Raw genomic sequence first — 57,671 nt, 5'->3', positions numbered from 1 at the left:
CCTCCAGCCCGAACACGTCACCCAGTCGCACGGTGACGTCAGCCGCCGGATCGATCAGTTTCGCCAGGGCGCTGTCGCCCTGATCGCCCGCCAGCGCCTGCACCACACCCAGGGCGCGGCCCACCTCGATCTCGCGATCGAGCAACTGATCGTACCGCCCCGCCTCGACATCCAGTTCGGTCGCCAGGGCGTCGAAGAACCCGAGCAGAGTGACCTCGGCGTCGGCCAGGCTCTCATAGTCCATGATGCTGAGACCGACCGTGCTGCCGGTCAGGCTGGACAGCAGCTGGTTGGCCAGCCCGCCCTCCAGCCGGGCCAGTCGCGATCCGATCGAGAACATGGCACGCGGTGGCTCGGCCGGTATGGCGGCGACCGCCGTCTTCGTCAGCACCAGATCGGGTCGCCCCAGGATCCACCGCCCGAAATACAGGGGTGCCGACCGGGTCAGGGTCACGCGCGCCGCGTTCGCGGGGGTGTCCCCGGGCCCGAACCGCTCGCGCGCCGCCAGCGTCGTGTCGGGGGTGTAGCGGCCTGTCACCACCTCGGTCGCCGCGTCGTCCAGATTGGCGCGAGCGGTGGCGGTCGCCGCTCGCTCCGCCTGGTCCAGGTTCGCCGCCGCCGCCAGGGCCGCCAGGTCCGCCGCGCCCTGCAGCGCCCGACCCGCCAGCGCCAGTCCGGCCAGATCCACGACGACAGCGGCCAGGGCGCACATCAGGGTTCCCGCCGCCGCCGCCATGGTGGCGACCCCGCCGGCCTCGTCGTGCGCGAAGCGGCGTCCGGGCATCAGAATCCGCCCATCCGGACCACGGCCGATCTCTCGATCCGTTCCGGCGGGGCAGGGATCAGCGCCGCCAGGGCCATGATCGGGTGGTCGGCGGTGTCGAGCGCGACCTCGACCCGGATCGCGTCGCCCCCGGCATTCACCTCGACCTCCAGCCGGTCGGCGTCGAAACCATAGGTGTCGCGAGCCTCCTGCGTGACGAAGGCCTCGGCCAGGGCGCGGCGTTCGATCGGATCGATCCCCGCCACGGCGGCCCGCGCCGCCTCGGTCGCCAGCGACTGCACGCCCTGCGCGAGCCAGAACCAGCCGCCGTACAGCGCCATCCCCATCAGCATCAGGATCAGCAGCGGCCCGACCAGCGCGAACTCGACCGCCACCGAACCGGCGCGGTCCCGTCGAGTTGGCCAAGCGGTGCGTTTAATCTTCATAAGATGAAAGTGGACTTGATCCATCTCAAAAAGATTAATACGTCTCGGTGGACGAGTCGCTCTGCGCCGGGTCCGACGCGGACGAAGTCGGCGATGAGGGGGTGCGTGACGTCCTGTCTGGACGCAGACCATTCACCCGGACGCTGATGGAGCGGTCGGGCTCGTCCGCTCCTGAGGCCGCTCGGCGGGACCTCCGGTGTCCAGACATCTTCTCGACGACAGCGTTACGGCCAGACTCCGACGGTCGTCGCCGGGGTCAGCCGGAGCCTGAAACAACGGCCCAAATCGATGCAGTCAAAAAAACCCGAATTACGCGTCTGCAACAGGTTAATTCGTTGTAAGCTTGTCTTCGATCTATTGACCCATCGCTTCAACAGGCAGAGCCTGTTCTCGTAGATGTCGTCTGTCATCTAACGGCGTCATTCTCCTTGTTCAGGCCCGAGATCGAACTCCGATGCCGCCTCGTCCGGTTGACCTGATCGACGCACGGCTGTTGCATGAGTTGCAGAGGAACAACCGGGCGAGCGTCGGGCATTTGTGCGAAACCGTCGGCCTCACGCTGGCGACCTGTCAAAGGCGACTGAAGAAGCTGCGCGAGAGCGGCCTGATTCAAGGGGAGGTCGCCCTCGTCGATCCCCGTGTAACCGCCCGACCCCTCACCGTCGTGATCGAACTCGCGCTGGACCAGATTGGTGGGGAGCGGCGTATCGCTTTTGAGCGCAAGCTCGCGGTCCAGGCAGAGTTCTCTATGGTCTGGGCTGTTTCAGGCGAGGCCGATTTCGTCTGTATCGGCCATTTCCGCGACATCGAGCACTATCGGGACTTCATGTTGCGTGAGCTGATTGGAAGCGAGCTGGTGAGGCGCCAAACGACATTCGTGGGAATCGAGCGTCTGCGTTTCGAGCTCGCTTTGGAGTTCGCCGTGGCTCCGTGATCGCCGGTCTCTAGACCCTGATCGGCATCAGCGGAATCGCTTCGCGATTCCGCTGATGCCGGGACTCAGGGTCCAGGATCAGACTCTAGGTGCCCGTCGCCCAGATCTGCGGGAGGACGGCCGTCCCGTTCCTCTTGGCCGCGATCGGTCTGGCCGAGCGGATGAGATCATCCAGTCGAAGCGCCAGTCCGTGACCGGCATCGGTCAGGAACAGATGTCGCGAAATGGCTTCGCGGCCGTTCGCCGCCATGAGAAGCCATCCCCGGCCCGGGGGCAGGACCCCCGCGTCTCCCGGCGAGAGCAGGGCGCGTGATGCCCGCGAAGCGGTCGCCGTCGTCGTGACCATGAGGCCCGAGAGCTCCTTGATACGGACGCCCGGGTTCTCGGCCACATAGAGAAAGGCCAGCATCTCGGACACGGTGATGTCCGGCGCAATTCGGCGCAGCAGCACCAGGCCGGCGAGTAGAGTGTTGCGCCGACGGCCGACATCCTCAGTCATCGACGTAGGGTCGCACGACCAACTCCGGCGCAGGCACGCGGGGAACGTTCCTGGGCTTTCGCTGCCGGAAGCCCAGCTCGGCCGCAGGGAAGACGCGTCGCAACAGGTCGTACTCGCTGGCCATGCGCGCCTTCAGCTGCTCTGCGGTGACATAGTCCTCGGCTTCGAGATCGATCGTGATCGTCGCTCGTAACCGGATCGGAGGGCACGCGGCGGCGCTTCGGAGCTTGTGGGACGCCGATGCGTCGAGGGAGTCTGTCATGTTGGGAAGTCGCCCTTTTTCGAGTGTGAAGGATGCCTCAGGCCAACAAACGCTGAAACAAAAATTGGCACCCGATTTTGAACAGGATCGATCATTTTCGACCCTCCCATCGCGATTTTCTCTCAAAATCATCATCTTGTTACATACAGTTTAGGATCAGGACCAGACAGTGTCTAAAGAGGGGCGGTTTTCTATCACGCTCGTAATATAAACAACGAATCCACCAAATGGACGAAGATTGTTCGTATGATCTTTTTGAACCGAACTGAAGTGGACTATTGTCCTGGTCCATTGGGCCGAATGCGTTGCAAATGTGCAAGTCATCTCGTGTTTCTGTGAAACATGTTTCATTTGAAACATGTTTGTAGCTTCCGGTAACTGGTGACATCGGCTGTCTTTAGACGCAGCTCGCGCGACGGGAAACATTGGTATGGCCTACGATGTCGCTGCCTCGCCTGCTGACGCTGGCGTGCCCACGATCCTTGTCGTCGGCGGCGATGACGTAGAGCGCAGGCGCTTTTCTGATGTGTTCGGCGGGAATGGTTTTCTGACGATCCAGGTCGATGGGCCGGAGGCCGCCGACGCGGTCATGGGCCAACAGGCCGTCGATCTTGTGGTGCTGGACGAGCGCAGCTTCGGCGCGCGCGCCTACAGCTTCTGCCGCAGCTCCGCAGTCTCTGGCCGGGCCCCCGTGATCCTCCTGTCCGGAACGTCCGATACGATCAGCCAGATTGTCGCGCTCGAAGTCGGCGCGGACGAGGTGATCGCCGCCGATGTGGATTGCCGGCTTCTGCTGGCCCGGGCCAGGGCGATGCTTCGCCGCTCGCGCGTCCAAGGCCCCGCTCCAAGGCCCCGGGGAGAGGGACGCTGGTCGCTCGACCCGCAAACGCACATCGCAACGGGACCCGACGGGGGTCAGGTCGAGCTTGCGCGGCATCAGGCCCGCTTGATGCAGTTCTTTCTCGATCGACCAGGGACCGTGGTCACCACCACGCTCATCGCCAACGAGGACGCCGCGTTCCGCATGGAGCCCACGGCGTTTCGAACGGCCATATCGAGACTTCGCCGACGGCTGGCACAGATCGACGGTGCCGAGTTCGTTCGCATCGTCCGCGGAAGCGGCTACGTCCACCTCGCTGCGCCACTGCGCGGCGCGGCTGCGAACTAGTCACCCTTCAGCAACATTGACACTGGCCGGCCGCATGAGGACTTACTTCGGCAGGAGGCTATAGCAGGCGCGGCCTCCGGCGGAGGAGTGTCGATTGGCTCGTCGGGTACGCCAGGAAGAAGCCGACGATACGTTCTGGGTCGAGGCGTATGTACCCCTCTCGTTGGGTCTCGCGGCGCGCCGACAGGACATCGTGGACAGGCTTCTCGCGTTTGGCCCCCTGTCGGTGAAGGAGTTGGCCGACCAGCTCGGTGCCCGGCCTTCGGCGCTCTATCATCATATCCGGCTGCTCCTGACAGCCGGCCTCGCTATCGAGGCTGGAACGCGGGTCGTTAATCGAAAACGGGTCCAGCTCTTCGCTGCGCCGGCGCGTGTGGTCCGCCTCAGGATCCAGCCCGGAGATCCATCCAATCGCTCGGCGGTTCAGGCCTTCGTGCGCGTTCTCGGCCGACAGATCGAGCGAGATTTCCGTCTTGGACTCGAGGCGGGCCCGGCCCGGACGGAAGGCCCTCAGCGCACATTGGGACTCAGGCGGGTGTGCGGCAGTCCCGACGCGGCCACCCTGGCCCGGATCAACCGGAAGCTCGACGAAATCGACGCTCTTCTCGTTGACAGCCGGGGACGACCTGAAGCGGGGGTGATCTTTTCGTGGACTCTCGCGCCCCTCGTCGGTGGGTCCGACCCCTCAGGCGACGAACAGGAGCGGCAGGCGGAGTGAGGGCCGGCGCGGCTGGCTTGTCGCACGCGAGGACCGGGAGCCGACCGCCCCTGGCTTGATCGCCCGCCGTCTCATGCTCCGAAACGACGGCGAGCTCGCGCTCCTCTCCCTGGCGCACCGACAGCACGGCCTCCGCACGGATGTCTCCTCCGGCGCGTCCGAGCATCGCGACTTGTGTAACGGTGAGGATGCGATCCCACAAATAACGCTACAATCGAGAGGCATTATACCGCAGTAAAATAACCCATCTCTCAAATAGCCATAATATAAACTAGAGTTAAGCTGAGTAATCAATCGCGATTGTGTATGCATCCGAGGCTGGGTGGCGTTTGCCGCCGACAGCGCCATCAACAGCGTCGTTCCGCGACGCCATGCTGAGGATCAAAGCAATGCGAACGCTCGTTCTCGCTTCCATCGCCCTGATGGCATCGGTCTCCGTGACCCATGCTCAGGACTACCGCATCCGTTTTGGAGATCTCGATCTGTCGACGGCGGAGGGGGTGGCCAGTTTCGACGCGCGCCTGCTACGCCAGGCGCGCGGGGCCTGCACGGTCACAGGCTCGCGACTGCCGAACTCCCGCTGTCTCAGAGCCTTCCACGAAGAAGCTCTGGCTCTTCTGTCAGAGCGCCAGCGCCAGGACTACGCCCGCGTTCGTGGCGAGACCGTCTCGGCCCGAACGGTGACGCCGCCTCGCTCCCAATAGCGCGATCTCGACTATCCTGGGCGCGGCTTTGGCGGGTCTCTCCGCAAATTCGCCCGATCCTTGAAGAGGGCGCTTCTCGCCGGGAAGCGTCCTTTTTCATTGTCCGGGGCCACGGCAGAGGCCGCGCGGCCCTCAAACCATCCCTGGTGCCGGCGTGTTCGCTCGCGCCGCCCGCCTGCGGGCGAGTCGGCGGATGACCGACAACGGGCCTGGCGAGCACGGCCGAGAAAGCAAACGCCGCCCCGGTCCTCAAGGACCGGGGCGGCGCCCGCGTATCAGAGGCGATAAAGCTCTAGAAGCGAGCGTTCAGCCCGACGAAGTAGCGACGACCAAAGAGATCATAGGCGTCGGCCGTGGTGCGGCCGAGATGCCGCGCCGGCTCTTCGTCGAAGGCGTTGACCACGCCGGCCCGAAGGGTCAGGTCGTCACGCACCAGATATCGCACGGTGAAGTCGTGCTGGCTGAACGCCCCCGTCTCGCGGAAATCCGGATCGTAGATGTCCGCGTTGTTCACGAAGTTCCGGGTGCTCAGGATTTCCTGGCTCGACTGCCAGTCCCAGTCCCAGCTGAGCGTGACCCGGGGGTTTGGCGACCAGGCCAGGGTCGACAGGTAACGGACCCGCGACAGGTTCTGGAGGAAGTTGTTCAGGACATACTTGCCTTCGTTCGCGTCGAACTGCGTCGGGTCGTCGATGTTGACGAAGTCGTGCTGTTCCAGCGTCCAGCTGCCCCGCAGATTCCAGTCCAGCCGCCCCAGGTCGCGTCCGAGGACGTTGTCGAGGTCGTGCCGGTAGCGGGCGGAGAAGTCGACACCCTCGGCTGTCAGCTTGGCGTAGTTCAGGGAACTCTGGACAAAGCCGTTGATCAAGAAGGTGGTCGGGTCGCGGAAGATGGTCGCGCAGGCGTTGGAGTTCAGGGCCGTGCCCACGACGCACTGATCGACGGCCTGCTGGGCGTTCACGGTCGCGATCGCGTCGTCTATCTGGATGTTGTAGTGGTCGAGCACCAGCGAGAAGTTCGGAAAGAAGCTCGGGGTCCAGACCACCGAGAAGGTCGATGACTCCGATGTCTCCGCCGCCAGGAACGGGTTGCCCCCGTTGTTGCCCGAAATCCCCCCTGTCCCGTAGACCGGGGTGAAGGAGTTGGGGGCCGTGGCGTTGGCCGGGTTGAAGTTCAGATTGAGTCCGGCGGCCGTGGCCAGGGCCGTGCAGTTCGCGATGCGGTTCGCCTGAACCGTGCTGTCCGCCGTGTTCTGGATGACCGTGATGGAGCAGGGGTCCGTGAAGTTCACGAATGTCTCGCCACCCGGATCGAACAGCTCGCCCAGGTCTGGAACCCGGATCGAGGTGTTCTGGGTCGCGCGGAACAGGAAGTCGTCGACCGGCCGCCAGGAGGCCTGGACCGAATAGGTGTCCTGCAGCCCGATCGTGGAATAGTCGGACGTGCGGTACGATCCGCTGATCTCGGCGGACCGCCCGAGCCACCAGTCCCTGAACAGGGGCAGGCGCAGCTCGACGAAGGCTTCACGGGTCTCATAAGAGACCGGATCGAAGTCCGGGCTGCCGTTGAGGAACAGCAGGCGGCCATTGGTGTCCCGGTCGCGACCGACCCCGCTGGTCGATTCCTTGCGGCTTTCGACACCGATCGCGAAGCCGATGGGGCCGGCGCCCCAGAAGTCCCACAGTTCGCCCGAGGCGAAGGCCAGGAAGTCCTGTTGGCGGTTCTGGTCGCTGACCGTCACGCTGGTGTTGAGATAGGCGAGTGCTTCCTCGGAGATCCCACCCTCGCCGAAGATCCGGATGGGCACGCACTGGCTCGTGGTTTCGCCGCCATAGGAGTAGACGCCTGCTGCGGGCGCGGCGGGCGTGCCCTGGGCCTCGAGCAGCTGCACCCGGCAGACGATCTCGCCAGGTGTGCCGTTGACGATCCCGGCGACATCGACCACGGCGTCGGCCGCCGCCTGGACGCGGAGGTTGTCGGTCCCGACCTCGGTGTTGGTGTTGTTCATCTCGCCGTAGGTGTAGCCGACCTCCCATGTCAGATTACGGATGAAGCCGACGTCACCCGCGTCACCGCGGAAGCCGAAGACGTAACGCTGCAGGTCGCGGTTGTTCAGCTGAGAACGGCTGGTGGGATAGAGTTTGTGCTGGGCGCGCGGGTCCGCCACCGTGCCGGTCGCGACGCCGGCCGAATTGTAGATCGTCCTCACATTGTTCTGGATCGCCGTGCGGACGTTGGCGGGAAGATAGGCGTTGTCCAGGCCGATCACGAAGGCGTTCGACGCCGTCACCGGCCCCATCTGGCCCGGCGGCACCGCGCGGATGTTGAAGTCGAAGAAGGTGCGCTGGCTGGCGTCGAAGGTTTCCTCTTCCGCGTACTTGGCCTCGCCGAACATCTCGACGCGGTCGGACAGGGCCCAGGTGAAGCCCGTCTGGAAACGATAGGCCTCGGATTCAGGCAGTCGGCTCGCGCCGGCCTGGTCGGTGTTGGACTCCTGGCCATTGCCGCCGTTCGACTGGGTCCGGCTGAACCCCGTTCCCTGGCGGATGTCACCGAACACCAGCGGCACCGTCTGGCCTGAACCGTTGTAGACGTAGCTGTTGCCGAGGTTGTTGGCCGGCGCGATGGAGAAACAGCCTGCGGCGAAGGCGGTCGCCGAACAGGTGCCGAACGGAATGTCCGGGTCGCCCGCCGGGCTGGGCTGCACGCCTGTCGCCAGAATGGTGATGCCTCCGAACGGCGTGCCCCGGATGAAGGTCCGCAGATTGTTGACGAGCACTTGGTCGCGAACGCCGTCGTACGGAGCCGAGCTCGGGTCGGCGTCGACGCCCAGCAGCCCCCACCCTTCGCGGAGCCAGTCGAGGTCGCGATCCAGCGTCTCATCGTTCCGCTGATACTCTCCCGTGGCGTAGACGTTCAGGGTGTCGTCGAAGAAGTTACCGCCCCAGAGGACCGACAGACGCTGGCTGGCCTGCCCATCCTGGTTGACCTGGGCGTAGGACGCGTCGACCTCGAGCCCCTCGAAATCATCCTTGAGGACGAAGTTGACGACGCCGGAGACGGCGTCGGCCCCATAGACCGAAGCCGCGCCGCCCGTGATGATCTCCACCGACTCGACCAGCAGCCGCGGGATGGTGTCGATGTCGACGGCGAGGGAGTTGGGCAGGGAGCCGACATGACGTCGGCCATCGACCAGCGTCAGAGTACGGGCGGCACCGAGTCCCCGAAGGTTAAGGAGGGACAGGCCCCCGTCATTGAGCCCGGTCCCTGTCGTATCTTCAGGCACCGTGGAGAACGTCAGGGCCGGCACGTCGGCCAGGTAGTCCACGACGTTCGCCTCGCCGGAGTTGTCGAGCTCTTCCCGTGTCAGCTGGATGAGAGGCGTCGGCGCGTTGGTGGCGCTGCGACGGATGCGTGAGCCGGTGACGACGATGTCGTCGACAACCGCGTCTTCCGCTTCCTGAGGCGGCTCCTGGGCCTTCGCGGGCGCGGCGATCGCGACTGTCGCGATCGACAGCCCGGTGATGATGGTGGTCGCGAGTAGCCGAGTGCGGGTCAAGGGTCGGGTCATGCGTGCGTAGTCCTGTCGATGCGAGCCGGCCGGCCTGCCCGCGGAACTCCGGCGTGCAGACAGCACCGGACCCTCCCAGGCGAAAGCCGACCCTCCCCGACGTCGAAAAAGTCAACGTCGTTCCGACGAAAACGCTACTCATACAATCGACACCAAGCCAGCTTAGTGAAAGGTTTTGTATATTTCAATACAGACTTCGTCGCAGTTTTGACACAACATATGAAATTACATAGGTGCAAATTGAGATTATATACACATTTTAGACTGAAGCGTAACATTTGTGACTGCGGAGCGTCCGACTTGTGCGCGCGGCCAGGCCAGAACCTGGCAGGCGAGGTCGGAGCGCCTCGCCGGATCGCGCCGACCCCAGGACAACGCCCAGTTCCAAGACGGCGATGCTCAGCGGCTTGAACGGATGGCACAGGGACCGGGCGACACGGCGAAAACGGCTCTGTCTGCTCGTCGCCGCGTTCGCAAACGTTTGCGAAATTGTTTGCCGCGTGTAGGCTGACCTCAGCGAAGAAACCAAAGAGGCCTCGATGACGAGCCCAGCCGGCGCCAGCGCGCGCACCATCCGGTGGCTGACCTATGCCATGTTTCTGATGTTCGCGATGACGACCGACTCGGTCGGCGTGATCATCCCGCGGCTGATCGAGGATTATGACCTGGGCCTGACCGCCGCCGGGGCTTTCCATTACGCGACCATGGCCGGCATCGCCCTGGCGGGCCTCGGGCTCGGATTTCTCGCCGATCGGCTTGGGCGCAAGACGGCGCTGCTTCTCGGATTGGGCAGCTTCGGGGCCGCGTCGCTGGGGTTCCTGGCGGGCGACGCCTTCATGGCGTTCGTCGTTCTTCTGTTCGTCTCGGGTCTGGCCATCGGCGTCTTCAAGACGGCCGCCATCGCCCTGATCGGCGACATCTCTGCCACCACGCGCGAGCACACCACCACCATGAACTTGGTCGAGGGCTTCTTCGGCGTGGGGGCCATCATCGGCCCCGCGATCGTCACCCTTCTGCTGGCCGAGGGCCTGTCGTGGAAGGGTGTCTATGTGCTGGCCGGCGCGATGAGCCTGGTGCTGGTCCTCGGCGCGACGCTGGTCCGCTACCCCCAGCCCACGCGCCTCGAGACGCCGCCGCGGATGAGCGCGGCCCTGGGCCTCATGCGCGACCCCTACGTCATGGGCTTCAGCACCGCGGCCATGCTCTACGTCGGCGTCGAGACCGCCATCTACGTCTGGATGCCAACCTTCCTGCAGGGCTACGACGGATCATGGACCCTGCTGGCCGCCTATGCCCTGTCGGCCTTCTTCGTGTTGCGGGCGGCGGGGCGGTTCCTGGGAGCCTGGCTCCTGTCCCGGCTTCGCTGGACGTGGGTTCTCGCGGTCTGCACCGTCCTGATCCTTGTGTGCTTCCTCGGAGCGCTCATCGGCGGACGGGACGCCGCAGTGTGGCTCCTGCCGGCTTCGGGCCTGTTCATGTCCGTGATCTATCCGACGGTGAACTCCAAGGGCGTCAGCGCCTATCCCCGCAGCGAGCATGGGGCCGTGGCCGGGGTGATCCTGTTCTTCACCGCCGTCAGCGCGGTAGTCGCCCCCCTCGCCATGGGGGCGGTCAGCGATCTGTTCGGCGGTCCGCTGTACGGCTTTATTCTGGCCACGGTCCTGGCGGCGCTTCTGGCCGTAGGCGCCGTGCTGAACGCCCTGTTCGACCCGGCTGGACCCCGTCTCGCCGCCGCCGAGATCGCGCCGATCACCGACACCGGGGGAGCTCCGCTCGACGGTCCGGCGTGATCGGCCCTTGTCAGGCGACGTTCGACGCGTAAGCAGTCGCCTCATGACCACGACATCACGGAGCGGGAGCGCGGCCACGGACGCGGGCGGATCACGTCCTGGCGGAATCCGGGAGCTCGCGCGGGTGGCGGGGGTGTCGATCACGACCGTGTCGCGCGCCCTGGCCGACCACCCCGGCATCGCGCTGAAGACCCGCGAGCGGATTCAACAGCTGGCGCGCGAGACCGGCTACCGGGCCAATCCGCTCGCGAGCAGCCTCAGGTCGAAGAAGAGCCGGACGGTCTCGGTGGTCATCGCGCTCGATCACGACACCCGCCAGCACGTCTCGGATCCGTTCTTCATCAGCATGGTGGGGGGTGTCACCGACGCCTTGTTCGAACGAGGTTACGAGCTCTTGCTGTCGCGGGCGGATCGGCGGGCTCCGGACTGGCCGCTGGACATGCTCTCGACGGGCCGTTCGGACGGACTGATCCTGATCGGCCAGAGTTACAATCACGAGACCCTCAACCGCGCCGCCGAAGCCGGGGCGCCCATGGTCGTCTGGGGGGCGGCCCTGCCGGACAGCCACTATCCAACGGTCGGATCCGACAACGAGGGCGGCGGCTATCTGGCCACGCGCCATCTGATCGCCTCGGGGCGTCGCCGGCTCGCCTTCCTCGGCGACCCCGACCTGCCGGAGGTGGCGGCGCGGAGAGCCGGATTTCAGCGGGCCCTGGGGGAAGCCGGGCTCGATCCGGCGGCGGCGCGCTATGCGGCCGTCCATTTCGAGCCCCTTCAGGCGCGGGATGAGGTCGCGGCCCTGCTGGCCGGTGGTCTGAACGCCGACGGCATTGTCGCCTCGTCCGACGTCATGGCGATGAGCGCCATCGCCGCCCTCAGCGACGCCGGGCGACGGGTGTCCGAGGATGTGGCGGTGACCGGCTTCGACGATGTGCCTTCGGCGGCCTACACGACCCCCAGCCTGACCACCGTCCGCCAGGACGTCGCGGCCGGCGCTGAGCGCCTGGTCGACCTGCTGATGCGACAGCTCGGCGGAGAAGCGGTGACGTCGGTAGAACTTCCCACGCATCTCGTGGTGCGCCGATCCGCGCCGTGACGCTTTCTCGCAAACGATTGTTGCAAACGTTTGCGAGCCGTGTCTAGTCTCCCTTCGAGAGCCCGCGAGAGGCTCCGCTCAACAGGGAATGAAACCATGCCTCGGACGGTATCCGTGAGCGCGCTCGCGCTCCTCGCCTCGCTGGCGACCACCCACGCCCAAGCCCAGACCGCGCCGGCACCGGTCCCCACTCAGGATCAGCAGGCCACCGCGCTCGACGAGATCGTCGTCACCGGCGTGGCCGGCTCCAGCACCACCCTGCGGTCCTCCGTCTCGGTGACCACGCTGAATACCGAGGCGGTCGAGGACCTCGCCGTGCGATCCACAGCGGAAATCTTCCGCACCATTCCAGGCATCCGTTCGGAGTCCTCGGGCGGAGAGGGCAACGCCAACATCGCGGTGCGCGGCATCCCGATCTCGACCGGCGGGGCCAAGTTCCTGCAGATCCAGGAGGACGGCCTGCCGGTCCTGGAGTTCGGCGACATCGCCTTCGGCAACGCCGACATCTTCACTCGCTACGACGCGACCATCGCCCGGGTCCAGGCGGTGCGCGGCGGCTCGGCCTCGACGCTCGCTTCCAACTCGCCGGGCGGCATCATCAACCTGATCACCGAGACCGGCCGCGCCCAGGGCGGCAGCCTGGCCCTGACGCGGGGGCTGGATTTCGACACCACCCGCGGCGACTTCCAGGTCGGCGGCCCGATCGGCGAAGGACTCTACGGCAGCATCGGCGGCTTCTACCGCACCGGCGAGGGGGCCCGTGACGCAGGCTATACCGCCGAGGAAGGTGGGCAGATCCGTGCGTCGATCACCCGGGAGTTCGAGACCGGCTATGTTCGGCTCACCGGAAAATATCTGAACGACAAGGCCATCGGCTACCTGCCTTCCCCCATCCGGGTCACGGGCACCAACGGTGACCCCGACTGGGGACCGCTGCCGGGCTATGACGCGTCCGATCAGACCCTTCACTCGGCCCTGTTCCGGCGCGCGGTGGGGCTGGACGGCAGCAACGGGCCCCGGGTCTCGGAACTTGAGGACGGCATGAACCCCGAAGTGCTGCAGGGTGGGCTGGAGGCCCGCTTCGACCTCGGGAGCGGCTGGGCCCTGGAGAACCGCTTCCGCATCGCCGACGCCAGCGGCGGTTTCGTCTCGCCCTTCACCGCCGGGGTGGCGAGCGGCGCGGCGACCGCGACCCAGATCGGCGGTGCAGGAGCCACCGCGCGTTACGCCAATGGGCCCAACGCGGGACAGTCGTTCCCGGCCGACGCCAACGGCAACGGGCTGGTCGCGCAGGTCGTTCTGTTCGACGTCGACATCAACGACTTCGGCAACATGGCCAATGACCTGCGACTGACCCGGGACTTCGACGTGGGTGGCGGGATCCTTTCAGCCACCTTCGGCTACTACCGCGCCAGCCAGTCGATCGACATGGACTGGCTGTGGAACGCCTATCTGCTGGAAGTGAGGGGCGACAACGCCGCCCTGATCGACGTCTTCAACGCGGGCGGCGTGCCCCAGACCCAGCTCGGTCAGGTAGCCTTTGGCGCCTCGTTCTTCGGCAACTGCTGTCGCCGCTCCTACGACGTCGATTATGACATCGACGCGCCTTATGCCGCGTTGAACTGGGAGGCGGGGAACCTGATCCTGGACGCCAGTCTTCGCTACGACAGCGGCTCGGCCTCCGGCAGCTACGCCGACGGCATCGTCACCACCCGCGACATTTCTGGCGACGGCGTCATCCAGGCTCCGGAGCGTCAGGTCTCGGTCATCGACTTCGCCAACATCCGCCCGGTCGATTACGAATGGGACTATGTCTCCTGGTCGATTGGGGCCAACTACCGGATCAACGACGACGTCGCGGTGTTCGGACGCGCCAGCCGGGGTGGTCGGGCTAACGCCGACCGCCTCCTGTTCAGCCCCTCGATCACTCCCTCCGGCGACATCCTGGACGACGATGCCGCCGTGGACATGGTCGAGCAGTATGAGCTCGGCGTCCGCTACCGAGGCCCGGTCCAGCTCTTCGCGACGGCCTTCTTCGCCACCACCGAAGAGACCAACTTCGAGGCCACCAGCCAGACCTTCACCGACGCCGAATACGAGGCGCGCGGCATCGAGATCGAGGCTTTCTGGAACCATGGCGACTTCGACTTCACCGGCGGCCTGACCTGGACCGACGCCGAGATCGTCAGGGACGCGCTCAATCCCGCGAACGTCGGCAACACGCCGCGCCGCCAGGCGGACTGGGTCTATCAGGCCACGGGCGCCTACAGCTTCGGACCCCTGCGGATCGGCGCCAACCTGATCGGCACGACCGACAGCTTCGCCGGATTCAACAACGGCCTCGTCCTGCCGGGCTATGTGATCGTCAATCCCTTCGTCAGCTACGACCTGACCGACGACCTCAGCGTGGCCCTGAATGTGAACAACGTCTTCGACGAGTTCGCCGTCACCGAAAGCGAGGAGGGCTCGATCATCGATAACGCGACCAATGTCGTCCGTGCCCGAACCCTCAACGGCCGCACGGCGACGGTGGCGCTGCGCTACCGCTTCTGAAGACTCGACCCCCGACTGCTCCCGACGTCCCCAGGCGTCGGGATCTTCTTTTCTCCATCATTCGGACAACGCCTTGATCCAGCCCGTCGGCTCCGCGATGTCGGACGATCATTCCTTCGTCGGCGGTGCGCCCGCGCTCGCGCTGGCCCGCCAGCGACTGCGCGGCGACCTCGCTTCGCTCTATGGCGCGGCGCGCGCCGGCGCGCTTGCGGAGGCATTGATCCGGATCGCAGGCGCAGCGGCGTCCGCCCGGCCCGCGCCTCTGCGGGCGCTCGACCAGTCGCGGGCGGCGGATCCTGCCTGGTTCCTCAGCCAGCGCCAGCTTGGATACTGCGCCTACGTCGATCGCTTCTGCGGAACGCTCGCGAATCTACCGGGGCGGGCCGACTGGCTGGCGGACCTGGGGGTCACCTATCTGCACCTGTTGCCGCTGCTGAAGATGCGCGCGGGCGACAACGACGGCGGTTTCGCGGTCTCCGACTTCGGCGCGGTCGATCCCCGGTTCGGCGGCCCGGGCGATCTGGCACGGGCCGCCGACAGCCTGAGGGCGCGCGGGATCAGTCTGTGCCTCGATCTCGTTCTCAACCATGTGGCGGACGACCATCCGTGGGCGCAGGCGGCGCGAGCCGGTGACGCGCACCATCGCGGCTTCTTCCATGTGCTGCCCGACGACGAGGCCGTCACCCGGGCCGAACGGACGCTCGCCGAAGTCTTCCCTGCCAGCGCTCCGGGCAATTTCACCTGGTCGCCGGATCTCGGAGGCTGGGTGTGGACGACCTTCTATCCCTTCCAGTGGGATCTCAACTGGTCCAACCCGGATGTGCTTGTCGCCGTCGCCGAGGCCCTGCTCGATCTGGCCAACCAGGGCGTGGAATCCTTCCGGCTCGATTCCGTGCCCTATCTGTGGAAGCGGATCGGCACGGCCTGCAAGGACCTGCCCGAGACCCACGCCGTGCTCGGCGTCCTCAGGACCGTCGCTGACCTGGCCTGCCCCGGGGTCCTGCTGAAGGCCGAGGCCGTCACGGCGACACGCCACATGAGCCGCTATCTGGGATCCGAAGCCAGGCCCGAAGCGCATTTGGCCTATCACAACAGCCTCATGGTGGCGCTCTGGACCTCGCTGGCCGAGGAGACCGCCGAGGCCGTGACCGACGTGATCGCCAGGACCCCAGCCGCGCCCGAGGCGACCACCTGGGCGCTCTACGCCCGCTGTCATGACGACATCGGCTGGCATCTTCTGATCACGGACGATGGCCCGGCCGCGCGGCCCCGCGCCGAAGCCCTGAGCGCCTTCTACGGCGGCGGGGACAGCGACTTCGCCCGCGGCGTGACCTTCCAGGCCGGCAGCGGCGCGCTCGCCACCTGTGGCATGTCCGCGTCCCTTGCGGGGCTAGAGGCCGCAGAGATTTCTGGCGACGCCGGCGCGCTTGCTGCCGCGATCGCCCGCATCCGCCTGATCCATGCGCTCGTTCTTCTGCTTCCGGGACTGCCCATCCTCTACATGGGCGACGAGATCGGGCTGCTGAACGATCCCGACTGGCGAAGCCGGGATCGCTTCGCCGAGGACGAACGGGGTCTCAACCGCCCCTTCATGGACTGGAGCCGGGCCGCGACCCCGGTCGGAGACCGGGTTCTGGCGACGTTGCGAAGCCTCGTGTCGCTCCGGCGAGAGAACGAGGCCTTCCGGGCGGACGCCGGCTGTGAGATCGTTCCGTCCGGGGACGCCCGCGTCCTGCGGGTGCGGCGGGGAACCCGGCTGGACCGGGTCGATCTGCTGTTCAACCTTTCCAGCGAGCCCGTGGTCGTGATGATCGCCGATCTAGCAGACCCGCAGCTTGACCTGGTGTCGGGCGACACGGCCGAGCCCCGGTTCGTTCTGGAGCCCTGGGCCGTCGTGGCGCTTGTGGACTCTCGGCCGTGAGCCGGCTGTGGGGCGGAATCGACGCCGGGGGCACGGGCTTCAAATGCCTGATCGCGACCGGACCCGACCAGATCGTCGCCGAGAGCGCGGTGCCGACCACCTCGCCCGAGGAGACGCTCGCGGCCGTGCGCTCCGTCTTCGAGCGCTGCGGACCGAGCCGGTTGGCGGGCATCGGTGTCGCCTGCTTCGGTCCAGTCGATGTGCGCGAAGGGTCGCCCGGGCACGGCCGCATCCTGACGACGCCCAAGCCCGGCTGGAGCGGCGTCGACGTGCTGGGCGCGCTTCGTCCGCTCGGCGTTCCTCTTGTGATCGACACTGATGTCAACGCGGCGGCGCGGGCCGAACGGGTCTGGGGCGCCGGTCGCGGGGTGACCGTGGTCGCCTATCTGACCGTCGGAACCGGCATCGGCCTCGGCTTCGCCGGGGGCCCGCAGGGGTTGATGCACGCCGAGGCGGGACACATTCTCCCGCGTCGGCACCCTCAGGACGATTTCGCCGGCGTCTGTCCCTTTCATGGAGACTGCATCGAAGGTCTCGCCTCGGGCCCGGCCATGCGCGCGCGTTGGGGCGCTCCGGCCGAAACACTGGAGGCGTCGCACCGCGCCTGGGAGATCGAGAGCTGGTATCTGGCCCAGGCGGTCGCCTCGGCGCTGCTGGTCGGCGCGGCTGATCGCGTTGTGATCGGCGGCGGAGTCGGAACGAGCCCCGGCTTGGTGGAGCGCGTGCGCCGGGACGTCGCGAGACTCATCGGCGACTACAGAGCCGTACTGGAACCGCGGGGCGGGTTGGATGTCGTCGTGGCGAGCGCAGGCCTCGGACGTCGGGCGGGTGTCCTCGGAGCGATTCGCACCGCGCAGGAGGTGCTGCCACCGATGCGCGCCACCCCTGCCTGACGGCAGGCAAGCTTCAACCGTGACGGCGCCGAGGTCAGCGAAGGGCTGATCCGCAACGGGCGGTGCCGACGGTGACGAGTTCACCCCGTTGCCGGAGGAGCCGGCACTGCCGGCGCTTCCAACGTCGTGACCTCCTGGTTGACCGTCGATCATGCGCTTGTCCGTGAACGAGCAGGACGAGATCATCGCTGATCCAGATATTCGCAAGAACGCTGAGGCGAAACGGTGTGAACTTCCGGTCGCCGACGACCTGGCAGTCGCCTTGCAAGGTCAGCGACCGCAACCTGATGATCAAGGGAGACGTTGACGCCTGCGCGCCTGGACGGCGAGGGCATCGATCAGCGGACGCTTATTGACGTCCCGAACCATAGTGCTCCAGCACACTTGCGCCGGTACAACAGCCTGTTTCCCGGCGCGATGGCCACTACACGGGTAGGCTTACAACGGGTCGCTCCTGTTCTCCCGGTCCCACGGCCATCGACCTTCGATTTCGGTTTCGAGCGAGACACTGAGGAACGTGCGGATCAGGACGATCAATCCGAGCACGCTCACGTCGGGACTGAACATCTAGAGGCGCTCGACAGGACCATCGCCGATCTGGAGCAGGCGCGGGCGGGCTTAAGGCGGCTGGCCGGAGCCCGCGCCTCAAAGGACACCGGGCCATGCCCGATCATCGAGACCTTCCAGGGTGAGGCCGCCTGAGGTTCAGGCCCCGTTGTGGCGACCGAAGACGGTCGCCTCGCCCGCGCGATTGATCAGCAGGGTGACATAGGGCTGGCGGCCCGCCGCCTCCATGCCGGGCGATCCGGCAGGCATACCGGGCGTGGCCAGAGCCACCCCCGTCGGCCGCTCGCGCAGCAGGCGCTCGACGTCGTCGGCGGGCACATGGCCCTCGATCGCATAGGTGCCGGCCACGGCGGTGTGGCAGCCGGCATAGCGGTCCGGCACGCCGTAGCGGGCCCGGATCGGGGCCAGGTCCTCGCGCTCGACCACCTCGACGGTCCAGCCGGCCGCGCGCATGTGCGCCACCCAGCCGTCGCAGCAGCCGCACCACGGCGTCTTGTAGGCCGTCATCCGCCGATCCTGCGCGAACGCCGGGCAGGCAGTGATCGCCGCGGCGCCCGCGATAAGAAGCGTCCGGCGGTTCATGGGCATCGACGACAATCAGGGTCTCCTAGAACCAGGCCTTCAGGCCGATGACGAACCGGGTGTGCTCGTGCTCTGCGCCTGCCGCGCGGGTGAAGTCTGCTGTGTCGCCGAGCTCCCGGCTCCATTCCACGCCGATGTAAGGCGCGAACTCCCTGGCGATTTCATAGCGCAGGCGCACGCCGGCCTCGACATGGGTGAACCCCGAACCCAGACCGAGCTCCGGCACGTCGAACGCCGAGGCCTCGACCTCGACGCGCGGTTGGAGGATCAGGCGCTGGGTGATGCGCTGGTCGTATTCCGCCTCGACCCGCGCCGTCAGGTCGCCCTCGGTCGACAGGAAGGCGGCGGCGTCGACCTCCCACCAGTAGGGGGCCAGGCCCTGGAGCCCGAGCACCAGATGGGTCGGGTCCTCGCCGTCGTCGCGGAAATCCTGGCGCACGCCCGCCTGCACGTCCCAGAAGGGCGAGATCGCGCGGCTGTAGAGCGCCTGGACCTCGCCCTCGGCCTCGCCGTCGAAGTCGCCTTCGCCCTCGGACTTCCACCAGAAGCGGTCGATGTCGCCCCCGGTCCAGCCCGCGACGTCCCACGTCCAGCCCTCCTCTCCGTCGCCGAACCCGACCTCCAGCCGGTCGACGATGACGGCGGTGGATCGCACGTCTCCGTTCTCGCGCCTCAGGGTGTCGCGGGCGCCGGCCATCTGGTCCGCCCCCCAGAGGGCGTCGGCGGCATGAGCCGGGCCGGACAGGGCGGCGGCGGGCAGGGGTGGTTGCCTCGGCCGGCCCTCGTCATCCGCGCTGGTCGGCACTTCGGGCGCGCCTCCGACAGACTGGCCGCCCATGTCGTGGCCCGCGTGGGGGTCGGACTGGACGGGCATCGCATGACCGGCATGAGGATCGGGGGCCTGGGAGGGCGCGCCCATGTCGTGACCGGCATGAGGATCAGTGGTCTGCGCTGGCACCAGCATGGTGTGGCCTGCGTGCGGATTGGCGGCCGGACCCTGCGCCGGCGGCCGGGCGGGCGTCGCATGCTGGCTGTGATCCTGGGCGACCGCAACCCCGGTAACCAGCAGCAGGGGGGCGAGCGCGGTCATCATCCGGATCATGAAGCCGCTCCATCCAGCGGACGGACGGTGACGACGTTGAACATCCCCGCGTGCATGTGCATCAGCATGTGGCAGTGGAAGGCCCAGTCGCCGGGCGCATCGGCGGTCAGGTCGAAGGTCACCTTCGATCCCGGCGCGACGTTGACCGTGTGCTTCAACGGCTGATGTCCGGCCGGGCCGCCCGTCACCAGCTCGAAGAAGTGGCCGTGCAGGTGGATCGGGTGAGCCATCATGGTGTCGTTGACCAGGGTCACCCGCACCCGCTCATCCCGCTCGAAGCGGATCGGCTCGACGATCTCGGAGAACTTACGCCCGTCGAAGCCCCACATGAACCGTTCCATATTGCCGGTCAGGTGGATTTCCAGCGCGCGGGACGGCGGTCTCTGATCCTTGTTGGGGGCCAGGGACACGAGGTCGGTGTAGACCAGCACCCGGTGCGGGACGTCCTCCAGCCCCATGGGCCGCTCGCCCAGGCGGTTGGCCGGGTCCGAGGAGATCATGTCGACCCCGACGCCGACCGCCATGCCGGCCGGCGCGTTTTCCGGGTTGCGCATGTCATGATCCATGCCGCCGTGACCCATGGCGGCGTGATCCATCGGCGCAGAGGCGGGGGCTCCGTGTCCCATGGCAGAATGATCCATGCCGCCGTGTCCCATGGCCGAATGGTCCATTCCGGCCATCCCGCCCATGCCCATGTCTCGCATCGTCAGGGTTGGCACCTGGCGCAGCGGCGGGACCTCGGCAGCCATGCCCGGACGCGGAGCCAGCGTGGCTCTGGCCATGCCGGATCGATCCACGGACTCGACGACCAGGGTATAGGCGCGGTCCTCGGTCGGGCGGACGACGACATCATAGGTCTCGGCGACCGAAATCTGGAACTCGTCGGTCTCGACGGGGCGCACGTTCTCGCCGTCGGCGTTGACCACCGTCATCGGCAGGCCCGGGATGCGGACGTTGAAGATCGACATGGCGGAGGCGTTGATGACCCGCAGCCGCACCCGCTCGCCTGGACGGAACAGGCCGGTCCAGTTCTCGGCGGGGCCATGGCCGTTGACCAGATAGGTGTAGGTCGTGCCGTTGACGTCGGCGATGTCGCGCGGGTCCATCCGCATCTGGCCCCACATCTGGCGGTCGGCGAGCGACATGCCGTCCTCGCCGGAGATCAGGCCCGACAGGGTCGTGCGCGACTGGTTGAAATAGCCGGGGCTCTTCTTCAGCCGATCCAGGATTTCGTGAGGATGCAGGAAGCTCCAGTCCGACAGCACGATGACATGTTCGCGGTCGTAAGCGACCGGATCGGCCCCCGCCGGGTCGATGATCAGCGGCCCATAGTGGCCCATCGCCTCCTGCAGGTTGGAATGGCTGTGGTACCAGAAGGTGCCGGACTGGATGACCGGGAACTCGTACTGGAAGGTCTCGCCGGGCCGGATGCCGGGAAAGCTGACGCCCGGCACCCCGTCCATGTGGAAGGGCAGCAGCACCCCGTGCCAGTGGATCGAGGTGTCCTCATCCAGGGTGTTCGTCACCGACAGTCGGGCCGTCTGGCCCTCGCGCAGCCGGATCAGCGGTGCCGGCAGGACGCCATTGACGGTGATGGCGTGGCCGGTGCGTCCGCCGACGGAGAAGGGCGAATGGCTGACGCTCAGCCGCACGTCGGGGCCTTCCAGCGTCGGCAGTTCGGACCGCAGGCCCGGCGAACCGCTTTGCGCCCAGGCGGGGAGCAGGCCATGGACCGCCCAGGCCGTCGCTGCGCCGCCCATTACCTTGAGAAGTCCTCGGCGATTTCGGTCGATCATGTCGTAGGGTCTCGATTCCAGTTGGCGCAGACTTGCACTGCGTACATTGGTACAGAGTCAACGGCAGGGCCTGCGACCGACTGTCCCTTCACCCTTACGCCCGTTCGGAGCCGATGATGACCCGCCTGTTCCTCGCCGCCCTTATCGGCCTCGTCGCGGTGCCCGCCCCAGCGCACGACCGTCCGGCCGTCCTGACGGTCGCCCAGTCTGTCGATGCCGCCACCGCCCCGGCCATCGCTGTCGTGGACGGCTTCCACGCCGCTCTGAAGTCGGGCGACGCTGACGCCGTCCTGGCGCTGCTGACCGAGGACGTGGTCGTCCTGGAGACCGGCGGCGCCGAGCGGTCGCGCGAGGAATACGCCGGTCATCACCTGCCCGCCGACATGACATTCGCCGCCGCCACGACCGACGAGGTCACGCGCCGCGCCGCCTGGGTCGAGGGCGACATCGCATGGGTCCTGACCGAAGGGCGGACCACCGGGACCTTCAACGACCGGCCCGTCAACATCCTGACCGCCGAGACCATGATCCTGCACAGGAGCGCCGACGGCTGGCGCATCCGCCACATCCACTGGTCGTCGCGAACGCCCCGCTGATCTCACATCGAGGCGGGTGGCATCTGGACGCCCATCGCAGCGACCAATCCCAGAAGGGCGATTCCCGCCGCCAGTTCCACGCCCACGCTGACCCGCAGGCTGCGAACCGCCTCGCCTGTCTCGACGCCGGCCTTGATCGCCTTCTCCAGAGCAGGGGTCAGGGTGTAGCGGTTGTGGGACGCGAGCCAGACCATCACTGCGAACAGAAGCAGCTTGGCGAACAGCAGTAGGCCCCACGCTGAACCTGCCAGGCGGTCGGAACGCTCGACGCCGACCAGGAAGGCGGCGTTCACCAGCCCGCTCATCGTGAGCGCCAGCACCGCCGCCGTTCCTACGGCCCCGAACCCGGCCAGGGATCGCGCGGAGGCCTCGACATCGCCGGGATCACGGCGTGCCAGCAGGATGCTGAAGCCGACGAGCGCCCCCAGCCACACAGCGGCGGCCAGGGCGTGGATGATGTCGGCGACGAGATGGACCAACCCCGCCGCTCCCTCGCTGGACGCCCCATGGCCGCTCCAGGCGAAACTGGCGGTCGCCCCAGCGAAGGCTATGACCGCCATCACCGTCATTACTCGCTGCCCCCGGCCCGCCAGCAACAGGACGGCCCCGAGCAAGGCCAGTGCGGCGCGGGCGACATGCGCCATTCCCAGGCTCGTTGACTGGATGACGTAGCCTATCGCGGCCGCATCCAGTCCGGTTGTCCAACTGCCCGCCATCATCGCGGTCTGCGCCACGAGGCCGCCGACTGCACCCATCGAGAGCAGCAGGCCCGCGATGGAGGCCGCGCGACGCGCTGCACGCGAACCGGTTCCTGGTGCGAAGGTCCGGAAGATCGGTAAGCCTAGCGCTACGACAGCGGCGGCGAACTGAAGCCACCGCAGGACGACGACGGTCAGATCGATCGGCACGTCAGCGAACGGTGAAGCTGTAGTTTCCGGTCATCCTGTGCCCATCGGCCGCCGCAATGGCCCACGTCACCCGATACGTACCGGCCGCCAGCGGCGCAGCAAACGATCCACCCAAGGTCTTGCCGTCCTCAGACACCGTCTTGGTCAAGGCGACGGCGCGCCCCCGGCCGTCCTCGACCTCGACAGTCGAAAAGGGGGCTGCGAATCGCTCGCTGAATGTCAGGCTGATCGAGCGAGGTGCGGAAACCGTGGCGCCATTCGCCGGAGTCGCCGACAGCAGGCGCGCATGCGCCAGAACGGGCGAAGCGCTGAGCATCACCGCCGCACAGGCGGCCAAGGCTGGATGAATGCGAACCATGAGAACCTCCGAAGACAATCGATCCTACGGCGGTCGGACGCCAGCCCCTCTCCGAAAAAGGACGTAAAGCAGCTCGCGCAGGTCCGGTAGCCGCAGCGCGAATGAGCCTCAGAGTGTTCCACGAAAGGAAAGCCTCGGGATTTCAGAGGCTAAACACTTCCCGACCGCTCGGGTTACAGTCGGAAACAACAAAGCCACAAAGCGGCTTCCTGCTAACACACTGATTCTTTGAGATAAATGGCGCGTCCGGAACGATTCGAACGTCCGACCCTCAGATTCGTAGTCTGGCGAAGAGTGTAATAATTTCAAAAACGTAGAAAGCTCTCTCTGTAACAAGCGATGCCAGGGCAGGACTGCAGCTGTTCCCGGTTACAGATCGCGCGGAAGCACCGGGGCGTCTGCTGAGCGCCAAAATCGGCTTTAGGCTGATCGCCGAAAAGACGACATCAGGCTGGCTTCCGGCACTCTGGTTGAGAGCCCAGACGATCCTGGCCCAAGACATGCAGCCTCTTCAGAAATCGTCCGTCCACGATAGACAAATCGCGAGCTCGGCCTCTAAGGCGCGGCCATGGAAGCACGGATCGTGAGGGGGACGCCCTCAACAACTATTCAGGGCCGTCCGCTGTGGCAGCTCCAGACGCGACCCAGCCCGAGATCGGAGTGGACCCACCTCTACGGGAAGGGGCACACCTCGACGTCCGCGACCGAGTTGCGTGAATCTGCACGGGCGAAGGGTTGGACCCTTGTGACGGTTGAAAGCTAGGGTCCGCAACCTCCCCACGCATCGGACCGAAGAGCAGCTGTAATTCGCAGTGACAAGCCGGGACCCAGCCAAGGACCGGCTAAGTCGACGGGTCGACCAGCTTGGCCGTTGCCCGATCTGAGTGTAAAAGGGAGCCTGTGGAGGGGCTCCATGAAACGCATACTCATTGGCGTGGCGGTCCTCCTGGTCGGGATCCCTTTGCTGGTCTCAGCCTATGCGGGGATCACGTTGTGGCGGGCGCATGCCCCGGCTCCCGAGTGGAACGGTGAGGTCGAGGTCCAAGGTCTAGACGGCGCGGTAGAAATCCATCGCGACGAGAACGGTATCGCCCACATCTTCGCCGCCACCGCGCGCGACGCCTACTTTGCCCAGGGCTTCGTTCACGCCCAGGACCGTTTCTGGCAGATGGCGATCACGCGACAGGCTCAAGCAGGCCGCCTGTCCGAATGGTTCGGCTCCTCCATGCTCAGCCAGGATCGCGCCAATCGACTATTGGCGGGGGAGGACCTGGCGGATCGTTTGTGGGCGGACTTCCCAGCCGCCGAGCGACCGCTGGTGGAAGCCTATGCCGCAGGGGTCAACGCCTGGCTCGAGAGCGACAACTTCCGGATGCCGCCGGAGATGACGATCCTGCATGTCAGGCCCGAGCGCTGGACAGCGCGTGACAGTCTCCTGGTCCAGCGCGCCATACACGCGACCCTATCCAGCTACGGCGGCGAGGTCGGCCGCGCCCGCGCGATTCAGAACGCGGCGAGCCCGTTCGCCGTCGAATGGATCGATGGTGTACCCAGCCCGGTGACGCCGATCATCGCGGGCCCCGGTCGGACGTCCCCCCAACAGCCGAGCCGGTCGCAGAAGGAGGGGGAGTTCTCGAGCAGCTGGGCTCTCTCCGGCGAGCATACAGAGAGCGGGCTGCCGCTCTTCGCCAACGATCCGCACCTGCCGGCGACGACCCCCAATTTCTGGCACCTCATGCATCTCTCGATTGGCGGTCGCAGCGTCGTCGGTGTCACCGTTCCGGGGATCCCTGGCGTCACGCTCGGACACAACGGGCGCATTGCGTGGGGTGCGACAGCCGCAAACACCGACGTGAACGATGTGGCCCTGGTCGAGGCTGACCCCAATGATCCGGCCCGCTTCAGACGCGGCCCCAACGCTCCATGGGAGCCCTTCTCGACCAGGAAGCTGACGATCGGCGTGAGGTTCGGCGGGGCCTTTGAGGGCGAGCATCGAACGACCGACACCGGGGTGATTGTGCCGCCGGACCTGCTGTCGTCGCCTTTCACCGAAGCGCCCAATGCGCTGGCGGAATACCGGCTGGTCGGTCACGATCGCGACCATGGTGTCGCCGCGTTGCTTCGTCTCAATCAGGCCGCGTCGGCGGCCGAGGCGATCGCCGCACTCGAGGACTTCGAAGGCCCGCCTCTGAACGTCACGATCGCCGATGTCGACGGGACGATCGCCTACACCTTGGCGGGCCTCGTCCCGGTCCGCCCGCGCACGCACGCGACGAACGTCGGGTTCGGGCCGGACGACGACAATGTCTGGACCCGGCTTCCCTATGCGGAGAACCCGAGGGTCGTGAACCCCAGGAGCGGGCGCATCGTGACCGCCAATCAGACGATCATCGGACCGGAGTATCCTCACTACCTCGGCGATCTGTTCGGGGACCCCGTCCGGGCCGAACGCATCCACGAAGCGCTCGGCACGCGCGGGCGTCATGATACCGAAAGCTTCCACGCCATGCAGCGTGATCCGCTTTCGCCCATCGCGCGCGAGCTGGTGCCCCTGCTTCTGCAAGCACGGCCCGCGAGCGAGGCAGACGCTCGCCTGGCGCAAATTCTGAGGGACTGGGATTATCGGTTCGACCTGAACGCTTCCGCTCCGGCCATCTACCTGACCTGGGCGGCGATCGCTGGCCGCAAGGTCGGCAACGATGAGATGGGCGATTTCGGGCAGGGTCTCGGCGTTGGTGATCGTTTCCTGGTCGACGTTCTCTCCGGCCCGCGGGCGCACTGGTGTGACGACATCACCACCGCGTCTTCCGAGACGTGCCCTGCCCTCTTGTCTGCGGCACTGACCGAGGCTCGCGCCGCCTTGGAGGAAGCGTATGGGACTGATCCCGCCGGCTGGACCTGGGGGGAGGTTTCCCACGTCGATTTGCCTCATCTCGGCTTTGGGCAGCTGCCAATCTTGGGCAAGATCTTCTCGCGGAGAACGCCCTTGGCGGCGGGCCCCGAGGCCATGTTCTTGAGCGCTGTGACGACTGACGCGGCTGCGCAATTTGGGCGGGACGGGTTCGTGTCGAGCTATCAGGGGGTGTTTGACCTGTCGGACCTGGACCAGTCCCGCTTCATGATGGCGGGGGGCCAGTCGGGCCATTTCCGCTCACCCTTCTACGACAACCTGACCTCACGCTGGGCCGCGGGTGAGCGATTTCCGATCCCGACAGATCGCGCTGTGCTCGCACCGGTCGCGACGATGCGGCTGACTCCGGGTCGATAGTCTGGCTAGTGCGCTGTCCAGCCATGGTCGACGACGCTAGGCGGTTCCTCAGGACAGCTCTGCGCAAGGAACGGTCATTGGCGTGTGGCCGAAAAGCGGACCTTGGCAGTGAGATGATTGAACCATGTTCTGCAATCTACGGGCTGCGGACATACTGCGTCAGGATCAGTGCCGCGAGCCTCTCACTCTCTGAGGATCCCCTATGCAATCGCTCGATCTTTCCTTCGAGAAGATGGACAACCGATGGCCGAAACGTCTCGACCGCCTGCAGCCCGAGTAGAACACCCCCAAGCGCGTCAGCGACAAAGGAGTCGACACGGCAAATCGGGGCTACAGCACAGCCCGCGTCAAGCGCTGTACTGGTTGATTCGAGCGAAGGTGGAGTGCAGCCTGTTGCGTTCATCCATCACACTTCGACACCGCATCCCAACGCCCGAAAACGTTCTGAACTGCACTGGCGACGGGGTTGCTAGCCCATTTTTGTCCTGGTGCAGACTACGCCCGCCGGGTTCTTGTTCGGAGATCAGGGAACACCGTCCAAAACGCGACGATGATCCCTGATACGATCGCTGTCTACGTCAGTTGTAGACAGAAGCACTTCGAGTGGACTTCACGAGGCTGGCAGCAATCGCCCGCCACAGCGGTGACGTTGGAGACACGTCTCTGCGTGAAGTCCCCTCCTAGAAAGTGCCCCTGATCCCAACCGACCAACTCCGTCCCGGAGCAATGGCCAAACGTGTATCGTCGCCACCCAAACCGGTTTGCTCAACACGCCACGTGTCCGTGATGTTTCGGATCTCACCGAACAGCTTCACTCCTGGCCGCAAGCGGTAGCTCGCAGACAGATCTAGTCTGTCGTAGTTGTCGGCATAGACATCACCGGCTTCTGTGGTGCCGAATCCTCCGGTGAACGTTCTGCCTTGGGCCCGGTATGACAGTGTCGCGTCGATAGGTCCCGCAGCATAAGTCAATGAAGCGTTGCCGATCCAACGTGGTTGGTTGCGAAGACCACCCACAGTCCGACGCGTTCCATTCGAGAAAACCACGTTCCATTCGCCTTCGAGGAGCGTGTAGTTCAGGCTAAAACCGAGTCCATCAAGCGGAGCCGGCAGGCCAACAAGGCGGTCAACGATTATATTAGCTTCCCAGCCCTGAAGAGCTCCCGATCCAGTGTTGAGCGGGGTTGTTTCAGTCAGAATGATCAGGCCACTTGCATCTCGAGTTTCAATTCGTTGAGTAAATGTTTCGTTCGTTAGTTCTTTCGAGAATAAACCAAGCGAAACTAAACCGTTCTGCAAGTAATATTCCGCCGAAAGATCGTAGGATTCGGCCTGACGGGGTTTGAGAAACGGGTTTGTTCCACTGATTACCGGATTCCCGTTGGCGTCCAGGTTCACGGTGCGACCGAATGCGAAGTCAACGAAATCGGGCCGACCCAGCGTTTCAGTGTAGGCAGCGCGTAGGCGGAAATCCGGCGTCAAATCGAACCTGAGTTGCGCGTTAGGGAGAACCTCGGTGTATTCGAAGTTGCGATCCACTGGCACGACTACGCCGCTGCGCAGTTCCCCATTCTGGTTCGTGTAGCTGGTATCCTCTACGCGGACGCCCAATATCGCTCCAAAGCGGCCCAGATTATAGTGAAGCGACGCGTGACCCGCGACGACATCTTCTACGAGATTATAGTCCGCTGTCAGGAAGTCATTTTGTGAAAACGTGCCGTTCGCGCGGATGAAGGACCACAGGCTGTCGGGGTCCACGATCAAGGGCCCGGTGCCTGTTGGGCGCTGGCTTGGCGCGTCCGGATCGACCACTGTGCTCAGGCGAAATGTCGTTCCAGTCGGCTGCCGGTAGTTCAGTTGCGTTCGGTCAAACTGCCGATCGAGGCGACGGAAATAAAGGCCCGTGGAGACGCCAAACCCTTGGGCTCCTGGCTGAGTGTTTCCGTTGAAATCTGCGCGTAAGCTATAGACATCATCCTTGTGTGGGATTTGGTTGATGAACGCGTCGCGATTTGTCCGGTAAACGTAATTTGTGGCGTCATCGAAGCCGGCGCGCGGAATCAGAGTTACCGCGGGATCAGTTCGCGAGATGTCGTAGCTGCCGGACAGACCTGAAAACTGAAACCGCTCCGTTCGCGAGGTGGTCTCGTCATTGTCATAGCGAGTGTAGGATGCGCGAACGTTGATCGCGCCAGTATCTCCGACTCGGAAGTCGAAGCCGGACGCTGCAAGGAACGTTTCACGATCGAGATCGTAACGCTCCAAGTAAACCTCTGTCACGGCATTGGTGAAGTTGCCGGTGCCCGAGGCGGCACCTGTAATCCGGGCAGGGCTTAAAAATACCCCGCCCCTGTGGCTGTCATCCTCATCCTGCTGGCGAAAATAGTTCAGAGACAAGAAGCCGTACAGGTCGCCCTGGGCTCCATATTCGACTTTCCCGTACAGCGCGTCACGCTGTGTGCGGTGCTGAAAGAGCCCACGGAACAAGCTGCCGCTAACGACGTCAACGCCCCCGACCTGGGCATAGCCCGTTACCTGATTGTATTCGTCGTAATAGTCGTAGCGTTGGGTTTCGGCACCAATGACGACGCCCCAGCGGCCGTCAGCGAACGTGCGCTTTCCGGCGAAGCTTACGCGATAATCAAGAGCCCCATCTCCCGTCAGGCTCTCCTGATCATATCCGCCAATCGATGAGCGCGCGGTGAGATAGGGTCGGCCGCCTCCGTCGAATGCACGCAGCGTACGCAAACCCACGTGGCCGCCTATAGAGTTGGCGTCCAGATCGGCGGTCACGCTCTTGAAAACACTGACCTGGTTGACAACCGACGTCGGGAATACGTCCAGCTGGGTTCCGCGATTGTTACGGCTGGAATTCCAGATCGGATTACCGTCGATGCTGAAGCTATTGTAGCGGGCATCAAAACCTCGAACCGTGACGGTTCTGGACTCGGAGACTTGAAAGCCGATCACCCCGTTGACGCCTGCGATCCGCTCAAGGCTTTCAGCGAGAGAAAGGTCCGGCGTGCGCTCGATCTGCTCTGACGTCAGCGAATCGACGATGCCCTGGGCTTCGCGTTTGATCTCCTGCCGTGTGCCGGACACGGATCGAAGGCCGGTAACAACCACGTCCTCAAGCGTGGCCGTATCCGGTTGGGCATTCGGTTCGGCAGTCTGGGCCCATGCGGCTGTGGTAGGCGCGCACGCAACCGCGATGCCTGCGAGTAGGCTGCGTTTCAGAACGTTCCGCATCGATTCCCCCAATGTAGATTGCAGCGCCAACGCCGCCTCACCCACCCCATTAAGTTCCATGTTGCAGGTTATCAAGTGACAGTAGTATGAAATCTGGACGGGCTTCTCTGCCTTGCCAAATCGATAGAAGCTCTTGCATAATGACGATGCGAGTGCCGTTTCCAATCCCACGTTAAGTTTTATCGCGGACCTAAATTGACCGATGCGTCCACACTACCGCTGACTTCGAGCGAACGACGCGTTCTGGGTGCAGTTTGGCTCCGCGGTCCTGTCGCAAGGTCGGTAATCGCAACTGAGACGGGCTTTTCAGATGGATCGGTGACCCGCCTGGCTCGGGAACTCCAGGCCCGAGGGTTCGTCCATGAGGGCGTGCAGCGAGCCGGAACGCGCGGCCAGCCACCGCGACCGCTCCGATTGACCGCCGACGGCGCGTATGCGTTCGGCGTCAACTTTTCTCATAGCTACATCGACTTGGCGTTGATCAACCTGACCGGTGAACCGGTAGCCATCGAGCGGCGCGCGCTGGACCGGGCGACGCCTGAACGCATAGCGGAAATTGCCGCCGAGGCGCTCATCGACCAGTTGCGAGAGACAGGCATCGCTCTTAGCAAAGTCGTCGGGGCCGGATTCTCCCTCCCCGGAGACTTTCTAGAAACGCCACATTTCCTCCACGCTCACGCTGCGTTCCCCGACTTGCGGGATCGAGATCTTGTCAGCGTTTTCCGTGCCGCGCTTCCGGTGGACGTGTTCGTCGAGAACGATGGCACCTGCGCGGCGCTTGGGGAGCGAGTGCACGGTATCGGAAGGACGGCGGACTCAATCCTGTTCCTGCACATCGGCCATGGCGTCGGGGCCGGTCTGATGATTAACGGTCGCCCCTGGAGGGGTGCTCGCGGTAACGCGGGCACGATCGGCGTCATGTATCCGATGAGTGAGCCGCGCCCGTCCGGACACGATCTTTTCGAGACGCTCAGGGCCAGCGGCCTACCAATCAACGACTTCAACGACCTCGAATCGCTCGAGCCTCAATCCTGCCCCCCCCTCCGCCGATGGCTCGCTCGCGCCGGTGAGCAGTTGCGCCGGGGGATCGAATACACAGCGCGTACGATTGACCCAGAGCTGATCATCGTGGGCGGCCGACTTCCGCCCATGACTACCCAGGCCTTGCTCATGGCTATCGATGTAGATGCCACTTTCGCGCCGAGCCGCGTACTGCCCCATCCGCGATTGGTCGCATCTTCGCTTGGCCCGTACGCGGGAGTGATCGGAGCGGCTTCGGTCTGCTTCTACCAAAATTTTCTCGCCACCGAAGACGGCGGAACAATCTGAACCGGCCGAACCGCTATGGCCTCGAAGGAGCTTCACAATGACCTTCTCCACGGAGGGCCGCTGGTCTCGGCGGTCCACACTGGCAATGCTGGTAAGCGGCGCGACGTCTTCATTCTCGATGGCCCAGGCCGGGCGCGTTGGACCGTATCCATTCCGTCTCGGTGTTGCCTCGGGCGAACCCCTCTCCGATGGTTTTGTGATCTGGACCCGGCTCTCGGTCGACCCCGCAGATCCTCGAGGGGGGCTCCCTCGCGCGCCCTATACCGTCAAATGGGAGATCGCCACCGACGAGCGGTTCACCGCCGTGACCAGAAGCGGAGAGGCGATAGCGCACCCAGAGCTAGGTCACTCGGTTCATGTCGAAATCGAAGGGCTCCCTTCCGGACGACCCTGGTGGTACCGGTTCATCCTCGATGGCCACAGCAGTGCCACGGGCCGCGCCCGCACCACGGTGCCGGCCGGGATGCCGGTGCGGCAACTCCGTCTCGCGTCTGTCGGCTGTCAGCATTTCGAGCAGGGCTACTACACCGCCTACCGACACCTGGCCCAGGAAGACGACCTCGACTTCGTCTTTCACTCAGGGGACTACATCTATGAGATGACGCCCAACGAACAGGTGCGAAACGCGAGGGGCGGTTTCACGCCGGTCGTGCGACTGCACAGCGGCGACGCACTGTTCAGCCTTGACGATTATCGTCTTCGGTATGCCCAGTACCGCTCGGATCCCGACCTGCAGGCCGCCCATGCCGCCGCGCCATGGTTCGGCAGCTTTGACGACCATGAGGTCGCGAACAACTGGGCCGCGGACCTCGATCAGGTCGGAACCCCATCGGACGTCTTTCTTCTGCGCCGGGCGTCCGCTTTCCAGGCGTTTTATGAGCATTTGCCGCTGCGCAGGACATCTCTCCCTCGCAATGGTTCGATAGCCATGTTCAGGCGCGCCATGTTCGGAGACCTGTTGCAGGCTCACTTTCTGGACACCCGCCAGTTCCGCTCCGATCAGCCCTGCGGTGACAAGGTCAAGCCACTGTGTGCTGACATCGAGAATCCCGATGCGACCATCCTCGGAACGGCCGAGGAGGCCTGGCTGGCCGAGGGCCTGCAACCGGGCCGGGCGCGCTGGAACCTGCTCGCTCAGCAGGTGATGATGATGGATCTTGATCGGCGCACGGACGACATTGCTCCCGTTCCGCTATTGAACATGGATGCTTGGACCGCCTATCGCGCGCCACGCCAGCGCCTGCTCGACCACATTCACGCTGCTGGGCTTGGTAATGTCGTGGTTCTGACGGGAGACGAGCATCAGGCCTACGCCGGCGAGATCAGACTTAACGGCGGAACTTCGGACTCGCCGATCATCGCCCACGAGTTCGTCGGTACTTCCATCTCAACGGCAGGAGACGGTTCCGATCTTCGCCCGGGCGCGGCCGAGATCCTGAGTCGGAACCCACATTGCCGGATGATCAACGACCAGCGCGGCTACCTCCTTTGCACCATTACACCGGAAAGCTGGACCTCGGAGTTCAAGGTCCTCGACTATGTCAGTCGTCCGGGATCTCCGATTCATACGCGAGTGCGGTTCGTTGTGGAGGCGGATCAACCCGGGCTCACGACCTCCGAGGCGTAGGTCGGTGCAGACCAAAGCAGGAGCGCGCCGATCACACCAGTTGCCGCGACAATGAGGCTTACAAGCCAAATTCCCTGATCGGCGGCAGCTTCACTCTGGATGGTCACCGAGGTGATTGCGATCACCGCACCGCCGAGGCCGACGGCCAACTTGGATGCGCAGGTGAAGGCCCCGAACAGCGTGGCTTGAACCCGTTGGCCGTCTCTTTCATTGTCTTCAACAGCAGCGGCAATGAGCGCCCAGGATTGCATGCTGGCACCACCAATGGCGGCTCCCAGCAAGCCAAACCCGATGATGCGGACGGTCCCGTCGCCGACGCTGATGGCAGTCAATGCAGCGGCCAGCGGAACGAGCAGATAGGCGAGCACATTGGCGTGGCGAGCACCTCTTCGGTCCGCTAACCACCACCAGACGGGGGTCGTCAGGAGCTTTCCGAGTGTGACGGCGAACAGGGCACTTCCCAGCCAGGCTTCGTCCCCGACGGCGTATCTGGCCACGTAAGGAAGTGTCTTCAGCGCCAGACTGAAACCGACGATGCCGATCATGGTGGCCGCCAAGAGCCGCAAGACGGATCCACCAAACAATTGGCGTGCTCCCATTGTTGGTGGAGTCTCGACTTCTACAGACCGGCTACGGAGCGCCGGGGCCGTGAGAAGCAGCACCGCACCGATTAATCCCAACACGCTTATGAATTTCCGGAAGCGCTCGATATCCCCTGATTGGCCCGCCAGGATCAGCATCGCGATGCCGCTCAGCGCAAAGTATGCAGCAGCCCCTGCCAGCATGCGAACGACAGACAATCGGAGCTGCGCTCTCTGACCGTTGGCCAACTGGCTCAACAGGGTGTTGTGGGGAACGTCGGCGAGAGAGAAACACAGTCTGAACAGAAAGGTCGCGAACAGCGCGAGGGCTGCGGACGACGATCCTGCGTCAATGGGCACGAAGCTGAAGGCGAAGACAATCGCCGAGACGAGGCCGGCGAGGCGCATCAGAATGGTCGGCAGCCGCCCGTTCTTGAACCGATCCAGTCCAAATCCCACCGCGAGGTCACAGAGAGCGCTCCAAACGAGCAGCATGACAAACGTCGCAGCGGCCGTTACCGGCGAAAGTCCAATCAGATCGGTCAGGCTGAATACGCCGTACACTTCGGTCGTCGCCCAAAGAATGGTCTTGCCAAAATGCGACGCGGCATATCGCGCGATCGGTATCGCGCCTGCGCTCTGACTTTGACCTTTTACCAACAGCGTCATCACGGCGGTGTGAGCCGACACCGTTACGCATGTGTGACGATGCTTTCAGAGTTCAACCTTCATTCGAGATGGCTGTTTGGTGCCAAGGGCGGTTGCTCGGCGGAACAAGATCCCGCACTCAGCAGCTTGCCGAAAGCGGCCGTTCGGAACGTCGGTAACGAGCCACTAGCGGACATCGACCTATGCGCTGAACCAACGTCTGCTGCTGGCTCGAAGCAGCCCTCGCCGACGTCAGCTTTACGGATTATCGCAAAACCTCAGGTGCCTGCCTTGCCGACGAGTTTCTGGGGCCGATGGCAGGGGAGGCCGAGGTCACTCGCCACAGAGCGCCACCGGTTCCGGGACTTGCAAGCTCGACCATCATCAACGCGTCGCGATCCGGGGCTAGGCAAGCAGGCGCGGTTTGGGGGTTTGCCATAGTTCTAGGTCGACCAACTGGCTGGCGCGAAACGAGCGTCTATGGCTCCGCCCATCTGGGCAAGAGCCTGTTCTGGTATGCCAGCGAGCTTCTGTTCGCCTTCTACCTGACGGAATTGGTCGGCCTGCCCGCCTCGCAGATGGGAATGGTGCTGGCGATCGGCCTTCTGGTCAGCGCGGCGATCGACCTGATCGTCGCTCGCGTTCTGGACAGCCAAATGATGACTGCGGCGGGGGCCGCAGCGCTGCAGTTCAAGGGGTCGATCCTTTGTGCGATCGCCTTCGCTTCGATCTTTCTGGGATTCTGGATTCCGCCAGACCTGCGCTTCGCCTACGCCCTCGCGACTGGCCTCGCGTTTCGAACCGCCTATGCCATCTACGATCTTCCACAGAATGCCCTGATGGCCCTTGCGACCTCTGACGCGGCATCGCGGGACCGTGTCGCGGCGACGCGGATCTGGTTCAGCGGCATCGCCACCCTTATGGTGGCCGGTGCCGTCGGCCCCTTGATCGCAGGCCGCGACGAGGCCACGGCATGGCTTTATTTCGGTCTCGCGGTCGGCATCGCCGGACCAGCCATCTTGAGCGCCGGTCTTCTGGCGCGCGTCGTCCGAGGGACGGGCACCGCGAAGCCGGTAGGCGTCAGCAGTGAGCCGCGCCGAAGACTCGCGCCTCCGCCCCTGTTCTGGATACTGATCGCCTTGATGTTCTTGACCTCGCTGGCTACGCCTCTGTTCTCCAAGGTGGAGCCCTATTTCGCCGCCTACAGTCTGGCGTCGCCGTCTTGGGGCGGAGTGATTGTGGTGGCGATGGCGCTGGGGATCACCCTAGGCCAGCCGATCTGGAACGCCCTGACCGGACGCCTTTCTCGCGCGGCGGTCCTGGGCGTCGGGGCCCTGACGCAGGCTGTGGGACTGGGCGTGTTCTGGGCCCTCGCTCCTGCGGCACCGGCGGCTCTTGCCGCGAGCGCCTTCGTCTTCGGCGTGGGCAACGGCGGCGTCGGCATGGTGTTGTGGGGAGGCTTCAGCGATGTCGTCGCGCGCTTCACTCAGCCCGGCGGCGCGGGCCGAGCCTACGGCCTCTTCACTGCGACTGCAAAGGTGGCCCTGGCCCTCGGGGGCCTAGGCCTCGGGGCCGCACTACAGATCATGGACTACCGCGACGGCGACGCCGACGGCCTGTTGTTGCTGATGATCGTTACCCCCGGACTCGGGGCCTTAGGGTGCCTGGCGCTGGCACTGGCTTGGGAACGCGACAACCCAGACCCGGTAATCGCGCGATGACTGTGATCGATCCGGCTCAACGCGGCGGACCATAGTAGGGGCCTCCCGCCTGGGCCCGGTCCCATCGGGACAGGGAGACCGCGTCGGCCTTGTCGCGCCAGACGGACCGGCCGGGCGTCAACTCAGAGGCCCGGACCTCCATCGGTGCCCAGACCGCGCTCCCCTGGGTATCGATCACCTGGAACCGAAGGGTGGGGTCGTCGACCGTCAGGTCAAGGTCGACGATCCCGGCATTGGAGCCGCCCGCATAGACCTGACGGACGCGCTCGATCGGGCGGTAGTTCTGATAGCTGGTCGCCGTGTCCTGAGCGAGAGGCGAGCTGACCAGTTCGAAAAGGTCGTAGCCCGCGCTATAGCGGGCGTGCGGCAGGCAGTTGAGTTCGCCGACGTGGGTGTCGCCCGACAGCAGGACGACGCCGTCGATCCGCTCCCGCGCGATGAAGGCGATGAGGTCGGCGCGCTCGTCGGTGAAGGACGACCAAGATTCCTGGCCGGCGGCCTTGCCGTCGTTCCAGGGCTGGCCCGCCAAGATCAGCTTGAACGGGGCACGGCTGGCCTTAAGCGACTGTTTCAGCCAGTCGCGCTGGATAGATCCCAGGGTGGTCTTGCCGGGGCCCTCGGGCAAACCCGCCGGGTCGCGGTGATAGCGGTTGTCCAGGGCGAAGAAGTCCACCCCGCCGAAGCTGTGGGCGAAGAAGACGCCTGGTGTGCCCGGGAGCCCGGCCGACGGGTTGGCCCAGACCTGGTTGAAGACGCCGAGCGCCTGCCCCTTCACCGGATTGCGCGCGTCGCTGTCGTTCAGGGCGAAGTCGTGATCGTCCCAGATCGCCAGCTGAGGGCGACCGGCCATGAAGGCGCGGCAGTTGGGGACGTCGCGCTGGCGCAGATACTCCTCCCGCAGGATGTTCGGGTCCAGGCTGTCGCCGTAAATGTTGTCGCCCAGCCAGAAGAACAGGTCCGGATCGAAGCGTTCCAGCGCATCCCAGATCGGCTGGATCGGGTGCCGCTGACGCCGTGCACAGGAACCAAAGCCGAACCGGAACCGAGCCCGGGTCGCCGGGGCGGTTCGCGCCCGGAACGGTTCGGCCCGGGCTGTGTCTGGGTCGGGAGCGCCGTCGACGATGACGCGATAGGCCAGCGCTGTGTCGGCCGGCAGGCCCCGCAGCGTGTGCAGAACGATATAGTCTCCGGCAGCGTCGGCCCGGACTGGTGGGGAGCGGGTCCAGGACTCGCCGTCGAGCCTATACTCAATCGCCGTGTCGACCGGCGCGGAGACCCGGGCCCAGATGGTGACGGTGTCAGGTCCGCTCCAGCCCAGCATCGGTCCGTGCAGCAGCCGGGGGTAGCCGTCCCAGTCCGCGTCAGCAGAGGCCATGCCCGGCAGAGTGAGGCTGGCGGCGAGGCCGGTAACGAACCCGCGTCTGCGCATCGGCGTGATCCTTTCGACTACTGGAAAAAGGCGTATTTGAGCGGCATTGAGGCGGCACCGATCGCAGCTGCGTTGCCTCGCACGGCACTCACCAGAAGGGCGGGCGTCGGCCGGGTCTCACCGCGCCGAGCGCGGTTATGGAACTGGACCCCTGCGATCAGCCGCTCCGCCAGCGGTCGTGGAATCTGGCCGCCGAAGACGATCGCCGACGGGTCGATCACTCCCGAGATCGCTGAGAGGATATCCGACAGAGGCTCCTTCACGCGGTCGAGCCAGACGGACACGCCCGGCCAGTCGGGGTCGAACCGCGCCTGGAGGTCGGCGATCGAGACAACCTCGACCCCGTGCTCGCATATCAGTCGCCGCAGCGATTCCAGGGTCGGCCTTCGGGCGTGGGTCTCGGGCGAGAGCATGGCCGAGAACTCGCCGGCGTTGCCGAAGGCACCCCGCACCAGCGACCCATCCAGCACCACCCCGCCCCCGAGGCCATAGGTGAAGTAGAGGTAGGCGAACGAGGGGTGGGTTAGGCCCACGCCGCACAGGCTTTCGCCGATGGCGGAGGCGTTGCCGTCGTTCTCCAGCCAGACCGGCAGGTCCATCGCCTGCATGAAGGTCTGCTCCAAGTCGGTCACCGACCAATGGGCCAGGGGATCGGGGGGGTTCATCCGGCCAGCTTCCACGGTGAAGAAGCCGCTCATGGCCAGGCCAAAGCCGAACAGTCGACGCCGGTCCAGATCGAGCACCGTGAACACGTCATCCAGCTGAGCCTGAGCCTCGGCGATCACATCTGTAACCGCCATACTGGAGGGCGACAGTGTGCGTTCGGCCAGCACCTGTCCGTCGAAGGCAACGACGGCTAGGTCCGCGCCCTCGGTCCGGATGGATAGTCCCACGGCATAGACAGCCGAGCGCGTCAGTCTGACGGCCAGTCCGGGATGGCCGCGACCGCGGATTCGCTTCTCGCCGAACTCCACCAGACCGCGCTTCATCAGCGCCTCGATCAGCCGGGAAATCGATTGGGGTGCCAAGTTGGTCGCGCGAGTCAGGTCCGCACGGCTGGTCACGCCGGAGCGACGCACGATCTCGAGCACCCGCCGCTCGTTCTCGCTGACGGTCAGCGGGTCGCCGCGCCGACGAAAGATTGCGGGGATGCGGGCCTTGCGGCCTAGGGCGGCTTGCATGGGCTTCATGCTGAGCCGCGTGCTCCGCACGGGCAACGGCGAAAGGCCGCCGTCATCGAAATTTCACTCAAAGTGAGGAAATCGCCACCCTATGTCTCAATTCGCACCGAGGGACCGGTGACAAAGGGGGACTAGCGATGTTCAAACGGACCCATGGCGCGGCTAGCATTCTGCTGGCGGCCGCCGGACTGATGGTCGTGACGCCTGCGACGGCGCAGACCGCTTCGCCCGACGCGGCCACTGCCGTGGATGAGATCGTCGTTACCGGCGAGCGGGGCCGGGCGCGGCAGTCGATCCAGTTGAAGCGCGCCGCGGACGGCGTCTACGACAGCGTCGTAGAGGACGACATTGGCCGTCTGCCGGACCTGAACGTCTCGGACTCCTTCCGACGCATCGCCGGCGCCAGCGCGACCCTCGACGAGGACGAAGGGCGGTTCGTAACCGTCCGGGGTCTGTCGTCGGAGTACAATCTGGTGACCATCGACGGAATCGCCGTCGCCACCCACGACGCCTTCGGTGGGGGCGGTCGCGGGGTCAATCTCGAGGTCATCCCCAATACTGCGGTCAGCCGGCTGGAGATCTTCAAGACCTTCACCCCGAACATCGACGGGCATGCCGTCGGGGGGTATCTGAATCTGGTCACCCGCAGCGCCTTCGATCGACCGGGCTTCCAGATCCGGGGCGACGCGACCCTGGGCCGCTATACCTTGCGCGATCTGCCGACCAGCGACGACCATGATCCGGAAGGCCGCTTCAACCTCACCGTCTCCAACACCTTCGGTGCAGACGACCGGTTCGGAGCCCTGCTGTCGCTCAGCTATGACCGCAAGGCTCGCGACGAGACCAAAATCATCCCGGACAACTACAGCTATTTCAACTCTGGCGGGGCCAGCACGGGCACCCCCCTGACCGGCAACGGCTTTGCGGCCCCGAACCAGTTTCGGTTCTTCATCTATGACGACGAACTGCAACGGCTCGGTGCATTCGCCCGGATCGATGCGCGGCTGGCCCCGGACCTCACGACTGGACTATCCGCCTTCTTCTTTTCTCAGGAGAACGCCGAGAACCGGTACGGGCACCAGCTTCAAGGGCTCGCGGGCATCAGCGGCCAGACCGAGACCAGCGGCACCTATGCCCGAGGGTTCGGCGAGGTCGCCTACAGCTATTTCCCGATCGAGCGGCGCAACGCCGGCCTGAACTGGACGACGGTCTATACGCCCGACGGCCCTCACCGCGTGACCGGCCGTGTCGGCTACTCCTTCTCCGACTTCACCCACGACACACCGAACGTTCAGTTCCGCACGACCACCGTCGCAAATCTGGGTGCCCGCTACGACACGACCAATCTGATCCCGACGTTCGATGTGAACGACGCCGCCTACTGGACCAACCCGGCCAACTACAGCCTCTTTCAGTATGACTTCCGCAATCTGAGGACGGACGAGGACATCGTCGAGGCCCAGGTCGACTATGTCTTCACGCCCGAGGCGACCGGTTTCGGAGCCCTGGCCGGCGCGGGCTTTCGTCAGCTGACCCGGAGCGTCGACAACGACCAACGATTCTTCACTAATCCGGCTCAGCGGTTGACGGGGCTTGTTCAGCCGCTGACTTATGCGCCGCCCGGCCGGTCGGTGCCGTATGTCTTCTTCGACTATGACGCCTTCGCCGCACTGGTGACCCAGAATCCGAGCGCCTTCCCGGTAAACACGACCCGCTCGATCGAGGCGTCAGCAGCCGGCGATTTCGAGTACGTCGAGGAGATCGCTTCGGTCTACGGGGCCGCCACCTATACCGGCGACCGGTTCAAGGTGATCGCGGGCCTGCGGTTCGAGGACACGGCGGTCACGACCGACACCTTCGTGCGAGACACCCTGCCGACCCCCGACGTCTTCCGCCCGGTCACCCGCGACAGTTCGTTCTCGGCGACGCTGCCCTCGATCAACGCCTACTACGACCTGACCGAAGCCCTGCGGCTGCGGGCCGCCGTCAGCCGCAGCCTGGGTCGGCCGAACCCGACCAGCATCGGCCAGCAGCTGTCGGTCAGCACCGATGGCCTGACCGTGACCCAGGGCAATCCCGATCTTCAGCCGCGCGAGGCCGACAACTTCGACCTGTCGCTGGAATACACCTTCGCGGGCGGCGACGGCCTGTTCGCTCTGGCCGCGTTCAGAAAGGACATCACCAACGAGATCGTCACGCTGCGGACGCCCGGCACCTTCGAAGGGCGTGACGTGACCTTCGTCCAGCCGACGAACGCCGAGGAGGCCCAGGTCAGCGGTCTGGAGGCGAGCTTCGTGCTGAGCGCATTCGAGTTCCTGCCCGCGCCGCTCGACGGGCTCGGCTTCAACGGTAACGCCGCCTTCCTGGACGGCGAGTTCACCTACACCGACACAGCTGGCGCAAGGCGGACCTTCGGTCAGCTGCTCTCCCAGCCGAAGCGCATCTACAATGCCAGTCTGTTCTACAACTGGCAGGACCGGGCCGAGGTGCGCGTCGCCTATCACTTCTCCGGCCAGAACTTCTCTTCTGTGAATACGACGAGCCCGTGGCTGAGCCGCGGTACGCCCGACACCGAGCAGTGGGACCTCACCGCCCGCTATGAACTGAACGACGCCTGGACCGTCCGGGTCGAGGCCCGTAACCTGACCGACGAGGATCAGTTCATCACTCAGGGCCTGGATTTCGACCGCCTGATCGAACAGGTCGACTATGGCCGGTCCTTCTGGATCGGCCTGTCCTTCCGCAACTGATCTAAGGGTTCCCAGAGTGACGTCAGCATGTTGATGACCCGTGGCCAAGGCGCCTGCCTGGTAGCGGCCGCGAGCCTTCTTTTCGCAGCCCCGTACGTCGCGGCGCAGGAGAACGCCGCCGCCGCCCGGCGGGTCGTACTGCTTGATGCCAACGACCCGGCCGTCATGGTGGTCGCCCACCGCGGCTGCTGGCGAGAAGCCGCCGAGAACGCCCTGTCGGCGATCGAGGCTTGTGTCCGCATGGGTGTCGATATGGTCGAACTGGACGTTCGCCTGACCCGCGATGGGGCGTTGGTCCTGATGCACGACGACACTGTCGACCGGACCACCGACGGCACCGGTCGGGTATCTGAACTAGCTCTAGCCGAGATTCGGGGCCTGCGGCTGAGGGCGGGAGCCGGCGGGCCCACGGCTGCGTTGACCGATGAGCGACCCCCGACCTTCGCCGAAGCGATCGAGGCGGCGCGCGGTCGTGTTCTGGTTAACCTGGACGCCAAGGCGGATGTCTATGACGCCGCCTTCGCCGAGCTCGAGCGCCTCGGTGCGATCGACCTGATCCTCATGAAGCGCCGCGTGGGCATCGGCGAGGCGTCGCTTGCGAGCCAGCCGCCATTCGATCAGGTTCTGGCCATGCCGATCCTCGATCAGGCGGCAGGACCGGCGGACGCGATCCTGGCCGAACAGGCCCTCGGGTCCCCCGTGGCGGTCGAGTTGATCTTCGCCGACCTGGCCTGGCTGGACGACACGGCTCCGCTCGTTGAGGCGATGGCCGCGCGAGTCTGGGTCAATACGCTCAACCCCGGCCTAGCGGCGGGGCTGGTCGATGCCGACGCCGTGCGTTCGCCCGATGAGGTCTGGGGCCGCCTGATCGAACGCGGCGTCGACATGATCCAGACGGACGCCCCACAAGAGCTCCTCACATATCTGCAGAGCCGGAGATTGAAGGATTCAGCAGAGCCGCGCTGACGCTGCTTCCGAGTTCGGTCGGAAAAGCCAATAGAAGACGCTGCCTGTAGAGGTCGTGTTGTCGCCAAACGGAGGATGTCTGTTATTGGCGCACAGGTGCCGCGAGGGGTGTAGCTTCGGCATGGGGCCTCGATCCTAGGAGGTGGCCATGGGCCAGCCCGATCTATTCCGCACGCCCCGTAAGCCTTGGAACGCTGGCCGACTGACCGGCGCGAAAGCACCGTTGAAGCCGAAACATATCTGGGCCATCCGCCAGCATTTCAGATCGGTCGGTGCCGTTCGTGATCTGGCGATGTTCAATGTGGCCTTGGATGCTAAGCTCAGGGGCTGTGATCTCGTCAAGCTGAAGATCGCTGACGTGGCCCGAGCTGGGGTTATTCGGCAGCGTTCGACGATCGTTCAGCAGAAGACCGGGCGACCGGTGCCATTCGAGATCACGGAGCCGGCGCGAGATGCGCTCGCAAACTGGCTCGAGGTACGAGGAGGACTGTCGAACGACTGGTTGTTCCCAAGCCGCAGCCGCGCCGGCCAGCACATCGGCACGAGGCAATACGCCCGTCTCGTTGATCGGTGGGTCCGCATCATCGACCTCAACCCAAGCGCCTACGGCACTCACAGCCTCAGACGAACCAAGGTGGCGTTGATCTACAAGAAGACGGGCAATCTCCGCGCCTGCCAGCTGCTTCTCGGCCATGGGAAGCTCGAAAGCACAGTCAGATACCTCGGCATTGAGGTCGACGACGCGCTTGAGATTTCCGAACAGATCGACCTTTGACGCCAGGTGGGTCTGCGCAAAGCGGACCCACCAAAGGTCCCTGAGGGGTGGATAGCGGACACAGGTTTCCACGCGCATAATGGAGGAATGCATGCCTCACACCCCAAGCTGTTCAAAGAAACCGCGCTCCCAGCGACATCTCGTATTCTGAGTTCGTCACGGTTGGTAGCGGTGACGGCCTCGGTTTTTTTGGCATCCTGCACATCACCCTCGCGACCCGAGACCCGAGTGGCGGAGGTCTGCCTAGGCAGCAATGACGAGGCCAGGCGGGTCGTCGAGAAGATACGCGCCATCACCGATAGATATGGCCTAGCATACTACGATGACAGCCAGAAAACCGCTTCTTCCTATGCCGCTTTTAGAGAATACGATCCTACCTTTTATTATGCAGAACCAGTCATTAATGTCACTTTTCGTGGAAAGAGTGACGATGTAATCGTAGGCAACCTGCTCCCGCGTGACCGGGTGGTCGTAATTGGTTTCTCTCGTAGCGCTGATAGTTTGTCTTATGATGAAATTGAGCGAGAAATCATCGATGCAATCTCAAAGGAGTGGACAGTCGTAGAACTTGGAGAGGGCGTAGGGGCGACTGGTGATCAATGTGCATGACCGCCCCGTCGTGTTCGGAGGCTGACTAGCCTGAATGTCGTCTATGGGTCGGGAACCGCCAATGAGGTCCTGCCCGGAAGCAGACATGCCCACCGGCGGTCAGGGGTGGTTAGTCGTCGTTGCGTCAGACCGCTGAAGCGTGTCCTCTTAGGCTCCGGGCTAGCAGGCCAAGGGATGCGAAAATGTTAGCGGTGAGGTCAGCCAAGACGAGCGATCTGGAGGCGTTGATTGATCTTAATGCTGTGGTCCAATCCCTACACGCCACGCTGGAGCCTGCGCAGTTCTTGACGCAAGCCGATCGCGACGGTGTAGCTGCATTGTTCTCCGCAACGCTTGAGAAGGAGCCCGACGCCATTCTAGTGGCCGAGATTGACGGTGCCCTTGTGGGCTATGTCTGGCTCGAAGTTCAGGAACGCCCGGCCACACTTTTCTCTCCGCCGCGCACGCGCGCATACGTCCATCACTTGGCGGTCCATGAGGGCGCTCGTCGGTTAGGGGCGGGGTCAGCGTTGATGCGCGCCGCCGAGTCTGAAAGTAGGGCGCGCGGCGTGAGGCGCATGGTTCTGGACGCCTGGGCGACAAACGAAGGTGCGCAGCACTTCTTCCAAGCCGAAGGGTTTGTCCCTTTCAACATCGTCTTGGAAAAAGCCCTAGAATAGGTCCTTAGCGGAGACCGGCCTCAGGCCGAGGTCCGCGAAACAGACCTTGGCAGGCGCTCTGAATGTCGCCTTTTCGGCTGTGTGCGGACGACCGCTTCTGGCGCAAAGCGGACCTAAGCGAACCTGGATCGCAACGTCCTCGGGCGAGCAGATCAGTCCCATCCGCTCTGCAAAAACGCCCCTCAGGAGCGCTAATTTTCCCCCCGATGTGCCGCTTTAGAGCGCCTGTGATAGATTATTGTTTCTCTCGTCTGGGTCCCATACGGGTCCCAGAGCCACCTGATCGATGGAGCTTCGACAGCAAGTGATTGAAAGAATGGCGCGCCCGGAACGATTCGAACGTCCGACCCTCAGATTCGTAGTCTGATGCTCTATCCAGCTGAGCTACGGGCGCGCACAGGCCTTGACGGCGAGGGCGGGTATCTAGCGGGTCGGTTCGGCGGGCGCAACCCGGTTTTCGGAGCCTGTTCGTCTCCGGGCCTTGGCGCGGTGGGCCGGGCGGCCTAGGTCGGGGATGGCTCTCCCGCTCGCCGGACCCTGGACCTCATGTCGACACGCCTGCAGACCCGCCTCCTTGCCATCGTCCTGGCTCTCGGCCTCGCCGCCTGCCAGACCAAGACGCCGCAGCTTCCCGCCCGGGCCGGCGCCGGGTCCGGCGCGCCGGCTGCTTCCGCGGCTCCGCCGGCGCGCGGTCCGTTCGTCTCCGCCGCCAATCCGCTGGCCGTCCAGGCGGGGCTGGATGTGCTGGGCCGGGGTGGGTCGGCGGTCGATGCCGCCGTGGCCGTGCAGGCCGTGCTCGGCCTGGTCGAGCCCCAGTCCTCCGGCCTGGGCGGCGGGGCCTTCCTCATGCATTTCGACGCCGCGAAGGGGGAGACCGTCGTTTATGACGGGCGCGAGACCGCCCCGGCAGCCGCCACGCCCGAGCTGTTCTTCCACGACGGCCGGCCCCTGAGTTTCCCCGACGCGGTCCTCAGCGGCCGTTCGACCGGCGTGCCCGGCGCGGTCGCGGCCCTGGCCATGGCGCAGGACGAACACGGTGCCCTGGAGTGGTCCGACCTGTTCGGCGAGGCCGAGCGCCTGGCTCGGGACGGCTTCGTCGTCAGCCCGCGTCTCGCCGGCATGATCGCCCTGACGCGCGGCCAGGCGCGGACGCAATGGGCCGACGCCTATTTCACCAAGGCCGACGGCGCCCGCTATGTGGCGGGCGACGTGCTGCGGAACCCGGCGTATGCCGAGACCGTGGCCACCCTGGCACGCGACGGGATCGCCGCCTTCCGCTCGGGGCCGATCGCCCAGGCCATGGTCGAGGCTGTGCAGGCCGAGCCCCGTCCCGGGTCGCTGAGCCTGGCCGATCTGGCGGCCTATCGCCCGATCAAGCGCGATGCGCTGTGCCGACCCTTCCGGGTCTATGTCGTCTGCGTGCCGCCTCCGCCATCCAGCGGCGTGGCGTTGTTGCAGTTGCTCGCCATGGCCGAGGCACCCATCGTCGCTGACGAGCTCGCCCAGGGCGAGACGAGCGCGGAGGCCTGGATCGCCTTCGCTCAGATCCAGCGGCTGATGTATGCCGACCGCGACCGATATGTCGGCGACCCCGCCTTCGTCGGCGTGCCCGTGGCCGGGCTGCTGGACGAGGACTATGTCGCCGCCCGCGCGGCCCTGGCCACCGGCCTGAGCGGCGCGGCCCCGGCCGGCACGCCCCCCGGTGGGGTCTTCCGCGCGCCCGACGCCACGACCGAGCCTTCGGGCACCAGCCATTTCGTCATCGTCGACGCCCGGGGCAACGCCGTCTCCATGACCACGACGGTCGAGAGCATTTTTGGCTCGGGCCGAATGGCGGCGGGCTTCTTTCTGAACAACCAGCTGACGGATTTTTCGTTCACGCCGACGCGGCCGGACGGGGGCGAGGCGGCCAATGCCGTGGCACCCGGCAAGCGGCCCCGGTCGTCGATGTCTCCCGTGATCATTCTGGACCGGGACGGCCGACTGGTCGGGGCAGTAGGATCCCCCGGGGGGCCTTCGATCCTGGCCTATAACGCCAAGGTCCTGATCGGAACCCTGGTCTGGGGTCTGCCGATGCAGGCGGCGATCGACCTGCCCAATCTTGTCGCGCGGGGCGGGGGCTTCGGGGCCGATACGGCGCGGTTCGGACCGACCCTGGCCCAGCAACTGGCGGCGGGCGGGGTTGTGCTGGCACCGAACCAGTCCGAGACCTCGGGCCTGCACGGGGGCCTGTGGCGACAGGGGCCCGGCGGCTGGGCCTGGGACGGCGGCGCCGACGACCGGCGCGAGGGCGTGGCGCGGACGCGTTGACGGAAGGACAAAGCCGCTTCGTCGAGCCGCGCTCCGTTTCGTGCTAGGCTCAGAGGCATGGAAGTCCGTGAGACCGTGGCCGTCTGGACAGATCGCGAGCCGACGCTCGACGAGGAACTGCGCGCGCTGGGAGAGGAGGACGTCGTCGAAATGGCCTACCTCCCGCCCGAGTGGACCGGCGTCCTCGCCCACATCTTCATCTCCACGGCGCTGGGTCAGCATGGACCGCGCGTGAAGGTCTACCTGAAGAAGGGTCGACATCAGCCTAGCGCGTCGATCTCCATCGGCCCTGATCCGCGCGTCCTGGCCAGCAGCCTCGACGAGCGGGAACTGGCCCGGGTGGCTCCGGCCGCCCTTCAGTGGGTCGCCCTGAACCACGAGGCCCTGACCACCTTCTGGTTCGACGGCGACGATCTGAACATCGCCGACGTCGCCGATTTCGGCCGGAGCCTGAGGTCGGTCTGATCTCTACCGCAGCGCCAGCGTCACCTGCTTTATCTCGACGTATTCGTCGATGCCGTGGGTCGAGCCTTCGCGGCCGTAGCCGGATTGCTTGATCCCGCCGAAGGGGGCGACCGCCGTCGACATCAGGCCGGTGTTGACGCCGATCATGCCGGCCTCGATCCGACGTCCGATCCGCATCGCGCGGTCCAGGTCGCGCGTGAAGACGTAGGAGGCCAGGCCGAACGGGCTGTCGTTGGCCTTCTCGAGGCATTCGTCCTCGGTCTCGAACGGGAAGACGGGGATCAGGGGCCCGAACGTCTCCTCCTCGCGGAACAGGGCGTCGTCGCCGCCCAGGGTCACCGTGGGCTGGAAGAAGCGACCGCCCAGTGCATGCCGTTCGCCGCCGGTCAGGACCTTGGCCCCGGACGCCACGACCCGCTTAAGGTGGTCCTCGACCTTGTCGATCGCCTTGTCCTCGATCAGCGGGCCGACCTTGACGCCGTCCTCGAAGGCCGGACCGACCGGGATACCGGCCACCGCTTCGGCCAGCTTGTTCGCATAGGCTTCCGCGACCGAGGCCTGGACATAGACCCGGTTGGGACAGACGCAGGTTTGGCCCGAGTTTCTGAACTTGCCCTTGATGGTCTCCGCCACCGCCAGGTCCAGATCGGCGTCCTCGAACACCATCAGGGGGGCCGCGCCCCCCAGCTCCATCGACAGCCGCTTCAGGGTCGGAGCGCACTGTTCCGCCAGCTTGCGGCCCACCGGCGTCGATCCGGTGAAGCTGAGCTTGCGGATCAGGGGCGAAGCCGTCAGCACCCCACCGATGGTCGCGGCGTCGCCGGTGACGACGCTCAATACGCTCTTCGGCAGGCCCGCCCTGTAGGCCAGTTCCACCAGGGCGATGGCGGTGAAGGGGGTCTGGCTCGCCGGCTTGACCACGGCGGTGCAACCTGCGGCGAGCGCCGGGCCCAGCTTTCGCGTCAGCATGGCGGCGGGGAAGTTCCACGGCGTGATCAGGGCGCAGGGGCCCACCGCCTGGCGGAAGGTGACGATGACATGGCCCAGCGGGCTGTCCTGGGTGTCGCCCAGCAGGCGCTCGGCCTCGCCGGCGAACCATTTCAGGAAGCTGTTGGCATAGACCGCCTCGCCCCGCGCCTCCTCGAACGGCTTGCCATTCTCCAGCGCCATCAGGCCGCCCAGCCCGTCCAGGTTTTCGTCGATCAGCCGCGCCCATTCCCGCAGAAAGGCCGCACGCTTGTGCGGATCGGTCCGCGACCAGTGCGGAAAGGCGTCGTGCGCGGCCTGGACCGCGCGCTCGGTCTCGGCCACGCCCAGGTCGGGCACATGGCCGATGATCTCGCCGGTGGCCGGATCGTCGACCGCGATGCGCTTGTCGCCGGTCACGGCCTCTCCGGCGATCAGGGCGTGCTCGCGCAGGAGCTTGAGGCCGGCGTCGCGGGCGGCGGTGTTCATGGGGTGTCTCCGCATGCGTTTCTCCCTCCCCGTTCGGGGAGGGTGGTCGAAGCGAAGCGTAGACCGGGTGGGGAGGGCAAGGCGAGACAGACTGAGCTCTTCGCCGTACCGCCTTGCCGCCCCCACCCGGCCGCTTCGCGGCCTGCCCTCCCCAGAAGGGGAGGGAGAGACGATAACGCGTCAGCGGACGTTTGGCCTCACTGGCAGGCCAGGCACTCGTCGTAGTCTGTGCGGGCCGCAGAGAACAGGTCCGGCTGGTTCGGATCGGGCTCGGCCGCCTCGGCCTTGTCCTCCGCCCCGGCGAAGGCGGCGCGTTGCACCGACTTGGAGCGCAGGTAATACAGCGACTTCACGCCGGTCTCCCACGCCTTCCAGTGCAGCATGTGCAGGTCCCACTTGTTCACGTCGCCGGGGATGAACAGGTTGATCGACTGGGCCTGGCAGATGTCGGCCGACCGATCCGCCGACAGTTCGATGACCCACCTCTGATCCAACTCGAAGGCGGTCTTGTAGATTCCCTTCTCGTCCTCGCTCAGGAAGTCCAGGTGCTGGACCGAGCCCTCGTGCTCCAGGATCGAGGACCACACGCCGTCGGTGTTCTTGCCGTATCCCTCGAGCAGTTGCTCCAGATACGGGTTCTTGACCGCGAACGAGCCCGACAGGGTCTTGTGGGTATAGATGTTGGCCGGGATCGGCTCGATGCCGGCGCTGGTGCCGCCGCAGATGATCGAGATCGAGGCCGTCGGCGCGATGGCCAGCTTGTGGCTGAACCGCTCCATGACGCCGCGCTCGGCCGCGTCCTCGCACGGGCCCTTCTCCTCGGCCAGAAGGCGGCTCGCCTTGTCGGCCTCGCGGCGCAGGTGCTTGAACAGCCGCATGTTCCACGACTTGGCCATGGCGCTCTCGAACGCCACGCCCTGGGCCTGCAGGAAGGAGTGGAAGCCCATCAAACCGAGGCCCACCGACCGTTCGCGCTTGGCTGAATAGACGGCGGCGGCCATCTCCGGCGGGGCGCGGGTGATGAAGTCCTCCAGGACGTTGTCCAGGAAGCGCATCACGTCCTCGATGAAGCGCGGCTCCTCGCGCCACTCCAGGAACTTCTCGGCGTTGACCGACGAGAGGCAGCAGACCGCGGTGCGGTCGATGCCCAGGTGGTCCGGGCCGGTGTGCAGCATGATCTCGCTGCACAGGTTCGACTGCTTGACCTTCAGCCCCAGGTCCTTCTGGTGCTGCGGCATCTGCCGGTTCACCGTGTCGGAGAAGATCAGATAGGGCTCGCCGGTCTGCAGGCGAATCTCCAGGATCTTCTGCCAGAGGCTCCGGGCGTCGACGAGCTTCAGCACCTCGTCATTCTTGGGCGAACGCAGTCCGAACGTCGCGCCCGCCTTCACCGCCTCCATGAACTCGTCGGTGATATTGATGCCGTGGTGCAGGTTCAGGGACTTCCTGTTGAAGTCGCCCGAGGGTTTGCGGATTTCCAGGAACTCCTCGATCTCCGGGTGGTGGACGTCGAGGTACACCGCCGCCGAGCCCCGGCGCAGCGACCCTTGCGAAATCGCCAGCGTCAGCGAATCCATCACGCGGATGAAGGGGATGATGCCCGAGGTTTGGCCCGCGCCCTTCACCTTCTCGCCGATGGAGCGGACCCCGCCCCAATAGGTGCCGATGCCGCCGCCGTTCGACGCCAGCGACACGTTCTCGTTCCAGACGCGCTGGATCCCGTCCAGGCTGTCGGCGACCGAGTTCAAAAAGCAGCTGATCGGCAGGCCGCGGTTGGCCCCGCCGTTCGACAGGACCGGCGTCGAGGGCATGAACCACAGCCTGGACATATAGTCATAGACGCGCTGGGCGTGGCCAGCGTCGTCGGCATAGGCCGTGGACACCCGGGCGAACATGTCCTGATAGCTCTCGCCCGCCAGCAGATAGCGGTCCTCCAGCGTCTTCTTGCCGAAGTCGGTCAGCAGGTCGTCGCGCGAGCGGTCCAGTTCGAGCGAGCGCACCACCGTCAGGTGGGGCCTTTCGGTCGTCGGGGCGGTCGCAACCGACTGGATTTCCACCGTCTTCAACGCTTCACCGCCAGCCATGGTCGTCTGTATCCCGAACAAAATCTCGATTGAGCCGCCTGCGCCTGGACCACATCATCTTGTGGCCAAGGCACTCCCCAAGCCCACATATGGGGCGCAGATGGTGAACGACCCGTCAACGCCTTGACGGCGAGTTTTGTGCGCGAATCACGTCAGGCCGGGGGATGAGCCTGTTGAAAAGGCGCGACGCCGTTACGACGCCAGCCACCCCCGCCGGATCAACAAGCCGTGATCGGGAGGCGACGCCCGGCTCGACCTTCTGCCGTCGCCCCCATCCGGAGAATTCACTAGGTCGCGCGACGCGCGCGGCGTTAACTATCGCACTTGCTGACCTTGGGAGGTCGTCATGCTCAGTCTACTCCTCGCCGCTGTCATCGCCGCTCCCGGCCCCCAGGCCGTCCAGGCGACGCTGCAGTCCTGCGCCATGGAGGGGGGCCGCTGGGTCTGTCGCTATGCCGTTCCCGATATCGAGATCGTGCCCTTGCCGGGCAATGACGTCGTGGCCGACGCGCCCGCCGCCATCCTGGGCGTCCGCCCGGCCGATGTGCCGTCGACGGGCGAAGTCGCCCCGCCCGCCGTCACCGTCCCTACGACCGCCGCGGCGGAGCGCCGCACGGTCCCCCTCGACGCCGGCATCCTGACCGAGCGCGAACAGCGCCTGGTCGCCCGCTGCGCCGATGCGCCCTGGTATGCGGTGTGCCTTCCCGACGACCGCCGCGCCGCCCGCACGCTGAAGGAGAAGCAAGACGCCTTCCTCGCCGTCCGCTCGGCCGTCACCGCCCGTCTCGCCACCCAGGATTGCGACGGCGCCGTCAAGGCCGCGCTCGACGGCGGCTACCTCGACCTGGCCGGCCAGGCGCGCGGCTTCTGCTCCGCCGCCGACTAACGCACCGCGTCCATCTCGCCCACGATCCGGGCGGCGGCCATGACCGGGTCGTCCGCCGCGATGATCGGCCGCGCCACCACCAGATGCGTCGCCCCGGCCTTCAGCGCCTCGGATGGCGTCGCCACCCGCTGCTGGTCGCCCCGGTCCTCGCCCGCCGGCCGCACCCCCGGCGTCACGATCAGGAAGTCCGGTCGTCCGGCCTCGATCGCGATCTCGCGCGCCCGCGCCGCCTCCAGCGGGCTCGACACCACGCCGTCGACGCCGCAGTCCAGCGCCTGGCGGACCCGCGCCTCCACCAGTTCTGCCGCCCGGGTGGAATAGCCGATCTCGCGCAGGTCCTCATCCGACAGGCTGGTCATGACGGTGACGGCCAGCACCTTCGTCGCCCGGTCGCCCCGACCCTTGACGGCGGCCCGCATCACCTGGGGTTCGGCATGGACGGTCAGCAGGTCGCACCCGCCTTCGGCCACCGACCGGGCCGCCCCTTCGACCTGGGCCCCGATGTCGTGCAGCTTCCAGTCCTGGAACACGGCCTTGCCCTGATCGCGCAGCCGATGGGCGAACGCGACGCCGCCGGGTCGTGCGAGCAGCGTCAGGCCGACCTTGTAGAACTCGACCCCCTCGCCCAGCCGCACGACCAGCGCCTCGGCCGCCTCCACCGAGGGCAGATCCAGCCCGACGATCAGCCGGGGGTCGGAAGCGAGGGGCGAGGTCATCGACGATCTCCGGCCGACCGGCTAGACGGTCGGAGGATTCAAATGGGGAATCGGGGTCTCGGGGACCGGCCATGAACGCGCTCGATCTTGGGGTCAATCTGTTCGTGGCCCTGTTCGCCCTGCTCGACCCCATCGGCAATATCCCGATTTTCGCGGCGGCGACCGCCGGGGCCACTGCGCGCCAGCGGTTCTCGGTCTCCATCCTGCTGTGCCTGTTCATCGCCGCCTTCCTGGCCTTCTTCTTCTTCACCGGCCTGTGGCTCTTGCAGTTCTTCGGCATCTCGCTGGCGGCCTTCCGCATCGCGGGCGGCATCCTGCTCCTGCTGCTCGGGCTCGACATGACGCGCGGCGACTTTCTCACCATGTTCGCCGACAAGGACGCCCTGGCCGACGCCCAGGATGTGCGTGGCTATGCCCAGCGCCGCTTCAAGCGGCTGATCGTGCCCTTCGCCATGCCGCTCCTGATCGGGCCCGGCGCCATCTCGACCATCATCATCCAGGCGGGAGAGGCGCAAGCGATCGGCTATGCTGGCACCATCGCCGGAGTCGCTGCCATCGGTGCCGCGTCCCTCGCCACCCTCGTCACCTTCGCCGCCACGGGTCCGATCAGCCGCGTGCTGGGCGACGTCGGCATGGCCATCGTTGTGCGGGTGCTGGGCCTGATCCTGTGCGCCCTGGCCATCCAGTTCATCCTGGCGGGCCTCGGCGAAGCCATCCCCGGCATGTTCGCCTCCGGCGTCACCGCCCCCTATCCGGCCGGGGGGCACTGAGACAGTAGGTCTTAGGGCTTAGTGAGTAGGGCTTAGTGAGGAAGGCTCATCTGCTCACGGCTGCGCCCTAAGCCCTAAGCCCTACCTTCTATATCCGCCCCAACCGCCTCGCGTGCCCCGCTACTATCCGCAAGGCCACGTCATCCGGCAGCAGCTTGCCCAGCGCCGCCAGCACATTGTTCGCTAATCCCGGCGTCACCCTCGGCCGATCCGCCTCGCAGGAGTCATGGGCGACCCGCGCCACATGGTCCGCCGTCTGCCACATCCAGGCGGGATAGGCGCTCGACACCTGTTCCCTCGACCCGTTCACGTCGTGGAACTCGGTCAGCGTGTAGCCGGGACACAGGGCGGTGACGTGCACGCCCGTGCCGCGCGTCTCCAGCCACAGGCCCTGCGAAGCCTTGATCAGGAAGCTCTTGATCGGCCCGTACAGGGTGTCGCCGCCGGTCGCCGGCATCTGTCCGGCCAGGGAGGCGACGTTGATCACCCGCCCGAACCCCCGCTCGACCATGCCGGGCAGGACCAGACGCGACAGGGCCACGGGCGCGCTCAGCATCACCCGGATCATCGCCGCATGCGCCTGCGGCTCTGTGGCCAGAAAGCCGGTGGTGCGCGAAAAGCCCGCGTTGTTGATCAGCCCATCGACCGTCAGGCCCCGCGCCGCGATCTCTTCGATCAGCCGCTCAGGCGCGTCCTCCTCCGACAGGTCTGCCGCGATCACCGCCGCATCCACGCCGTGCGCGGCCCGGATTTCGGCCGCCAGCGCCTGCATCGCCGCTTCGCGCCGCGCGGTCAGGATCAGGTCCCAGCCCTTTTCCGCATAGACCCGCGCCAGGGCCACCCCGATGCCGGCCGAGGCCCCGGTGATCAGCACGCGCCGCCGCATCAGGCCGGCGCGGCCTCCGCCGCCCGGATGGCTTCGCTGCACGACCCGTGGATCACGACCCCGGCCAGCGCCGGCGCATTGTCCGCCAGCAGGTCGGCGATGGTGATCTTGGCCAGGGCGTCGGACGCCGCCTGGTCGGCCAAGGTCAGGACCTTGCCCACCTGTCGCGGGATATGCTCTCCGATCGGACACCCCTTGGCCCCGGCGGGCGGCGAGCCCAGATGGGCGCAGCCGTTCACGGCCTTCAGCACCTCGTCCAGCCGGATGTCCTCGGGCCGTCGCAACAGCCACGATCCCCCGGACGCGCCGGGACGCGTGGCGATCAGCCCGGCCTTGGCCAGCAGGGCGGTGACGCGGCGAATGACCACCGGATTGGTCGGCACCGAGGCCGCCAGAACGGCGCTGGCCGCCGCGTGGCCGGGATCGTACGCCCCTTTGTGGGCCAGATAGGCCAGGGCGTGGGCGGCGACGGGAAAGCGTTGGCTGTCTGACATTGTCCTCGGGTTCCAGTCGTCAAGGTAGGGCTCGCGTGACGGATTCACAAATGCCCCGCCACGACGCCTTGAACGAAACTCCCGGGCCGCGATTGAAAGCCCCGCGCAATGGGCCTAAAGGCGCTCGGCTTTGATGGGCCCGCGCACGGCGGGGCCCGGAGGATACTCATGGCAGGGGACCCATCTCCCCCTTCTTCTGGCCCAGGCGAAGGCGCTCCCCCCGCCCCGCCGAACCAGAACCCGGACGCCTCCCCTGCGCCCGAGGGCACCGGCGGTCACGGCCATGCCGCCAGGACCGGCAAGACGGCGCTCATCATCGGGGCCATCGGCGTGGTGTTCGGCGACATCGGCACCAGCCCGCTCTATGCGATGCGCGAGGCCCTGCATCATTCGCGCAGCGGCGGCACGGCCGAGCTGGCCGTGCTGGGCGTCGTCTCGCTGGTCTTCTGGGCCCTGATCCTGGTGGTGACGATCAAATACGTCGTCTTCCTGATGCGTGTGGACAACAAGGGCGAGGGCGGCACCCTGGCTCTGATGGCCCTGGCCCAGCACGCGGTCGGAAGGCGCAGCGCGGCCATCTTCGTGCTCGGCGTCTGCGGCGCGGCCCTGTTCTACGGCGACGGCGTCATCACCCCCGCCATCTCGGTGCTCTCGGCGATCGAGGGGCTCAAGGACGCGCCGGGCATCGGGCCGTCCCTGACGCCCTTCGTCCTGCCCATCGCGGCGGGCATACTGATCGCCCTGTTCATGATCCAGTCGCGCGGCACCGGCTCGATGGCGCGCTATTTCGGGCCGCTGACGCTGGGCTGGTTCCTGATCCTGGCGGCGCTCGGCGTCTATCACATCTTCGACGACATCTCGATCCTGCGGGCCCTGTCGCCGCACTACGGCGTGGTCTTCCTGCTCGACAACGGCTTCCTCGGCTTCGTCATCCTGGGCAGCGTCTTTCTGGCCGTCACGGGGGCCGAGGCCCTCTATGCCGACATGGGCCATTTCGGAAAAAGCCCGATCCGCGCCGGCTGGCTGTGGGTCGTCCTGCCCTGTCTGACGCTGAACTATCTGGGTCAGGGCGCCTTCGTGCTGGCCAACCGTGGCGCGGCCGAGAATCCGTTCTGGATGATGGTGCCCCAGTTCGCCTATTGGCCCGTCCTGATCATGGCCACGCTCGCTACCGTCATCGCCAGCCAGGCGGTCATCACCGGGGCCTTTTCGGTGACGCAACAGGCTGTCCAGCTGGGCCTTCTGCCGCGCATGTCGATCCTCAACACCTCCGAGAGCCAGGCCGGCCAGATCTATGTCCCGGCGGTCAACTCCCTGCTGATGGTCGGGGTGCTGGCCCTCCTGGTGACTTTCCAGACCTCCTCGGCGCTCGCGGCCGCCTATGGCATCGCCGTGACCGGCTCCATGTTCGTCGACAGCCTGCTGGCCTGGTTCATCGTCCGCCATCTGTGGAAATGGTCCCTGCCGCTCAGCCTCGCGGCCATCTCGCCGCTTGTGGCCATCGACCTGGTCTTCATGACCTCGAACATGCTGAAGATCCCGCAGGGGGCCTGGATGCCGCTGGTGCTGGGCGCCGGCCTCGTCACCATCATGTGGACCTGGACGCGCGGGTCCCAGATCCTGACCGCCAAGGCCAAGAAGGACAGCCTGCCCCTGGTCGATCTGATCGAGATGCTGCGCGCCCGCCCGCCCCACCGCGCCCCGGGCACGGCGGTCTTTTTGACCTCCGACCCCGACGTCGCGCCCGTCGCCCTCATGCACAACCTCAAGCACAACAAGGTGCTGCACCAGAAGAACGTGATCCTGACGGTCAAGACACTGGATCGCCCCCGCGTGCCCGAGAGCGAGCGGTTCGTGATGGAGCCCATCAATGAGGACTTCAAGAAGATCACCCTCAGCTACGGCTTCATGGAAAGCCCCGTGGTCCCGCGCGCGCTCAGCCTGTGCCGCAAGCAGGGTCTGAAGTTCGACATCATGTCGACCAGCTTCTTCCTGGGTCGCCGCTCGGTGGTGCCGGCCTCCAACCAGGGCATGCCCCTGTGGCAGGACAAGCTGTACATCTTCCTGATGCGCAACGCCGCCAACCCCACCGACTTCTTCCACATCCCGCCCGGGCGCGTGGTCGAGCTCGGCACCCAGGTGTCGGTTTGACGGGAGGGTCGAGGGTCGAGGGTCGAGGGTCGAAAGGCCAGCACTCCGGCGCGCGCGGTCGCCGCATCGCGGAGAAGTCGCGGCCGCCCAAGCCTGACGTTGCTTCCTCGACCCTTGCCCCTCGACCCTCGACCCTCGATGCCGACATCGGCGTCGAGGCCCGCGTCGCCGCCGGGATCCTGCTGAACGCCGCGCTGGAGCGTCGCAATGGCCTGGACGAGGCCATGGTCCTGCCCGAGGTCGCCGCCCTGCCGGGGCCCGACCGCGCCTTCGCCCGCGCCGTCGCCATGGCCGCCCTGCGCCGGCTCGGCGAGATCGACCACATCCTGAACCAGCGGCTGAAGAAGTCCCCGCCCGAGGCCGTCCGCACCCTGATGCGCGTGTCGCTGGCCCAGACGCTTGTGCTCGGCACCCCCGCCTTCGCCGCCGTTTCGACCGCCGTCAAACTGGCCGAGCGGGGCGTCAAGACGCGGCCCTACAAGGCCCTGGTCAACGCGGTCCTGCGCGGGATCGAGCGCGAGGGCCCCGGCCTGACCACCGCCCGCTCCAACCTGCCCGACTGGATCGCCGCCCGCTGGGCCCAGGCCTATGGCGAGGCGACGCTGGAGGCCATCGCGCTCGCCGCCCGCGAGGAGCCGCCGACCGATCTCAGCCTGAAGCCCGGCGTCGATGCCGCCGCCCTGGCCGAGGCTTTGGACGGCACCGTCCTGCCCGGCGGCACCGTCCGCGCCGGCTCGCGCGGCGACCTGACGGCCTGGCCCGGCTACGACACCGGCGACTGGTGGGTCCAGGACGCCGCCGCCGCCGTCCCCGTTCGCTTGCTGGCCCCCAAGGCCGGCGAGACGGCGCTGGACCTTTGCGCCGCGCCCGGCGGAAAGACACTCCAGATCGCCGCCTCGGGCGCGACCGTCACCGCCCTCGATCGCTCCGAACCCCGCCTGCGCCGCCTGCGTCAGAACCTCGAACGCACCGGCCTCGCCGCCGAGGTCGTCGTCGCCAATGGCGAAGAGTGGGACGACCCGCGAACCTTCGACGCCGTCCTGCTGGATGCCCCCTGCACCGCCACAGGGACGCTGCGCCGCAATCCCGAGGTGCTGCGCGCCACTAAACCGGCCGAGGTCGCCAAACTGGCTGACGTCCAGCACCGCCTGCTGGACGCCGCCGCCCTGCGCGTCGCACCGGGCGGCCGCCTCGTCTATTGCGTCTGCTCGCTGGAGCGGGAGGAGGGCGAGACCCAGGTCATTGCCTTCCTGCGCCGCAACCCCGCCTTCCGCACCGCCCCCGCGGACCCGGTCGCCGTCGGCGCCCCGCCCGAGGCCCTGACGCCCGAGGGTTGGCTTCGCATTCTGCCGTCCATGTGGCCCGAACACGGCAGCCTCGACGGCTTCTTCGTCGCAAGGCTGGAGCGGGTCCTCTGAAATCCTCCCCCATTGGGG

45 protein-coding genes and 2 tRNA genes (1 of these 47 running past the window's edge) are annotated in these 57,671 nt (G+C 65.9%); 26 read left to right on the top strand and 21 right to left on the bottom strand.

Annotated elements, in window-relative coordinates; genetic code table 11:
- Positions 1 to 784 carry the start of a TadG family pilus assembly protein gene (locus ABN401_RS14760; RefSeq protein WP_349685629.1) on the bottom strand. 845 nt of this gene lie to the left of the window's left edge, so the window shows 784 of its 1,629 coding nt (coding positions 1–784); it begins with the start codon at positions 782 to 784; its stop codon lies off the left edge, out of view.
- On the bottom strand, positions 784 to 1,158 hold the full coding sequence (locus ABN401_RS14755; protein WP_349685628.1) for a TadE family protein: 375 nt from the start codon (positions 1,156 to 1,158) through the stop codon (positions 784 to 786). Before ABN401_RS14755 ends, ABN401_RS14760 begins: the two co-directional genes overlap by 1 nt.
- Before the next feature lie 505 nt (positions 1,159 to 1,663).
- On the opposite strand from ABN401_RS14755, the gene ABN401_RS14750 reads away from it, so the two are divergent.
- Positions 1,664 to 2,143, top strand: a complete 480-nt coding sequence (locus tag ABN401_RS14750; protein ID WP_349685627.1) for an Lrp/AsnC family transcriptional regulator — start codon at positions 1,664 to 1,666, stop codon at positions 2,141 to 2,143.
- Between the two features lie 85 nt (positions 2,144 to 2,228).
- Here the strand turns inward: ABN401_RS14750 and ABN401_RS14745 are convergent, their stop codons facing one another.
- Complete coding sequence (locus tag ABN401_RS14745; RefSeq protein WP_349685626.1) at positions 2,229 to 2,642, bottom strand: MarR family transcriptional regulator; 414 nt, start codon at positions 2,640 to 2,642, stop codon at positions 2,229 to 2,231.
- Complete coding sequence (locus tag ABN401_RS14740; RefSeq protein WP_349685625.1) at positions 2,635 to 2,904, bottom strand: hypothetical protein; 270 nt, start codon at positions 2,902 to 2,904, stop codon at positions 2,635 to 2,637. Before ABN401_RS14740 ends, ABN401_RS14745 begins: the two co-directional genes overlap by 8 nt.
- Positions 2,905 to 3,373: 469 nt before the next feature.
- Between ABN401_RS14740 and ABN401_RS14735 the strand changes: the two genes are divergently transcribed.
- From ABN401_RS14735 to ABN401_RS14725, 3 genes are all read left to right on the top strand, one after another.
- Positions 3,374 to 4,072 carry a response regulator transcription factor gene (locus ABN401_RS14735; protein ID WP_349685624.1) on the top strand — a complete coding sequence of 233 codons (699 nt, stop codon included), beginning with the start codon at positions 3,374 to 3,376 and terminating at the stop codon, positions 4,070 to 4,072.
- Between the two features lie 94 nt (positions 4,073 to 4,166).
- On the top strand, positions 4,167 to 4,790 hold the full coding sequence (locus ABN401_RS14730; protein ID WP_349685623.1) for a helix-turn-helix domain-containing protein: 624 nt from the start codon (positions 4,167 to 4,169) through the stop codon (positions 4,788 to 4,790).
- A 389-nt stretch (positions 4,791 to 5,179) separates the two neighbouring features.
- Positions 5,180 to 5,494 carry a UrcA family protein gene (locus tag ABN401_RS14725; protein WP_349685622.1) on the top strand — a complete coding sequence of 105 codons (315 nt, stop codon included), beginning with the start codon at positions 5,180 to 5,182 and terminating at the stop codon, positions 5,492 to 5,494.
- A gap of 292 nt (positions 5,495 to 5,786) precedes the next feature.
- On the opposite strand, the gene ABN401_RS14720 is transcribed toward ABN401_RS14725, so the two are convergent.
- Entirely contained in the window at positions 5,787 to 9,065 is a 3,279-nt protein-coding gene (locus tag ABN401_RS14720; protein ID WP_349685621.1) for a TonB-dependent receptor domain-containing protein, read from the bottom strand.
- A gap of 539 nt (positions 9,066 to 9,604) precedes the next feature.
- On the opposite strand from ABN401_RS14720, the gene ABN401_RS14715 reads away from it, so the two are divergent.
- From ABN401_RS14715 to ABN401_RS16380, 6 genes are all read left to right on the top strand, one after another.
- Positions 9,605 to 10,855: an MFS transporter gene (locus ABN401_RS14715; RefSeq protein ID WP_349685620.1), complete on the top strand. Its 1,251-nt coding sequence runs from the start codon at positions 9,605 to 9,607 to the stop codon at positions 10,853 to 10,855.
- A gap of 43 nt (positions 10,856 to 10,898) precedes the next feature.
- Entirely contained in the window at positions 10,899 to 11,951 is a 1,053-nt protein-coding gene (locus ABN401_RS14710) for a LacI family DNA-binding transcriptional regulator (RefSeq protein WP_349685619.1), read from the top strand.
- 114 nt (positions 11,952 to 12,065) lie between these two features.
- Positions 12,066 to 14,504: a TonB-dependent receptor domain-containing protein gene (locus tag ABN401_RS14705; protein WP_349685618.1), complete on the top strand. Its 2,439-nt coding sequence runs from the start codon at positions 12,066 to 12,068 to the stop codon at positions 14,502 to 14,504.
- Between the two features lie 73 nt (positions 14,505 to 14,577).
- Positions 14,578 to 16,425 carry an alpha-amylase family glycosyl hydrolase gene (locus tag ABN401_RS14700; RefSeq protein ID WP_349685617.1) on the top strand — a complete coding sequence of 616 codons (1,848 nt, stop codon included), beginning with the start codon at positions 14,578 to 14,580 and terminating at the stop codon, positions 16,423 to 16,425.
- A complete protein-coding gene (locus tag ABN401_RS14695) occupies positions 16,422 to 17,318 on the top strand; it encodes an ROK family protein (RefSeq protein ID WP_349685616.1) in 897 nt (298 codons plus the stop codon). The genes ABN401_RS14700 and ABN401_RS14695 overlap by 4 nt, the downstream gene beginning before the upstream one ends.
- A gap of 303 nt (positions 17,319 to 17,621) precedes the next feature.
- Positions 17,622 to 18,020 carry a MerR family transcriptional regulator gene (locus tag ABN401_RS16380; RefSeq protein WP_432763569.1) on the top strand — a complete coding sequence of 133 codons (399 nt, stop codon included), beginning with the start codon at positions 17,622 to 17,624 and terminating at the stop codon, positions 18,018 to 18,020.
- Positions 18,021 to 18,023: 3 nt separating this feature from the next.
- Here the strand turns inward: ABN401_RS16380 and ABN401_RS14685 are convergent, their stop codons facing one another.
- The 3 genes from ABN401_RS14685 to ABN401_RS14675 all read right to left on the bottom strand — a co-directional run bounded on the left by ABN401_RS14685 (position 18,024) and on the right by ABN401_RS14675 (position 21,365).
- Entirely contained in the window at positions 18,024 to 18,392 is a 369-nt protein-coding gene (locus ABN401_RS14685; RefSeq protein WP_349685614.1) for a DUF411 domain-containing protein, read from the bottom strand.
- Positions 18,393 to 18,492: 100 nt separating this feature from the next.
- Complete coding sequence (locus ABN401_RS14680; protein WP_349685613.1) at positions 18,493 to 19,569, bottom strand: copper resistance protein B; 1,077 nt, start codon at positions 19,567 to 19,569, stop codon at positions 18,493 to 18,495.
- The gene (locus ABN401_RS14675; RefSeq protein ID WP_432763568.1) at positions 19,566 to 21,365 is read right to left on the bottom strand and encodes a copper resistance system multicopper oxidase; all 1,800 of its coding nucleotides are present in this window, start codon (positions 21,363 to 21,365) and stop codon (positions 19,566 to 19,568) included. Before ABN401_RS14675 ends, ABN401_RS14680 begins: the two co-directional genes overlap by 4 nt.
- Before the next feature lie 116 nt (positions 21,366 to 21,481).
- Between ABN401_RS14675 and ABN401_RS14670 the strand changes: the two genes are divergently transcribed.
- On the top strand, positions 21,482 to 21,961 hold the full coding sequence (locus ABN401_RS14670; RefSeq protein WP_349685612.1) for a nuclear transport factor 2 family protein: 480 nt from the start codon (positions 21,482 to 21,484) through the stop codon (positions 21,959 to 21,961).
- Between the two features lie 2 nt (positions 21,962 to 21,963).
- On the opposite strand, the gene copD is transcribed toward ABN401_RS14670, so the two are convergent.
- The 3 genes from copD to ABN401_RS14655 all read right to left on the bottom strand — a co-directional run bounded on the left by copD (position 21,964) and on the right by ABN401_RS14655 (position 23,607).
- Entirely contained in the window at positions 21,964 to 22,869 is a 906-nt protein-coding gene (gene copD, locus ABN401_RS14665; RefSeq protein WP_349685611.1) for a copper homeostasis membrane protein CopD, read from the bottom strand.
- A gap of 1 nt (position 22,870) precedes the next feature.
- Positions 22,871 to 23,227 carry a copper homeostasis periplasmic binding protein CopC gene (gene copC / locus ABN401_RS14660; RefSeq protein ID WP_349685610.1) on the bottom strand — a complete coding sequence of 119 codons (357 nt, stop codon included), beginning with the start codon at positions 23,225 to 23,227 and terminating at the stop codon, positions 22,871 to 22,873.
- 238 nt (positions 23,228 to 23,465) lie between these two features.
- Positions 23,466 to 23,607: transfer RNA gene (locus ABN401_RS14655), tRNA-OTHER, on the bottom strand.
- A 533-nt stretch (positions 23,608 to 24,140) separates the two neighbouring features.
- Between ABN401_RS14655 and ABN401_RS14650 the strand changes: the two genes are divergently transcribed.
- On the top strand, positions 24,141 to 26,495 hold the full coding sequence (locus tag ABN401_RS14650) for a penicillin acylase family protein (RefSeq protein WP_349685609.1): 2,355 nt from the start codon (positions 24,141 to 24,143) through the stop codon (positions 26,493 to 26,495).
- A 680-nt stretch (positions 26,496 to 27,175) separates the two neighbouring features.
- Here ABN401_RS14650 and ABN401_RS14645 read toward each other — a convergent pair.
- Positions 27,176 to 29,803 carry a TonB-dependent receptor gene (locus ABN401_RS14645; protein ID WP_349685608.1) on the bottom strand — a complete coding sequence of 876 codons (2,628 nt, stop codon included), beginning with the start codon at positions 29,801 to 29,803 and terminating at the stop codon, positions 27,176 to 27,178.
- Between the two features lie 354 nt (positions 29,804 to 30,157).
- Here ABN401_RS14645 and ABN401_RS14640 point away from each other — a divergent pair, with 354 nt between their 5' ends.
- Both ABN401_RS14640 and ABN401_RS14635 read left to right on the top strand, forming a co-directional pair.
- Positions 30,158 to 31,072 carry an ROK family protein gene (locus ABN401_RS14640; protein ID WP_349685607.1) on the top strand — a complete coding sequence of 305 codons (915 nt, stop codon included), beginning with the start codon at positions 30,158 to 30,160 and terminating at the stop codon, positions 31,070 to 31,072.
- Positions 31,073 to 31,109: 37 nt separating this feature from the next.
- Positions 31,110 to 32,699: an alkaline phosphatase D family protein gene (locus tag ABN401_RS14635; protein WP_349685606.1), complete on the top strand. Its 1,590-nt coding sequence runs from the start codon at positions 31,110 to 31,112 to the stop codon at positions 32,697 to 32,699.
- Here the strand turns inward: ABN401_RS14635 and ABN401_RS14630 are convergent.
- Positions 32,669 to 33,949, bottom strand: a complete 1,281-nt coding sequence (locus ABN401_RS14630; protein ID WP_349685652.1) for an MFS transporter — start codon at positions 33,947 to 33,949, stop codon at positions 32,669 to 32,671. The two genes, ABN401_RS14635 and ABN401_RS14630, sit on opposite strands and share 31 nt — an antisense overlap.
- Positions 33,950 to 34,242: 293 nt before the next feature.
- Here ABN401_RS14630 and ABN401_RS14625 point away from each other — a divergent pair, with 293 nt between their 5' ends.
- Positions 34,243 to 35,649, top strand: coding sequence for an MFS transporter (locus ABN401_RS14625; protein WP_349685605.1), 1,407 nt, complete (start codon positions 34,243 to 34,245; stop codon positions 35,647 to 35,649).
- Positions 35,650 to 35,665: 16 nt separating this feature from the next.
- Here the strand turns inward: ABN401_RS14625 and ABN401_RS14620 are convergent, their stop codons facing one another.
- Entirely contained in the window at positions 35,666 to 37,078 is a 1,413-nt protein-coding gene (locus ABN401_RS14620) for an alkaline phosphatase D family protein (protein ID WP_349685604.1), read from the bottom strand.
- 17 nt (positions 37,079 to 37,095) lie between these two features.
- Complete coding sequence (locus ABN401_RS14615; protein WP_349685603.1) at positions 37,096 to 38,259, bottom strand: ROK family transcriptional regulator; 1,164 nt, start codon at positions 38,257 to 38,259, stop codon at positions 37,096 to 37,098.
- 137 nt (positions 38,260 to 38,396) lie between these two features.
- On the opposite strand from ABN401_RS14615, the gene ABN401_RS14610 reads away from it, so the two are divergent.
- The 5 genes from ABN401_RS14610 to ABN401_RS14590 all read left to right on the top strand — a co-directional run bounded on the left by ABN401_RS14610 (position 38,397) and on the right by ABN401_RS14590 (position 44,018).
- The gene (locus ABN401_RS14610; RefSeq protein ID WP_349685602.1) at positions 38,397 to 41,009 is read left to right on the top strand and encodes a TonB-dependent receptor; all 2,613 of its coding nucleotides are present in this window, start codon (positions 38,397 to 38,399) and stop codon (positions 41,007 to 41,009) included.
- A 27-nt stretch (positions 41,010 to 41,036) separates the two neighbouring features.
- The gene (locus ABN401_RS14605) at positions 41,037 to 41,975 is read left to right on the top strand and encodes a glycerophosphodiester phosphodiesterase family protein (protein ID WP_349685601.1); all 939 of its coding nucleotides are present in this window, start codon (positions 41,037 to 41,039) and stop codon (positions 41,973 to 41,975) included.
- A gap of 148 nt (positions 41,976 to 42,123) precedes the next feature.
- Entirely contained in the window at positions 42,124 to 42,750 is a 627-nt protein-coding gene (locus ABN401_RS14600; RefSeq protein ID WP_349685600.1) for a tyrosine-type recombinase/integrase, read from the top strand.
- 228 nt (positions 42,751 to 42,978) lie between these two features.
- Positions 42,979 to 43,359: a hypothetical protein gene (locus ABN401_RS14595; RefSeq protein WP_349685599.1), complete on the top strand. Its 381-nt coding sequence runs from the start codon at positions 42,979 to 42,981 to the stop codon at positions 43,357 to 43,359.
- 191 nt (positions 43,360 to 43,550) lie between these two features.
- Positions 43,551 to 44,018 carry a GNAT family N-acetyltransferase gene (locus tag ABN401_RS14590; protein ID WP_349685598.1) on the top strand — a complete coding sequence of 156 codons (468 nt, stop codon included), beginning with the start codon at positions 43,551 to 43,553 and terminating at the stop codon, positions 44,016 to 44,018.
- A 317-nt stretch (positions 44,019 to 44,335) separates the two neighbouring features.
- Here ABN401_RS14590 and ABN401_RS14585 read toward each other — a convergent pair.
- Positions 44,336 to 44,412, bottom strand: a tRNA-Arg gene (locus ABN401_RS14585).
- Positions 44,413 to 44,564: 152 nt separating this feature from the next.
- On the opposite strand from ABN401_RS14585, the gene ABN401_RS14580 reads away from it, so the two are divergent.
- Together ABN401_RS14580 and ABN401_RS14575 are read left to right on the top strand one after the other, a co-directional pair.
- Positions 44,565 to 46,328: a gamma-glutamyltransferase family protein gene (locus ABN401_RS14580; RefSeq protein WP_349685597.1), complete on the top strand. Its 1,764-nt coding sequence runs from the start codon at positions 44,565 to 44,567 to the stop codon at positions 46,326 to 46,328.
- 57 nt (positions 46,329 to 46,385) lie between these two features.
- A complete protein-coding gene (locus ABN401_RS14575; RefSeq protein ID WP_349685596.1) occupies positions 46,386 to 46,793 on the top strand; it encodes a hypothetical protein in 408 nt (135 codons plus the stop codon).
- A gap of 3 nt (positions 46,794 to 46,796) precedes the next feature.
- Here the strand turns inward: ABN401_RS14575 and ABN401_RS14570 are convergent, their stop codons facing one another.
- A complete protein-coding gene (locus ABN401_RS14570; RefSeq protein WP_349685595.1) occupies positions 46,797 to 48,248 on the bottom strand; it encodes an NAD-dependent succinate-semialdehyde dehydrogenase in 1,452 nt (483 codons plus the stop codon).
- Positions 48,249 to 48,445: 197 nt separating this feature from the next.
- Complete coding sequence (locus ABN401_RS14565; protein WP_349685594.1) at positions 48,446 to 50,332, bottom strand: ribonucleoside-diphosphate reductase subunit alpha; 1,887 nt, start codon at positions 50,330 to 50,332, stop codon at positions 48,446 to 48,448.
- 346 nt (positions 50,333 to 50,678) lie between these two features.
- Between ABN401_RS14565 and ABN401_RS14560 the strand changes: the two genes are divergently transcribed.
- A complete protein-coding gene (locus ABN401_RS14560) occupies positions 50,679 to 51,218 on the top strand; it encodes a hypothetical protein (protein WP_349685593.1) in 540 nt (179 codons plus the stop codon).
- Here the strand turns inward: ABN401_RS14560 and pyrF are convergent.
- On the bottom strand, positions 51,215 to 51,934 hold the full coding sequence (pyrF, locus tag ABN401_RS14555) for an orotidine-5'-phosphate decarboxylase (RefSeq protein ID WP_349685592.1): 720 nt from the start codon (positions 51,932 to 51,934) through the stop codon (positions 51,215 to 51,217). The genes ABN401_RS14560 and pyrF overlap by 4 nt on opposite strands.
- A gap of 71 nt (positions 51,935 to 52,005) precedes the next feature.
- Between pyrF and ABN401_RS14550 the strand changes: the two genes are divergently transcribed.
- Entirely contained in the window at positions 52,006 to 52,704 is a 699-nt protein-coding gene (locus ABN401_RS14550; RefSeq protein WP_349685591.1) for a MarC family protein, read from the top strand.
- Between the two features lie 88 nt (positions 52,705 to 52,792).
- Here the strand turns inward: ABN401_RS14550 and ABN401_RS14545 are convergent, their stop codons facing one another.
- Both ABN401_RS14545 and ABN401_RS14540 read right to left on the bottom strand, forming a co-directional pair.
- On the bottom strand, positions 52,793 to 53,590 hold the full coding sequence (locus tag ABN401_RS14545; RefSeq protein WP_432763567.1) for an SDR family NAD(P)-dependent oxidoreductase: 798 nt from the start codon (positions 53,588 to 53,590) through the stop codon (positions 52,793 to 52,795).
- Positions 53,590 to 54,084, bottom strand: coding sequence for an Rrf2 family transcriptional regulator (locus ABN401_RS14540; protein WP_349685590.1), 495 nt, complete (start codon positions 54,082 to 54,084; stop codon positions 53,590 to 53,592). The genes ABN401_RS14545 and ABN401_RS14540 overlap by 1 nt, the downstream gene beginning before the upstream one ends.
- A 168-nt stretch (positions 54,085 to 54,252) precedes the next feature.
- Here ABN401_RS14540 and ABN401_RS14535 point away from each other — a divergent pair, with 168 nt between their 5' ends.
- Entirely contained in the window at positions 54,253 to 56,235 is a 1,983-nt protein-coding gene (locus ABN401_RS14535; RefSeq protein ID WP_349685589.1) for a potassium transporter Kup, read from the top strand.
- Positions 56,232 to 57,653, top strand: a complete 1,422-nt coding sequence (locus ABN401_RS14530) for an RsmB/NOP family class I SAM-dependent RNA methyltransferase (RefSeq protein ID WP_349685588.1) — start codon at positions 56,232 to 56,234, stop codon at positions 57,651 to 57,653. The genes ABN401_RS14535 and ABN401_RS14530 overlap by 4 nt, the downstream gene beginning before the upstream one ends.
- Positions 57,654 to 57,671: the final 18 nt, after the last annotated feature.

The sequence above is a fragment of the Brevundimonas aurifodinae genome, assembly GCF_040195595.1.
Classification (GTDB): Bacteria; Pseudomonadota; Alphaproteobacteria; order Caulobacterales; family Caulobacteraceae; genus Brevundimonas; species Brevundimonas aurifodinae.
The sequence above is the reverse complement of the archived record's forward strand: the minus strand, read 5'-3'. Positions and strand labels throughout refer to the sequence as shown.

Excerpts from the sequence above, each read along its gene's own strand:
- ABN401_RS14750 (WP_349685627.1), top strand. The coding sequence starts at position 1,664 with ATGCCGCCTCGTCCGGTTGACCTGATCGACGCACGGCTGTTGCATGAG.
- ABN401_RS14745 (WP_349685626.1), bottom strand. The coding sequence starts at position 2,642 with ATGACTGAGGATGTCGGCCGTCGGCGCAACACTCTACTCGCCGGCCTG.
- ABN401_RS14740 (WP_349685625.1), bottom strand. The coding sequence starts at position 2,904 with ATGACAGACTCCCTCGACGCATCGGCGTCCCACAAGCTCCGAAGCGCC.
- ABN401_RS14725 (WP_349685622.1), top strand. The coding sequence starts at position 5,180 with ATGCGAACGCTCGTTCTCGCTTCCATCGCCCTGATGGCATCGGTCTCC.
- ABN401_RS14720 (WP_349685621.1), bottom strand. The coding sequence starts at position 9,065 with ATGACCCGACCCTTGACCCGCACTCGGCTACTCGCGACCACCATCATC.
- ABN401_RS14715 (WP_349685620.1), top strand. The coding sequence starts at position 9,605 with ATGACGAGCCCAGCCGGCGCCAGCGCGCGCACCATCCGGTGGCTGACC.
- ABN401_RS14710 (WP_349685619.1), top strand. The coding sequence starts at position 10,899 with ATGACCACGACATCACGGAGCGGGAGCGCGGCCACGGACGCGGGCGGA.
- ABN401_RS14685 (WP_349685614.1), bottom strand. The coding sequence starts at position 18,392 with ATGACGGCCTACAAGACGCCGTGGTGCGGCTGCTGCGACGGCTGGGTG.
- ABN401_RS14680 (WP_349685613.1), bottom strand. The coding sequence starts at position 19,569 with ATGATCCGGATGATGACCGCGCTCGCCCCCCTGCTGCTGGTTACCGGG.
- ABN401_RS14675 (WP_432763568.1), bottom strand. The coding sequence starts at position 21,365 with ATGATCGACCGAAATCGCCGAGGACTTCTCAAGGTAATGGGCGGCGCA.
- ABN401_RS14670 (WP_349685612.1), top strand. The coding sequence starts at position 21,482 with ATGACCCGCCTGTTCCTCGCCGCCCTTATCGGCCTCGTCGCGGTGCCC.
- copC (WP_349685610.1), bottom strand. The coding sequence starts at position 23,227 with ATGGTTCGCATTCATCCAGCCTTGGCCGCCTGTGCGGCGGTGATGCTC.
- ABN401_RS14650 (WP_349685609.1), top strand. The coding sequence starts at position 24,141 with ATGAAACGCATACTCATTGGCGTGGCGGTCCTCCTGGTCGGGATCCCT.
- ABN401_RS14645 (WP_349685608.1), bottom strand. The coding sequence starts at position 29,803 with ATGGAACTTAATGGGGTGGGTGAGGCGGCGTTGGCGCTGCAATCTACA.
- ABN401_RS14635 (WP_349685606.1), top strand. The coding sequence starts at position 31,110 with ATGACCTTCTCCACGGAGGGCCGCTGGTCTCGGCGGTCCACACTGGCA.
- ABN401_RS14630 (WP_349685652.1), bottom strand. The coding sequence starts at position 33,949 with ATGACGCTGTTGGTAAAAGGTCAAAGTCAGAGCGCAGGCGCGATACCG.
- ABN401_RS14625 (WP_349685605.1), top strand. The coding sequence starts at position 34,243 with ATGGCAGGGGAGGCCGAGGTCACTCGCCACAGAGCGCCACCGGTTCCG.
- ABN401_RS14620 (WP_349685604.1), bottom strand. The coding sequence starts at position 37,078 with ATGCGCAGACGCGGGTTCGTTACCGGCCTCGCCGCCAGCCTCACTCTG.
- ABN401_RS14615 (WP_349685603.1), bottom strand. The coding sequence starts at position 38,259 with ATGCAAGCCGCCCTAGGCCGCAAGGCCCGCATCCCCGCAATCTTTCGT.
- ABN401_RS14610 (WP_349685602.1), top strand. The coding sequence starts at position 38,397 with ATGTTCAAACGGACCCATGGCGCGGCTAGCATTCTGCTGGCGGCCGCC.
- ABN401_RS14605 (WP_349685601.1), top strand. The coding sequence starts at position 41,037 with ATGTTGATGACCCGTGGCCAAGGCGCCTGCCTGGTAGCGGCCGCGAGC.
- ABN401_RS14600 (WP_349685600.1), top strand. The coding sequence starts at position 42,124 with ATGGGCCAGCCCGATCTATTCCGCACGCCCCGTAAGCCTTGGAACGCT.
- ABN401_RS14580 (WP_349685597.1), top strand. The coding sequence starts at position 44,565 with ATGTCGACACGCCTGCAGACCCGCCTCCTTGCCATCGTCCTGGCTCTC.
- ABN401_RS14575 (WP_349685596.1), top strand. The coding sequence starts at position 46,386 with ATGGAAGTCCGTGAGACCGTGGCCGTCTGGACAGATCGCGAGCCGACG.
- ABN401_RS14570 (WP_349685595.1), bottom strand. The coding sequence starts at position 48,248 with ATGAACACCGCCGCCCGCGACGCCGGCCTCAAGCTCCTGCGCGAGCAC.
- ABN401_RS14565 (WP_349685594.1), bottom strand. The coding sequence starts at position 50,332 with ATGGCTGGCGGTGAAGCGTTGAAGACGGTGGAAATCCAGTCGGTTGCG.
- ABN401_RS14560 (WP_349685593.1), top strand. The coding sequence starts at position 50,679 with ATGCTCAGTCTACTCCTCGCCGCTGTCATCGCCGCTCCCGGCCCCCAG.
- pyrF (WP_349685592.1), bottom strand. The coding sequence starts at position 51,934 with ATGACCTCGCCCCTCGCTTCCGACCCCCGGCTGATCGTCGGGCTGGAT.
- ABN401_RS14550 (WP_349685591.1), top strand. The coding sequence starts at position 52,006 with ATGAACGCGCTCGATCTTGGGGTCAATCTGTTCGTGGCCCTGTTCGCC.
- ABN401_RS14545 (WP_432763567.1), bottom strand. The coding sequence starts at position 53,590 with ATGCGGCGGCGCGTGCTGATCACCGGGGCCTCGGCCGGCATCGGGGTG.
- ABN401_RS14540 (WP_349685590.1), bottom strand. The coding sequence starts at position 54,084 with ATGTCAGACAGCCAACGCTTTCCCGTCGCCGCCCACGCCCTGGCCTAT.
- ABN401_RS14535 (WP_349685589.1), top strand. The coding sequence starts at position 54,253 with ATGGCAGGGGACCCATCTCCCCCTTCTTCTGGCCCAGGCGAAGGCGCT.